This window comes from Streptomyces sp. NPDC111802, from assembly GCF_055634335.1.
Genome location: NZ_JBVKCZ010000024.1, coordinates 1 through 56,840, shown reverse-complemented (window position 1 = coordinate 56,840; position 56,840 = coordinate 1). Strand labels below are relative to the sequence as shown.

Sequence of the window (56,840 nt, the reverse complement as noted above, 5' to 3'; positions counted from 1 at the left end):
CGACCGGGCCTGTTCGGCGATCTTGGGCCCCTCACTCTCCCGGAAGGCCGGGGAACCGAGCCTGCGCTTGAGTTCTTCCTTGGGGCTCTTGATTGTTCCGGTGTCGCGGCCTTGCAGTTGCGCGGGAACCTTCCAGTTGGGTCGGACGGCCGGGAAGGCGTCCGGGAAGAGTAAGAGCCAGGCTTCCGACTCCCAAGCGGCAAGCGCCAACGCCGAGTTGCAGGGACTCTCACGGGAGAGGGCTCCGGCGACGTTCGCGCGGATACGGGTGTACGCGGCGTCCGTGTAGCCATCCAGGTCCTCGTGGATCACCAGGCCGACCAGAGGGCCCTTCGCCCGGAGAGCACGGCCCTTCGCCTTGCCAATGATCGTGCGGATGCGGGCGGCGAGTTCGGGACCTGTGGCCGTCTTGAGCCGGGTCTTGTCGCTGATCTCGACGAGCCGGGCGTTGCTGAGGTCCGGGTGGTGCTGCTTGATGATCTCGGCGACGATTCGGCAGTCGTTGGAGTCCTCGCCGGCGAGCACGATGACACCGCGCTCCTGCGGCCCTCTGTTCCTGGCCGTCACAGCTCGTCCCCGGTGAGGTCGCCCCCAAGGACGCCGGAGAACCACAGCTCGCCGAGCGGCAGGTCTCCGCTCTCCTCGACGATCGCGCGTACGTCGTCTGTGGTGATGGCGGGGATGAGGGAAGCACCGTCGTCGTCCCGCTCGCAGATCACGATTTCCTCGGGCAGTAGGCGATCCGTGAGTGCGGGGGAATGGGTGGCGACAATGAACTGAGTGAGTGCGCTGGCCTCACGCAGCCGCTCCACGATCAGTCGCAGAGCCTGCGGATGAAGTCCGTGGTCGATCTCTTCGATGCACGTGAGGGCGGGAGGCGAGGGGTCGTAGAGCAGGGCGAGGAGGCCGAGGAGGCGGACTGTCCCGTAGCTGGCGTCGGCAAGGGGAGTGGGGTGCCGCAGACCGCGTTCGCGCAGAAAGACGGCGATCTGGTCGGCCCCGCCTCCGACATGGACGAACTCGATGTCCAGCAACTGCGGGAGCACGGAACGTGCGTCGTCCACCAGCCGGTCCCAGAGATCTTCGTCGCCAGTGTGGTCGCCCATGTGGAGGACGTACAGGAAAGCGGCCAGGTTGTCCGCGTTGGACGACAGGACGTCGTAGTTGACCCGGGACGGCTGACGCGCCGCGTCCACGTTCACATCGAATACCCGGAGCGAGGAAAGTTGGTGCGCCACTCGCGCAACCTCGGTGCGGCCTTCCGCGCTGGCCAGGCGGGGAAGGGTGGACAGACCGCTGCTGAGTCGCTGGATGCCGAACTCACTGCTGTCCTCAAGACCACTGCTCGGCCGGGTGTCGACCACGGTGGCGCGCTCGCCCGACACGGTGATGCGGCGTCCTCGCCCCCGCGTCCGCTTGAATTGAAAGCTCTCGCTGCGGGTGAGTCGGTATCGGCCGTTGTCCTTATTGCTGGGCGCCGAGTAGCGCCGGACCTTGAGGTCGTATTCGTCGGGGGCGTTGGGACTGGAGTGCGTGGTCCAGATTGCCTTGAGCCGAATACGGAGGGTCGTCGGCGGCTTGGGTCCGCCCCAGAACGCGACCTCATCGAACCCGCCTCGGCTTTCCAGGGCAGGTTCGAGGTCGGTACGGATGATGTCGGCGAGCAGATCGAAGACTTTGAGGACATTCGACTTACCGACACCGTTCGCACCGACGAGGACTGTCAGAGGACCTAACGGGATGGTGACGTCCCGCAGACTCCGAAAGTTCTCCACGTGCAGTTCAAGCAACTGTCCTGGCATGGACGGAACCTATCGGGAGGCGTGGGGCAGGATGGGTACGACAGGTGTGGCGGTCGGACACGCGCCGCTGACGGTCAGCCATCCACCGGCGTCTCACGCCCGCCAGCCACTGGCTCGGGCGGAGTCCACCGACCGGCAGCGATCTCGGCATCCAGCCGCGCCTGGAAGTGAGCGTGAGCACCCCGCATCTCGGATTCACGATCCGCCTTGTAGAAAGGGGACTCGTATCCCTCGGGGGGCGGGGTGGTGTCGGGACTTTCGAGGTGCGCGAGGAGGGCCGGGTAGGTCTCCTTGTTCTGGCCGTAACCGTAGGTGTTGTGGTTGCGCGAGATCTTCCGGCCCTTTGCATCGAAGTACATCTCTGCCTCGTAGTCGGATAGCACGGGGTAACGCGACTTGTAGATGGCGATGAGCTGATCGGCAGTGATACCGAGCCACACGGAGACGAGGGCGTCCAACTCTACGAGGGCAGCGCGGCGTTCGTACTCCGTCCGGAGCGGGGTGTCGTACTCCCAGGTGGGACTGAGGCATCCGGACAGCGGCTTCAGGTTCGGCCAGTTGTCGTAAGCCCAGTCTTCGTAACCAGGCCAGGTGGGGTGGAACAGCTCTCCCCAGAGGGGCGCGTAGGCGTTGGTCAGGGAGTTCAGGCGGAGGGTGCGAAGAATGAGGGGAGGAGCCAGGGGATGGTCGGAGACCGGAGCAGGCATTTTAAGAGCTTCACCAACCATCAGGTTGGCGCGTCCTGTAATGCGCAATACGTAGTCGATAGGCAGACTGCTCCAGAAGCCGGCATTCAGTACCGTAAGAGATTTATTTGCAAATCCTAGAGAATGGATTCCGTGAATGTGGGCAGGGCCTGGTGGGATTATCGCAGGGAATAGACTCCTTTCGTTGGAGAGTGGAATCATGATTCGCCAGGCCAGGCGAAAATTCTCTGTGTAGGGCCGCATCTCCCATTTGTCCTGTGCCTCAATATATGTTGCGAGGCTGCAGTCTCTTACGTAGTTGGTTGCCGGGATCAATTCTGGTGGGATGCGAGTGAGGTCCCATGATGAGTAGTCTTGGTTGTGTCGGCATGGGTTGTTCGGTTGCTTGGAGAATGGATTAGCGATTGATAGATGTGGGCCCTGGAGGATTACCTCGGACAGGTCGGATGGTGTTGTGGTTTCCCACCGGATCAGGCCGGACTTCTTAGCTCCCGCTTCGTGGTATCCAGCGCTGATGTAGGGGCTGAATTGTGACAGGCGTGAAGTGTTTTTGGAGAGCGCAGCAACCGCGCCCTCCTCCGTTGAAGTTACAGGGTATAGGAGAGGTGTCTGGCTAGTTGATGTCCCCGTTGCGCCTAGGAGAAGATTCCATAGGGATAGCCTAGTGGCGTCGACCTCGACAAGGCGCTCTCTGTGTGGGCGTAGATCCCAGGTTCCGGAATTCTTAATTCCTGGAATCTCTCCTTTTCCGTCATGATGGAGTGATCCCATTAGGGTGTCGGGGGAATTTAGCCATGCCGCCTGAGTGAATTTGATTTCTTGAGGTGTGCCGTAGACGTGAACGCCGAACTCCACCATGTCGTGAATCTCGGCGAACACCTTTCTGCGATTGGCAAAGTGTGCGTGGATGCGTAGGTGTTGGTATGTTGCTGCTCTTAGCTTGCCCTCTTTGATTCCGGAAAAATGTGTGTCCGGGTGAATCAAGCCTGCCATTCCAGGGGCGGTCATGTTTAGCCAAGTCCGGCACATGAAGGCTCTGTACAAATCTGGCTGTGTGCCAACCAGTAGTGGGTATGTAGTTGCGCTAGCCATTAGTGCGGCCACTGCGGAGTTCGCCGTCAACTCTTCCAGGAAGAAATTCGCAGATTGCACCCCTGCGGTAATTGCCTCTTCCTTCCGGAGGTTCCACTCCGAGGTACTCGGTTTTTCAGAGAGGGCGAACCAAGGATCCAGTTCAGCCAAAACGAGATTCTCTTTCCAGCGCGGCTGCACCCAAGGCGGATTCCCCACCTGCAAGTCGTACCCACCCCGTGCAAACACCTGCGCAAAGTCCAACTCCCAATGGAAGAAGCCCTGGGCCCGCGCCACATCCCCCGCCACCGAAGCCCAAGGGAACCGCAACTCCAGCTGCTGGAAATGCTCCATCCCCATCAGGTCCGGCAGCGCATCCTCATAAGGCTCCAGCTCCGCCAGCGACCCGAACTCCGCCACCAGCGAGTCGGCTGGCACATCCTCCGTGCCGATCAGCGCCTCTGCGAACTCCAGCCAGTCGTCCAGCCCCGCCAGCGGGACCATCGCCCGCTTGCGCGCACCCCCGATGGCCTCCTTGCGGCGCCCCGTCCGCCGGCGCTCCACCGAAGCCGCCGTCAGCTCGCCGCCCCCCGTGATCTCGCCGAACAGATCCTCCGTCTCCCAGGACATCAGCACGCCGGACTCGTCCGCCGCCCGCAGCCCCTCCGCCACGGCGCCCGACGGGAGTTCATCCGCCCCCCGCTGGTACACCGCCGCCGTACCGTCCAGCAGCCCAGCCTCCTGCACAGGCCAGAACCACAGCGCGCACCACGCGTCCATCAGTGTCTTCAGGCGCCAGTACGGAGTGTCCGGTGCCGTCAGGTCGGCGACGACCTTGTCCCGCTGTACCGCCACCTCCGGTGACCGCAGCCAGCCGTCCTCCGCGCCCCAGACGTCGATCCGGCGCGAGATGTCCCGCTCGGAGATCTCCAGGCGTCGTACGACCAGTTCCCACAGGAACTCGACCCGGCGGGCCAGGGCCTGAAGTCGTTCCGACTGCTTGGCGGTTGGCGTGCGGGTGATCATCTTGCGCCAGTTGCCCAGCGTCCGTGCCGCCTCCGGGGCGAGCGCCTTCGCTTCCTTCTCGGCCGCCACCGCGCCCCACTCCTTCGCCGGGAGGAGGAAGTGGTGGACGGCGTTCTCGGTGACCCGCTGTACCGAGCCGCTTCGGGTCGTGCGCTCGGTCACCGTCACCGGGAGGCCGTTCGCCGCCTCCGTCAGGGGGAAGCGTTCCGGCGTCGTCCCCAGCCAGGCCGCCTTCTTCAGCTTCTCCGCCGGGTACACCTCACGCCGGCCGCCGATCAGCGAGTTGCCGCGCCGCAGGTGCAGGCCGAACCAAGGGGCCTCCATGCCGGGGTGCATGGTGTTGAGCCACAGGGACACCTCCGCCAGCTCAACCGCCGTCTCGTTGAGGTCGACGCCGTAGGAGTTGTGCAGGGCGACGTACGCCTTGGCCTTCTGGAGCTCGATCGCGTACTTCTCCGTGTCGATCGGCGTGCCCAGCTCCTCCTGGCGGCGGCGCAGGTACTCCGCCGCTACCTGGTTGATGGCCTCGTTGAGGAACGCGCCCGAGCCGAGCGCCGGCTCGCAGATCTTCCAGTCGAGCAGCTCGCGTGCCTCGGTCGTCGTGCCGTCCTGGTCCAGGCGGTGCTGGAGGGCCAGTTGGACCGTGACCTTGGTGAGGGACTCGGGGGTGTAGTACGAGGCGGAGGTCTGGCGGTCGCGGCCGGAGAGGCGGTAGACGAACGAGCCGGGAGTGTAGGTGACGCGGACGTCCTCGCCGGTCTCCTCGTCGCGGCGGTACACGAACACGTTGCTCGGATAGTCGTCGATCTTCGACTTCGGGATCAGCCAGGAACCGTCCTTCGGATCGCCGCCCTTCGCGACCTCGTACAGATCCTCGTTGTCGGCCGCGATGAAGCCGCTGTACGACATCAGGCCTTCGTACACGGCCCCGAGCTGGTTGATGCCGAGCTGGGCGTATGAGATGAAGCCGCCGCGTTCGCCCTTCTTGCCGCGGGTGATCATCAGCAGGCGTAGCACCTTGTAGAGGGTGGCGTTCCGCAGCCGGGTGTCCAGGAGGCGGCTTGAGCCTTCAAGGCCGGACTCATAACCGGCCTCGGCGTCGTCCTCGTCGGCGTCGTCGTGGGGGTGCGGGATCGCGCCCAGGCCGATCAGTCGGATCGACTCCGGCTCGAACAGCTTGGAGTGCAGCGGCTCGAAACGCAGGCCCACGTCCTCGCTGGCCTTGTCGTCCGCCTCGACGCCGCCCTCCTCCGAGGCCGAGGGGCGGCCGTGCGTCCGGCGGGAACGGTAGCCCTCCTGCACCTTGCGGAAGAGCAGGTCCAGGGACTCGTACAGGTATGTGCCCTGACGGGACTTCTCGTCGACGAGGTCGCGTTCGGCGATCAGTTCGCCGAGGCGGCCGAGGCCGTAGCCCTGCTGGTACTCGGGATAGTCGGCGGGCAGGATGCCCAGCTCGGGGCGGGCCTCCGCGTAGAGCAGGAACAGGATGCGGTAGAGGTAGCGGAGCGACTCGCGGGTCAACTGCTTGCCGAGGTCGGGCAGTTCGCCGATGTCCTCGGGGCGTACGCCCTGGTCGCGCAGCCGGTCCAGGACCTCGCTCGCGATCAGCTCGACGCTCAGCCGCAGGCCGTCCCGCAGCTCGCTGGAGACACCCACCGCGTGCTTGGTGGACTTGTCGACGAGTTCCGCGAGGGGGTTCTCGCCGCCCTCCTCCGGCGTGCGCAGCGAGTCCGCGCCGAACAGGGCGGCGATCGTGTCGAGTTCGCCGCCCGCCTTGGTGTCGTTGCGTTGCAGGGCCGCGTCCAGGGAGACCGCGAGGTAGCGTCCCTCGCCCCACACCATCCGGTCCGCGAGGACGACGACGCCGCCGACCAGCAGCAGCACGTAGCGGGGGGCGTCCTCGCAGGCGAAGAGGAACGAGGCGAGCTTCGAGCCCGTCGGTACGGTGTTGCGGCCGTCCAGTGCCACCGGCTCCAGGAGGCGGCCGGGGCCCTCCGGGTCGAGGGCGGCGTCCGGTTCGGCGGCCCAGCCGCAGTCGACCGCGACCAGGCCCTTCTCGGCGTGGGCCACCCGCACCTCGTACGGCTGGTCGGCTCGCGTGACCGTCATCGTGCGCGGCTTGGCGTCGTAGCCGAGTGCGCGCAGCACGTCCGCGTTCAGGGTGCGGACCCGCTCGCACCAGGCGGGGGAGTCGTACGTCGCCGAGTCGTCCTCGGTGTCCTGGGCGGCGGCCGTGCCGTCCTCGTCCTCGGGAAGCGCGAAGGAGGAACGGGCCCGGAAGTAGCGGCGGCGCAGCTCACGCAGGCCCGCGCGCGGGGTGACGGGCAGGGCGTCGGCGGCCGGTTCCCCCGGCGCCGCTTCGGACGTTCCGTCGGCTCCCGCCGTGGCCGCCCGCTCGGCCTCCGCCCTCGCCTCGTCCTCGCGCTGCTTCCAGGTGGCCAGCAGGCCCGACTTGAGGTCCTTGGGCAGGACTTCGGCGAGGTAGTGCGCCGAGAAGTAGTCTCCTCGGTTGACCAGGGAGTCGTACGTCATGTCCGGTCTCTTCTCAGGGAATCACAGGTCGGGAGGTCTGGCGGGGGCGCGGGCCGGTCCGTGGGTGGGCGGCGCAGGCTCAGGCCGTGGACGGCGGACGCGTCGGCGCTTCCGGGTCGGGGACCAGGACGGCGAGGACCCGCATCAGGGGGCGGCCGGTGGTCAGCAGTGAGTCCGCGAGCGAGGCGAGCGACTTCTTCGTCCGCTCCCCGGCGAGGGTGGGCTGCTCCCAGTCGCCCAGGCGTGCCTTGTAGTCGTCGATCGGCTTGCGCAGCGGCTCGTCCCAGGCGTCACGGTGCCGGTCGAGGAAGCGTTCGGCGGCGGCCAGGGCGTCGGGGATGCCGGCCTCCAGTGCGGTCGCCGGTTCGCTGTGGCGCATCGGGTTGGCCATGGTCGGTCCGACCCCGGAGCGGCGCAGCAGCCCGACCATGTCGTCCTCGACCGTGCCGCCCCGTGTCACGCCCATCCACTTGACTACGGTCGGACGGCCCAACGCGTTGGAGTAGACGCCTTGGACGAGGTACGTGGGCTCGGGCACGTCCGCTGTGATGATCAAGGCCTCCTGGCGGCCCAGGCGTACCAGGACCTTGTCCGTCAGCCACTCCACCACCGGATGCAGATCCGTGAGCAGGGAGATCTCCGGCCAGCTGGACGTGGACGACTCGCGGGCCCGCTTCAGGGAGTGCTCGGCGAGCCGGCGGTTGAAGGTCACCAACAGCCTTTCACGCAGGCGCTGTTCGCGTACGTAGTCCAGCGGGAGCGCCTTGAGACGGTGCACCAGGTCGGTGGGCGGGCGGAAGGACATCAGGCCCGACTCGGTGTCGCGGTGCAGGTCCAGGCTGGTGGTCGCGTCGGGGAAGACCTCGCGCAGCGCCTCGTCGAGGAACTCGGCGGTCGACGTGAACAGGCGCGGCACCGCTGCGTTGCCCGCTCCTGTCCCTGCGCCGCCCGGTGCCGCCGCGTCGGCACCGCTTCCCTGGGCCTCCTGCTGATCGCCGTCCCCCACGCCCGGTTCGGCGTCACCCACCGAACCGAAGAAGTCCGCCAGGAAGTCGTCCATGGCCGCGTCCGCCTCGGCCTCCGCGCGGCGCGTGTCCAGCGACTCGTCCACCGTACGGCCGCGCAGCAGATCCTGGATGAGGGACTTCTCCTCGGCCTCCGCCCGGTACAGGCCTGTCACCGCTTCCGCCGTGCCCAGCGCCCGGTGCGCCTGGTCCTCCCGGTCCAGCAGCCGCTCCGCCACCACTGTGTCGTCCTTCGCTCCCTCCACCTCACTGGTGAGGATCAGCGCGCGGAACTGCGGCTGGTGCGCCTGCCCGTACCGGTCGATACGGCCGTTGCGCTGCTCGATGCGGATCAGTGACCACGGCACGTCGTAGTGGATCAGCTGGTGGCACTGGCGGTGCAGGTTGACGCCCTCGGACGCCACATCGCCGGTCAGCAGGATGCGTACGGGCGCGTCCGCCAGACCGAAGTCCTCCACGCACTGCATCTGCTGCTCGTCCGACAGGCCGCCGTGCATCACCCGCGTCGACTCCCCGGCCGCCCGGCCCCGGAAACCGAGCGCCGCCGGGAGCACCGTGCGCAGCCACTCCAGGGTCTGCACCCGCTCGGAGAAGACCACCACCCGCGCGTCCGACTTCGGGCCGACACCGATCGCCCTGAGCTGCTCGACCAGCGCCGCGAACTTCGCCGAGTCCGCCTCCGTCAGCGGCGCCACCAGCTCCTGGAGCGTGCGCAGCGCGTCGAGCTCGGCGCGGGTCGCCGTCGGGTCGTCCTTCTTCTCCAGCGTCTTGATGCGCGCGGCGACCGTCGCCTTCAGCGCGGCGTGCGAGGACAGGAACGACTTCAGCAGCGTGTACGGGAAGAGGGGAACGCCGCTCACCGACGTGCCGTTCTCGCCGGGAAGCCACACGGCCGCCAGCTCCTCGAAGATCTTCTCCTCGGCGGGCGTGGCCGCGCACCGTACCGACTGGGAGGGGCCCCGGTCCGCCCACTGGCCCTTCATCTGCTCGCGGACCTCGGGGCTGATCTTCGTACGGCGGATGAAGAGGTGCTCGATGTCCTCGGCGCGGTAGTGCTCCGGGTCGCGGATCGCCGCCGGGTCGAGGAGGCCGATCAGCTCCGCGAACGACTTCGCGTCACCGTTGTGCGGGGTCGCGGAGGCCAGGATCAGGGCGTCCGTGCGCGGGGCGAGGATCTGCGCGAGCTGGTTGCGCAGGGAGCCGCGGTTGATCAGGTTGTGCGACTCGTCGATGACGACCGCGTCCCAGTTGATGCGCTCCAGGTGGTGCTTGTACTGGTCGGTGTTCTTCAGGGTGTCGATCGAGACGATGACCCGCTTGAAGTACGTGAACGGGTTCCGGCCCGCCGGGATCTCCCGCTGGATCCGCTCGATGCCGACCGAGTCCAGCCGTACGAGAGGGATCGCGAACCGGGTCCACAGCTCGTGCTGGAACTGCTCCAGGACGTGCTGCGGGGTGACCACCAGGATCCGCTCGCCACGCCCCCGCCGGATCAGCTCGGCCAGCGTCAGACCGATCTCCAGGGTCTTGCCCAGACCGACCACGTCGGCGATCAGCAGCCGCGGGCGCAGGTTGCGGCCCGACAGGGCGAGCTCGGCGGGGCGACGCTGGTAAGGGAGGGAGTCGAGGAGGAACGAGTCGGCGAGGGCCAGCCGGCGCTCGGACTGCGGCAGCGCGGTCTTGCGCAGGACCGCCTCCAGGAAGAGACGGGAGCGGCGGAAGTTCGACGACTCGTCCCGGACCAGCTTCGTACGGCGGGGGTCGATCAGCTCGATCGTGTCCAGGCCGGTGAAGAACACGGCCTCCTGATCCCGTACGAAGTCGGACACGCCCACGACGTCGACCTTCGCGCCGTCGTGCTCGGTGCGCACGGAGTTCCGCACGAGCCACACCTCGTCGCGCACGAAGACCTGCGCGCCTGCCGGAAACTGGTCCTCCCCGTCGGGGCGAGGGCCGACCGGTGCGGTGCTGCTCTGCTGGGCGGTCACCCGCTGCCTCCCGTGTCCGTCGTGCTGTGCTGTTGTCGCGGTCGCCGCCCGGCTCGGGCAGGCCTGCCGCTCACGCTGTTGTACCGCTCCACTGTGCCGTATGGGCGGCAAAGCGCGTGAACCACCCTCACCGGGGCAGACCCGCAGGTCAATGGTGCGCGGTGCGGGGGTGCCGGGGGAGGCTCCCGGACCGGTGCGCGGGATGTGGCTCAGAACGCGGCGCGCGCCGCGTAGGCCTCGCGCAGCTGCTGGGCGGTGCGGCGGGCCTGGGCGGAATGGCGCAGGGAACGAGCTGGGGGCCGACCGGTGGAGCGGGGCTGCCGTGGCATGTCCTGTGCGTTCTGAGCGCTCTGCCGATCCTTTGCGTTCTGAGGCACCGGGGCCGTAGGCGCCGGTTGAGCGGGCGGCTCGGCCTGCGCTGCCTGCTGTGGCGCGGTCGGATGCCTGGTCGGCTGGGTATGCGGAGCGGGTTCCTCCGCGACCCCGGGGACGGTCGGCGGTGCGTCATGGAGCTGCGTGGTTGCCGGATCAGATACGGCAGGGACGGGAGCAGGAAGGGCCGCGCTTTCCGACACCGGCGCCGACAGTAGCGTCGGGAAGTCCTGGGGCGGCGCGGCCGTGTAGGTGGTGAGACGCCGGCGTGCCTGGGCGAGCTTCAACCCTTGCGCCTCGACCAGGCCTCGGCACTGCTGGACGACCTCGGTGATCGTGGGCCGGTCCTGAGCGTGGTGGGACAGCATGGCCGTCAGGAGGGGGACCAGCTCGGGTGGCGCCCCCGTCAGATCGGGGGCGGTCGCCGGATCGGTCACCATGTGGAACAACACGTGGATGTTGTTCGCGTGGTACGGCAGGTGGCCCGTCGCGGCGAACAGCAGAACCGTACCGAGTGCGTACACATCGACGGCGCTGGTCAGAGGCTTCACACCATTGGCCTGCTCGGGCGGCATACAGGACGGGGTGCCTACGACCGTGTTGGCTGCGGTGAGGGAGGCGCTCGACTCGGCGAAGACCGCGAGACCGAAGTCGATGATCTTGGGTCCGTTCGGGCCGAGCAGGATGTTCGCGGGCTTCAGATCCCGGTGCAGAAGCCCCTGCTTGTGCACATAACTCAGGCCCTCGGCGAGAGTGGCGCCGAGCGACAGGACGAGGAGCGCGGGCAACGGGCCGTGCGTCACCACATGTTTGCCGAGGTCCGGACCCTCCACGTACTCCGTGGCCAGCCAGGGCTGTTCCGCCTCTGCATCCGCGTCGAGGAGCTGCGCGATCCGTGCGCCCCAGACCGTCTTCAGGATCTCGATCTCCTGCGCGAAGCGCAGTCGGGCGGTCGAATCGACGACGGACGGCTTGATGATCTTGACCGCGGCCGGCTCACCGCCTGGAGACTCGCCCAGGTACACCTGTCCCATGCCGCCCTGGCCGATCCGGCCCAACAGCTCGAAGCCGCCGATCTGTGCCGGATCTTCGGGGCTGAGCGGCGTGGTCTGCACGTCTGTCCTTCGGTCGGGTCCGCCGGGCGGAAGCTGTCGCAGCGGCTCCGCAACAAGCTAGCCGATCCGGCCGACAGCCTGAGCACATCGAGCGGACCTTCTCGGCATGCCGGTGTGACGATCCGCGAGTGGGCCTTTCCTCTTCAGGTTCCTTGCTGTGAACTCGCCATCCACGTCAACCGCCCTCTTCGAGGCCCTGCACGAGTATCAGATACAAAAGGGGCAGGCAGTTTCGCTCAATCCCTCGCGACCGGCGTAACTCTCCTGAGGATGGCAATGAGGAACCCACAGCCCGTTGACCTCGGCTCGGCGCACGCGATCGTCACCGGGGGGCGAGCGGCATCGGGCTTGCGGCCAAGACGCGCGCTATCGCTGGGCTGGAGGATGAGCAGGGACAGTCCTGCGACGTCCTGATCACCTCGGCCGGGCTCGCCCGCCCGGGCACTTCCTGGAACTCTCGGACGAGGTCTTCCGGCAGATGATCGAGGTCGACTACTTCGGGACGCTCCACGCGTTGCGGGCCGTGGTTCCCGGCATGGTGGAGCGCGGGCGGGGGAGCGTGGTGGCGGTGTCGTCCGCCGCCGGGCTGCTCGGGATCTTCGGCTACAGCGCGTACGGACCGGCCAAGTTCGCCGTTCGGGGGCTGATGGAGTCGATGCGGGCCGAGCTCACGCCAAGCGGGGTGCATGTCGGTGTCGCTTTCCCGCCTGACGTGGACACCCTGCAGCTGGCCGAGGAGAACCGGTGGAAGCCGGACGAGACGCGGGCGGTCGGCGGGACGATCAAGCCGATCCCACCGGAGAAGGTCGCGGCGGCGATCGTGGCGGGAATCGACCGGCCTCGCTTTGTGATCTGCCCGGATACGGGCACGCGGGTGCTGGCGCGGTTCGGCAGTGTGCTGATGCCGCTACTCAATCGGGAGTTCGACCGCAGGGTGAGGGCGGTTCGCAAGGTGAGCAGGGACGCCTGACCGGGCCGTAAGGTGCATGTGCCAGTCCGGGGCTGGCAGGTCCGGCGGCCCGGCTGCGGGGCCGCCGCGGGAGCGTCTGAGATCATGCATCGCGCTGCGAGGCCGCCCTTGTGGGTGCCGCTGTTCTTCTCGGCAGCAAAGCCGTTGCCTTGGGCGTCAGAGCGCGTCCACCGCGCTCACCTTCCAGCCGCTGTCCGTGAGCGTCATCGTCATCCGCACCCGGTTCAAGTCCACCCGCGCCCCCGAAACCTGCGTGCTCTCAGTGACCTGATTGACGAACAGCAGCACCACGACCTCGTCCGGCGAGGCCGAGACGACGGAGGCTGACGGGGAGTCGGCGGAGGCCGGGGTGGCGATTGTTGCCTTCACCACGCCCCGGTATTTCTTGGCCGTTGGGGTGACCACCGTCTTCGTGGTCTTGGCGTATTCGTCTTGGAAGTCGCCGGTCAGGTGGGTGCGGGCGCGGGTGAAGTCTCGGTCGAGGTGGCGGTAGTCGTACGACAGGATGGTCGGGGCCGCCTTGCGGGCGGCCGCGAGGGCATCGGTGCGGGCCGTCTCCGTTCGTCGGGCGTCCCAGTACTGCCACCCCACCGCGGCCGCCGCAACCAGGCCCGCCACCAGCAGGGCGCCGAGCAGTGCTGTCAGCAGGTTTCGGCGGGGGCGCGTGCTCCGCTCTTGCTGTGTGTCTTCCTTGGACTCCTCCGGTGACGGCTCCGGTGGGTCCTCCCAGCCGTTCTTCGGGGCTTCGATGAGCACGGTGCGTCCCGCGACCGTGGTTGCCGGGTCCGGTTCACGGTGGCTGCGTTCCGCGCGCTTGGCTGCCGCGCGGGCCGCTGCCGTCAGGGTCTTCGGCATGGTCGTACTCCTCAATCGTGCTTGTCAGCCGACGAACTCGACATCCGACGTCAGCCAGCGGCCGCCCCGGTCCACCAGATCCAGCTGCAGGCGATACGTGCGCGCCTCCCCTTGCGGCACCGCCGTATTGGTCACCTTGCTGTCGGCCACCACCAGGACACGGGCCGAGTCCTCGTCCGAGCGGACGATGCCTGCCTCCAGGACCTGGCCCTCCGAGATCGACTTGTTCTCCGCCACCAGTTCCGTCAGCTGCTTCGTCTGTGCCGCGAACTGCTTCTTGAAGTCGCCGGTCGCGCCTGCCAGTACGTTCGCGCTGTCGCGGTCGTAGTGGCGGTACTCGAGCGAGGTGAAGTTCAGGGCTGACTGGCGGGCCGCGGCCAGGATGTCCTGGCGGCGTTGGTCCGACTCGCGTTGTGCGAGGAGGCCGAGTGTCAGCCAGATCGTGAGTGCGGTGGTCAGGGTCGTCGACAGGATTAGTCCCGCCGTTATTGCCCTTGAGCTCATCATCGTCCTCGTCCTCATGCCATCGGGCCGGCCAGCAGCCATTGCCACGACTCCTTTCCGAACACGGCCCGTTGGCCGCCCGTCGAGCCGATCTCGACGTTCCTTCCGTCCGGGCCGGTGGTGGTGCCGGTCTCCGGGTCGTACGGGGTGACGTACGGCGCGTTCTGCGCCCCCCGTACCGACGACTCGCTGCCCCGCGGCAGCGTGCAGCGGGCCTCCGTGTTCGCCTCGCGGGTGCTCGTGTCCGCCGGGTCGCGGCGCGTCGTGTCGTAGCCCTGGGTGCAGGAGGGCGGGTCGTCGGCGTTCACCACCAGGCCGAAGTGGGTCGTGCCGTCGCCGGGGACGACCGTGTTGCTGCCCGCCACCATCACCGGGAAGGTGACCAGTGCCTGTTCCACGCCGGGCAGGCGGGCCAGGGGCACCTGGCCGCCGCTGATCAGGTTGGCCAGTAGGACCGACAGTTCAGGCCTCACCGACTTCAGCAGCAAGTTCACCTCCTGCGCCGCCGGCCGAGCATTGCCGATCAGCTTGCGCAGGTCACCGTCGCTCGCCTTCAACTGGGCCGTGAGGGCTGCAAGATCGCTCGCGAATGACTTGATCGACGAGCCCTGGTCCGCTTGCGTCTTGAGGACCTTCCTCGAGTCCTCGATCAACGCGATCGTCTCCGGCAGCGCGTCCGACGCCGACTCCACCAGCTCGTTCCCCGAGTCCACCAGGCGGCTCAGGTTCGGGCCGGTTCCCGCGAACGCCTTGCCCAACTCGTCGACCGTTACCCGGAGATCCTCCTTGCCGACCGAGTTCACCAGGCGGTCCAGGCTGAGGACCAGGTCCGTCGTCGGCAGCGGCACGCGTGTGCTCGCTCGCGGGATCGTGCTGCCGTCGAGCAGATACGGGCCGTGGGACGTGTGCGGTTGCAGGTCTACGTACTGCTCGCCCACCGCCGAACGGTTCGCCACCACCGCCAGCGTGTCCGCCGGGATGCGCGGTGCCCCGTCCTCGATGTCCAGAACCACCGAAACGCCATCAGCGCCCGTCAGGTTCAGCGCGCCCACTCTCCCCACCGGCACCCCGCGGTACGTCACCTCGGCGCCGGGGAAGATGCCCCCGGACTCGGCGAAGTCCGCCCGGACCGTGTAGCCGCGGTCCAGGATCTCGTCCACCAAGCCCGTGTACTCGGCGCCCACGTACGACACCCCTACGGCGGTGATGGTGGCGAAGGCGAGCAGCTGGGCCTTGACCGTGCGTGTGATCACGGCTGCACCCCCTTCAGCATCAGCTCGGCGAGTTCGAGGTTGATCCCTTCGGGCCAGTCGCCCTCAGCCCCGTATCCGGCCGTGCACACCGGTGGGCACAGCACGCCACCGCCGCCCCCGGGCGGGGCCGAAGGCGACGGCGACGGCACGCTCGGCACCTTCGGGAGATTCGGTACGTCCGGCAACTCAGGGATCTCAGGGCTCTCGGGGATCTCGGGCAGCTCGGGGCCCTGCGTGTCCCCGTCGCCGCCCCGGCCGTCCCCGCCCGGCTCCTCCCTCAAGTTGCCGTAGATCCCCGCCAGGTCCAGGTCCGCCGTGATGTGCAGGTTGACGTAGTCCCCCTTGATCGCGTCCACCACGTTGCGCGGGAAGGGGTAAGTCGTCAGCAGCTCCAGGGAGTTGGGCAGGTCGTCGCCCGCCTTGTTGAGCTGTTGCAGGATCGGGCGAAGGTGCTTGAGGTTGGCGACCGTGTCTTCGTGCGAGGTGTTGACCACCGTGGTGCCTGTCCGGCCCAGTTTCGACAGCGCCGTCAGCATCCGCGTCAGGTCACGACGCTGGTCGGCCAGGACCTTGAGAGCCGGTGGCATTTCCTCCACCGCCTCGGCGATCGTCTCCTTCTCCTTGCCGAGCCGCTTGGCCAGCCGGTCCACGGCCTTCAGCGCCCGGACGATGTCCTCCTTCTGCTTGTCCAGGCCGCCCAGGAACACATTCAGCTCCTTCAGCAGCGACTTGACCCGGTTCTCCCGGCCCTCCAGCGCCTTGTTGAGCTCGACAGTGATCGTCTTCAGCTGGGCCACCCCACCACCGTTGAGCAGGGCCGACAGTGCCGACAGCACCTCCTCGATCTCCGGGTTGCGTCCGCTGCGGGACAGGGGGATCACATCGCCGTCGGCGAGACGACCGGCCGGGGCTGTCCCCACCGGCTTCGACAGCGCCACGTACTTCTCGCCGAGCATGCTGGTCTGACGTAGCTCGGCGATCGCGTTCGCCGGCAGCTTCACCGAGTCGGTGACTCGCAGCCGTACGCGCGCGTGCCAGCCGTCCAGCTCCACCTTCTCGACCGCGCCCACGGTCACGTTGTTGACCTTCACCGCCGACTGCGGCACCAGGTCCAGTACGTCACGGAACTGGACGGTGACGTGGTACGCGTTCCCGTCCGCCGCCGCGCCGCCGGGCAGCTGGACGTCGTACCAGCCGTTGAACTCGCAGCCCGACAGCACCATGGAGCCGACGGCCGCCCAGGCGAGTGCCCCGCTCCTGCGCAGTACGCTCATGCGCTCGCCCCCAGGATTCCGCCGAGGGTCCGGTCGACCGTGCCCGTGACCGCCGCGCCGCCCTGGGGCAGCTTCGGCAGGGAGTCGAACAGTTCCGTCAGGTCCCGGCAGTCGGTCTTCTCCCCGGTCGTCTTGAGGATCGAGCACAGCAGTGACGCCGGGTCCTGCGGCTGGTTGGGGTTGTTGCGGGTGTCGAGGGTGCCGGCCGACGGGTTGTAGGCGTTGTTGAGGTTCGACATGCCGGTCGGGGCCACCTCCAACAGCTCCTCCAGCGCCGCCCGTTGGGTGACGAGCACCTTGGTCACCTTGCTGAGACCCTCCACGTTCGAGGTCAGCGACTTCTTGTTCTTCTTCACGAAGGCGGAGACATCGCCGAGCGCCGTTCCCAGGTTCTTCAGTGCGGCCGCCAAGTCCTTGCGCTCGGCCGCCAGTTGTTCGGCGACCTTCGCGAGACTGCTGTTGAACGACCGCACGCTCTTGTCGTCCGACGCCAGCGCCGCCGTGAAGACCTGGAGGTTGCGGACCGTGCCGAACAGGTCCGTGCGGCCGTCGGAGAGGGTCGTTACCGCCTCAGAGAGGTCCTCGACCGTCCGGTTGAGGTTCTTGCCCTGGCCGTCCAGGTTGTCCGCGCTCACGCCCAGCAGTCGGGAAAGGGAGCCGTCCTTGTTGGCGCCCTCGGGGCCGAGTGCCTCGGCCGTGGTGTGCAGGCTGTCGAAGACACGGTCCAGTTCGACGGGTACGGCCGTGCGCGACTCGGGGATCTCGTCCCCGGTCCGCAGTACCGGGCCGTCGCCCCGGTACACCGGCAGCAGCTGTACGTAACGGTCGCTGACCACCGAGGAGTTGATGATGGCCGCCTGTGCGTCCGCCGGGACCTTGCGGCCGGCGTCGTACTCCAGCTCCACGCGCACCCGGCCGCCCTCCGGCCTGATCTCCTTGACCTCGCCGATACGGACTCCCAGCACGCGGACGTCCGAGCCCGGATAGATACCGACCGTGCGCGGGAAGTACGCCGTGACGCGGACCGGCTCGGGGCGCGGCCACAGGACGTATGCGAGCGCGGCGACCAGGACCGGAGTCATCAGCAGGGCCAGGCGCTTCCTCCAGCGGCCGCTCACTGGGCGCCTCCCGTCCGTGGTGCCGGCGGAGCCGCGACCAGGTTCTGGACGTAGGAGTCGAACCAGCGGCCGTTGCCCAGGGTGTTGGTGAAGACCCGCACATAGGGGGCGAGGAGCTGGATGCTCCGGTCCAGGCTGGACTGGTTCCGCTCCAGCATGTCCACCACGCGGTTCAGGCCCTTGAGCGCGGGGCCGATCTCCTTGTCGTTGTCCTGGACGAGGCCGGAGAGCTGGATGCCGAGCGCGGCGGAGCTCTTCAGCAGTTTGTGGATCGCCTCGCGCCGCCTGCTGATCTCCTTGAACAGCTTGTCGCCGTCCTTGACCAGGGCGGTGAAGTCGCCGGAGCGGTCGGCCAGGACGTCTGTGACGCCGTTCGCGTGGTCGAGCAGCTCGCGCAGCGCCTTGTCGCGGGAGGCCACCGTCCGGGAGATCTGGGACAGGCCCTTGATGGACGCCCGTACCTCCGCGGGGGAGTCCTCGAAGGTCGTGGAGATGGTGTCCAGGGCCTTCGCCACGCGGTCGGTGTCGACCTTCTCCGTCGTGGTCGTGAGGTCGCTGAAGGCCTGTACGACGTCGTACGCGGGGACCGTGCGCCGCAGCGGGATCTCGCTGCCGGGTGTCAACTGGCCCCTGCCCTTGGGGTGCAGCGCGAGGTACTTCGCGCCGAGGATCGTCTTGACCCGGATCGACGCGCCGGTCCGCGTACCGAAGCCCGGCTCGCCCTTGATCTTGAAGGTGACCTTGACGTGGTCGCCGTCCAGGTCGACCTCCTCGACCTTGCCGACCTTGACCCCGGCGATCCGCACCTCGTCCCCGGGCTTGAGTCCGCCCGCCTCCGCGAAGGCGGCGCTGTACGTCTCCCCGTCGCCGATCAGCGGAAGGCGGTCGGCGTTGAACGCGGCCGCGGTCAGCAGCGCGAGAACGGTGAGGCCGACCGCGCCGATGAGGACGGGATTCCGCTCGCGGAACGGGCCCAGGTGCGGGCGCCGAAGTCGGGGGAGCCGTATGCGGGGCGGCTCGACTCGCACCTTGAACAGCGGCTCCGGGCGCTTTTTGCGCCTCATGCGCCTCATGCCCCACACCTCGCCCTCGCCACATGCATTTCGGGCGTGAGCACCTGCTGCGACTTCGACTTCGTCGCCGGCAGCACGATCCGGCCGTCGAAGTCGCACAGGTAGAAGTTGAACCACGAGCCGTAGGACGCCGTCCCCGTCAGCTCGCCCAGCTTGTTCGGCAGCCGCTTCAGGACGCCCTCCACGGTCTTCTCGTTGTCGTTCAGCGTTCCGGTGAGCTCGGTCAGCTCGGCGATGTCGTCCTTCAGCGGCGGACGCGCGTCCTTGAGCAGCCCCGAGGTGGCCTCCGTCAGATCGCCGATGTTCACCAGCGACTGCCCGATGGGCTTGCGGTCGGCGGACAGGCCCGAGATCACCCGCCGCAGTTGCTTGAGGAGCCCCCAGAAGCGGGCACCCCGCTTGTCCAGCGTCTCCAGCACGGTGTTGAGGTTGTCGATCACCGAGCCGATCAGCTTGTCGCGGCCGGCCAGTGTCGAGGTGAGCGACGCCGTGTGTGTGAGCAGGCTGTTGACCGTGCCGCCCTCGCCCTGGAGGGTCCTGATGATCTCGGTGGCCAACTGGTTGACGTCGTTCGGGCTGAGCGCGGCGAACAGCGGCTTGAAGCCGTTCAGCAGGGCGTTGAGGTCCAGCGCCGGCTGTGTGCGGGACAGCGGGATCGTCGCGCCGGGGCGCAGCCGGGTGGTGCCGTCGCCCGTGCCCTCGGTGAGCGCGACGTACCGCTGCCCGACCAGGTTGCGGTACCGGATGACCGCGGCCGTGCCGGCGAGCAGCGGCCGGTTCTGGCTGACCGTGAAGGTGACCTCGGCCAGCGTCCGGTCCTTGATCCGGATGCCCTCCACCTCGCCGACCCGCACCCCGGCCACCCGGATGTCGTCGCCCTCCTCGAGGCCGGTGACGTCGCTGAAGACGGCCCGGTACCGGTGCTCGGGAGTGAAGGAGATGTTCACGATGGTGGCGGCCAGCAGTGCCGTCGCCAGGACCGTCACCAGCGCGAAGAGGCTGAACTTGATGAGGGGAGCCGCAGTCTGCCTCATGCCACACTCACCGCCGTCCCACGCGCCAACGGCCCGAACAGCAGCGTCGTGACCGGCGGCACCTCGTCGGCGGGCACGCCCAGGACCGGGGCCGTGAGCGAGCCGATCGCACGCTGCTCGGCGGCGGTGCCGGAGACGCCGAGTGGGCCGCCAGAGCCGCCTGACTTCGAACCGTCGTTGAGGTGAGCCCCGGGCGCCGGCACCGGAGGATGCGGCAGATCACGGCAGTCGGGCCCCGACCGCTCGCCGTAACGCGGTTCCTCACCCGGCTCGTACGCCCCCTGCGGCCGTACGACCTCCAGCGTGATGTGCATCTTCCCGCCCCGGAACGCCTCCTCCGAGGCCTTCTCCTGCCGGACCAGACCGGCCAGCACACACGGGTACTCGGGGGAGTAGCGGGCGAACAGCTCCAGTGTCGGGCGCGAGACCTGGCCGAGGGTGATCAGCCGGTCGCCGTTCACGGAGAGGAAGTCCTCCGCCGTGCCCGCGACGGTCGTCGTGGTCTTCAACGCAGCCGCCAATCGGTCCTTCTGGTCGACGATCGTGCGGCTGGTGGTGACGCTGTTGCGCAGGATCTCCATCAGGTCGGGTGCCGCGTCGCCGTAGATCTCGGCGACCTCGGCGAAGCGGGCGATGTCCTCGGTGAGGGACGGCAGATGGGGGTTGAGGCGGCGCAGGTAGGCCTCCAGGCGGGTGAGGTTGTCGCCGATGCGGTCGCCGCGGCCCTCCAGGGCGGTGGCGAAGGCGGAGAGAGTGGCGTTGAGCTTGCCGGGCTGGACGGTTCGCAGCAGGGGCAGCAGGTCGTTCATCAGCTGCTGCAACTCGATGCCGACACGGGTGCGGTCCTGGGTGATGACGTCGCCGGCGCGGATCGGGCGAGCCGACGAGGGCGCGGCGCCCTCGGGCGGCACCAGGTCGACGTACTTCTCGCCGAACAGCGTCTTGGGCAGCAGCCGCGCGTGCACATCGGACGGGATGTACGCGACATGCTCCGGCTTGAGCGCGATGTCGAGCCGCGCCTTCGTCCCGTCCGCGTGCACCTCGCGGACTTCACCCACCAGCAGCCCGCGCAGCTTGACGTCGGCCCGCGGATCGAGCTGGTTGCCGAGGCTGTCCGCCTCCAGCGTGATCCGCACGACCGGCGTGAACGCTTGCCGGTAGTCGGCGACCGACAGTGACAGCAGCAGTGCGAGTACGGCGATGAAGACGATGCCGTACAACCGCAGTCTCAGCACGCGCACCCGCATCGGGCGGCTCACCCCGCTATCCGTACGGTCGTGCTGGCGCCCCAGATCGCGAGCGACAGGAAGAAGTCCAGGACGTTGATCGTCACGATCGAGGTCCGCACCGCACGGCCCACCGCCACGCCGACGCCCGCCGGGCCGCCGCTCGCGTAGTAGCCGTAGAAGCAGTGCACCAGGATGATCAGCACGGCGAAGACGAGCACCTTGCCGAAGGACCACAGCACGTCGACCGGTGGCAGGTACTGCTGGAAGTAGTGGTCGTAGGTGCCGGCCGACTGCCCGTAGTAGCCGGTGGTGATGGTGCGGGCGGCGAGGTAGGAGGACAGCAGGCCGATCACGTACAGCGGGATCACCGCCACGAATCCGGCGATCATCCGCGTCGTCACCAGGAACGGCAGCGAGGGCACGCCCATGACTTCGAGCGCGTCGGTCTCCTCGCTGATCCGCATCGCGCCGAGCTGTGCCGTGAACCCGGCGCCGACGGTCGCGGACAGCGCGAGCCCGGCCACCAGTGGGGCGATCTCGCGGGTGTTGAAGTACGCCGAGAGGAACGCCACGAAGTTGGAGGTGCCGAGCTGGTTGAGGGCCGCGTAGCCCTGGAGGCCGACCTCCGTACCGGTGAAGAAGGACAGGAACGCGATCACGCCGACCGTGCCGCCGACCACGGCGAGCGCGCCCCGGCCGAAGCTCACCTCGGCCAGCAGCCGCAGGATCTCCTTCTTGTAGCGGCGCAGGGTGCGGCCGGTCCAGGCCAATGAGCGGCCGTAGAAGGCGAGTTGGGAGCCGAGCTCCTCCAAGCGGTGCAACAGAGCCACAGTTCACTCACCCCCTCTGCGGGACGACCTGGAAGTACACCGCGGTCATCACGAAGTTGGTCACGAACAGCAACATGAAGGTGATCACCACCGACTGGTTCACCGCGTCGCCCACGCCCTTCGGGCCGCCCTTCGCGGTCAGCCCCTTGTACGAGGCGACGATCCCGGCGATCGCGCCGAAGACGAGTGCCTTGACCTCGGCCGCCCACAGATCGGAGAGCTGGGCGAGGGTGGTGAAGGAGGCGAGGTAGGCGCCCGGAGTGCCGTTCTGGAGGACGACGTTGAAGAAATAGCCGCCCGCCACTCCCACCACCGACACCAGGCCGTTGAGCAGCACCGCCACCAGCATCGACGCCAGCACGCGGGGGACGACCAGCCGGTGGATGGGGTCGATGCCCAGCACCTGCATCGCGTCGATCTCGTCGCGGATCTTGCGCGCCCCCAGGTCGGCGCAGATCGCCGTGCCGCCGGCGCCCGCGATCAGCAGCGCGGTGACGATCGGCGAGGCCTCGCGGAGCACGGCGAGCACGGAGGCGGCACCGGAGAAGGACTGGGCGCCGAGCTGCCGGGTCAGGCTGCCGATCTGCAGCGCGATGACCGCGCCGAAGGGGATGGAGACCAGGGCCGTCGGCAGGATCGTCACGCTCGCCACGAACCACGCCTGCTGGATGAACTCCCTTGCCTGGAACGGCCGTCGGGGGACGGTCCGGACGACGTCCAGCGCCATCGCGAACAGGCTCCCCGAGTGCCGCAGCGCCCCGACCGGTGACAGGCTCATGCGCCGGTCACCGCCTTCTGGCGCACCGCGGCCTCGCGCCGGGCGATGGCCTCCCAGCGGGGCGGCCGGGGGATACCCGGGCCCGGCAGCAGGCGGGGAGTCAGTGCCTGACTGCCGGGAGACCGGGTGGATTTGTCGCCGTCGCCGAGGGCGGCGAGCTCCTGCTCGACCTGCGCGGCGTCCTTCTCCTCCGCCATGCCGATCGGGCCCTGCATGCGGCCGTTCAGGAACTGCCGTACCACCGGCTCGTCGCTGGTCAGCAGCTCCTCGCGCGGCCCGAACAGCACCAGCTCGCGGCGGAACAACAGCCCGATGTTGTCCGGTACCTGGCGGGCCGAGGCGATGTCGTGCGTGACGATCAGGAAGGTCGCGTCGATCTGGGCGTTGAGGTCGACGATGAGCTGGTTGAGGTAGGCCACGCGGACCGGGTCGAGGCCCGAGTCGGGCTCGTCGAAGAGGATGATCTCCGGGTCGAGGACGAGGGCCCGGGCCAGTCCTGCGCGCTTGCGCATCCCGCCCGAAATCTCGCCGGGCAGCTTCCCCTCGGCGCCGATCAGCCCGACCATGTCCATCTTCTCCAGCACGATGCGCCGGATCTCGCTCTCGGACTTACGGGTGTGCTCGCGCAGCGGGAAGGCGATGTTGTCGTACAGGTTCATCGAGCCGAACAGCGCGCCGTCCTGGAACAGTACGCCGAAGAGCTTCCGCACCTCGTACAGGTCGTGCTCGCGGAGCCTGGTGATGTCCCGGCCCTGGATCGTGATCGAGCCACGCTCCGGCTTGAGCAGTCCGACGAGCGTCTTGAGGAACACCGACTTGCCCGTGCCCGAGGGGCCGAGCAGGACCGATACCTCCCCGGCGGGCAGGGTCAGCGAGACGTCCTGCCAGATGACCTGGTGACCGAAGGACTTGGTCAGCCCTTCCACACAGATCTCGACACCCATTCGGTCCGCCCTTCAGCCGTGGAGCAGCTCTGACATCTGCTCTACGGGGAGGGAGCGGGCGTCCGTCGCCGAGGTGGCGGATTTTTTTCGGGCGGGTTTCGGGTGGCTACGGGAGGGGGCTCAGGTTTCCGGTCTACGGAAGGGGGCTCAGGTCGGCGGACGGAAGCGGGGCGGACGGTACGGCGGGCGCCTCGGACAGCTCGGGCAGCTCAGGGGAGACCGAGATGTCCGGTATATCCGGTACGTCCGGCGTTGCCAGCACCGGCAGTGGCGACACCGAGACCGCTGGCACCGGCACTTCCGGAACCTCTGGTACTTCCGGTACGTCCGGCACTTCCGGCAACGACGGAACGGACAACTGCCGGACCGCTTCCTCCGACGGCGACCCGGCCACGGCCGCCCCCCGCTCGGCCGCCGTGGGACGGTTCCCCCGGGGAGTACTGCCCCCAGCGCTGCCGTCCGGCCGCAACGCCTCCCCACTCGGCGAGGTGACGGCGGTCCGCGGAGCCGTACCGCTGCCGCCCTCGCTCCCGCCCGCGTCGAGGGCGTACGGCAGCACGAACCCCGCCACCGCCAGTGTCGCCGCCGTCGAAGCCACCGCCGCGGCCTGCACCTTGCCACCGCCGCGCGGCCGCCCCCACCCGATGAGGAACAGGGCGAACCCGAGCGTGGCGGCCAGCGACTGCCGCAGCGTCCGCCGGGCCCGGGCCAGCAGCGACTCGACGGTCCGGTAGCTCAGCCCCATCCGTACGGCGACCTGGCCGACGTCGAGGTCCTCCGACCTCAGCCGCAGCGCCTCGGCCTGGCGCTCGGGCAGCTCGCCGCTGCGCACCGCCAGCCATTTCGCCTCGGCCCGGTCGCACACGGCCTCCTCGACGGGCACGGGACCCGGCGGGGCGAGGGTGGGGCTGGTGCGGACCTCGGCCTCGCGGTTGACCTGCCGGTAGCGGTCGACGCAGAGCCGCATCGTGACTGTCGTGAGCCACGCCGCGAGCCGCTCGTCGTCCAGCTCGGGGCGCTCGGCGGCGCGCAGCATCGCCTCGTGCACCGCGTCCTCGGCGTCCTCCGTACTCATCGACCTGCGCCGGGCCACCTTGAGCAACTGCTCGCGGTGGCTCCACATGCGCTGCCAACGGTCGTCGGAGGCTTCCATCTCCGCGGGTGTGTCCGTCGCCATGAGGGCCCCTTCGCGCTCATCCACCGGTGACGTTCCGACCGGCGGGGCGCGACATTACCGCCCGGTATCGGCGGCTGTGGAGGGGGCGGAGGGCATCGATTCCGCGCTGTTACTGGTCAGCGGGCCGTCGCCGGGGAGCAGATCGTCATCGGGGACCTCGATGTCCGGTGCGGGCAGGGGGAGTTGCGGCTGCTGTGTCTCCTCGGGGCCGGCGGCCGGACGGGACGGGGCGGGGTCCGGCGAGGCGGGGGGCGAGGGCGGACGGGACGCGGTGGCGCTCGGAGGGGCCGTCGGTGTCCGTGCCGATGGCGGTCTCGGTGAGGCACCCTTCGGCTTCGAGGCCGGGCGGGAGGACTCGCCGCGGCCGTCCGGGGAGCCGGTGGAGCTGTCCGGCACCACCCGGTGCCCTTCCAGGAAGTACGCGTACCAGGCCCTGACCGTGCGCAGATAGGCCGCCGAGTGGTTGTAGCCGAGGATCGCACGGTCGAGGTCGGCCGGGTCGGACAGATCCCGCCCGCCCGCGCACAGATAGCGCCCGGCGGCGAGCGCCGCGTCGTACACGTTGTTCGGATCCATACGACCGTCACCGTTGCCGTCCGCGCCCCAGCGGGCCCAGGTCGACGGGATGAACTGCATCGGCCCGACCGCGCGGTCGTACACCGGGTCCCCGTCGTGGGCGCCGCCGTCGGTGTCCCGGATCAGCGCGAAGGCCACGCCGTCCAGCCGGGGCCCGAGGATCGGTGGCACGGCCGTACCGTCGACGGTCACCCGCCCGCCCCGCGCCTGCCCGGACTCCACCTGGCCGATCGCCGCCAGCAACTGCCACCGCAGCCGGCAGCCGGGCGCCTCACGCGAGAGCCGCCCCTCCGCTCGCCGGTAGGCGGCGAACACGCTCGCGGGCAGCACGCCGCCCACCTCCGCCGGGGCCCCGCCGCCCTCCCGCTTCCCGGTCCGTAGCGGCGGCAGCTGGGTGCGGTACGGGGTGCCGCCGGACACGCCGGCTCCGTGCTCGGCGGATGCGTTCCCCGGCGCCGCCGCCGAGCGCCGCACCGGGACCGCCCCCGGCGCCTGCGACGCGGTCAACGCCACCATCGCCGCGACGGCGGCCGCCGTACCCTTGGCGGCTCTGACTCCTTGCCCTGTCACGCTCTGTTCCCCTCCCCGCAGACGTCTATCCGTCGTCTGCTCTACGGGGCGGGGCGGCGCGTCCGTCGCGCGGTTTCCGCGAACGCACGGTCCGGGCTGTCACCGTTCTGGCCTATTCCTGGAGGCCGTGCCTCCGGGTTTCCTCTACTCAGGAGGAGAGGACCCAGGCCCTATGGAGGCAAGCCGTGGACGAAACTCCCAAACTTCCCCTCGTCTACGTCCGCGGCTTCGCCGGCGGAACGCGGGGCATCGACAAGGCCGTGGACGACCCCTTCCTCGGCTTCAACGAGGGCTCCACCCACGTCCGCGTAGGCGCGCACAACCAGCCGCTCTTCCATCAGTTCGAGAGCCCGCTGCTGCGTCTGCTGCGGGAGGAGGGCTACGAACTCCTCGTGAAGGGGAGCCAGGAGTCCTATCTCGCCGAGCACGCGGAGATCCCCGCCAACACCATCTGGATCCACCGTTTCTACGACCGCTCGGCCACCACCTGGGGCGGCAGCCCCCAGGAGTACCGGCCGGAGAACGCCGCCGCCGACCTGCTCGACCTCATCGACCGGCTGCGCGAGAAGACCGGCGCGCCCGGCGTGATCCTCGTGGCCCACTCCATGGGCGGACTCATCTGCCGGTGCCTGCTGCAGAAGGTGCTGCCCGACCGGGGGCGCGCCGCCGCCGACTGCGTGGCGAAGTTCTTCACCTACGGCACCCCGCACGGCGGCATCGCCTTCGAGGCCGGTGGCGGGTGGCTGGAGCGGATCCGGGACACCCTCGGCATCCAGGGCGCGGACATCTTCGGGCCCGGGCGGATGTACGAGTACCTCACTCCGCAGGCCGAGCTGGACCCGGACGGCCCGCCCAGGGACTGGGACGCCCGCGTGATGCCCCAGGGGCCGGGGACGCTGCCCGTCGAGCGGGTCTTCTGCCTGGTGGGCACCGATCCGGCCGACTACGACGTCGCCTTCGGGCTGTCCGCGGCGGCCGTCGGACCGCACAGCGACGGGCTTGTGCAGATCGAGCGGGCCTATGTGCCGGGCGCCCACCGGGCCTTCGTGCACCGCAGCCACAGCGGGCGCTACGGCATGGTGAACTCCGAGGAGGGCTACCAGAACCTGCGGCGCTTCCTCTTCGGGGACACCCGGATCGAGGCGTCGCTGGTCGACTACCGGCCGCCGGGCGACGAGGACGTCGTATGGCAGGCCGAGGCGCGGCTGTCGGTGCGCGGGCTGCCCGTGGTGATGCACGAGCGGCTCGCGGCCCACTGGTGCCCCATCCAGCTCGACGGGCGGGAGCCGTCGGTGTCGCTGGCCACCACCTTCCTCAACAGCGGCCTGCGGGTCGCCACGGACGAACCCATGCGGTTCATCCTCGAACTGCGGCTCATCTCCCTGCGTGAGCGGCGCGGCATCCTGCGCCTCGGCGACCACCTGGAGCAGACCGCCGACTTCGCCGACACCCTCGTCATCGACGTCGGCACACCGGAGGCCGGACCCGGCATCTGGGCCACCTGGAACTCGGAGATCGAGGGCGCCATCCGCGACCACAGCGTCGTCGGCGCGCCCCGTGCCGACGAGGACCCCGCCCCCGGCCGCTGGGTCGCCCACATCCCGCTGCCCGGCACCGCCGCCCCGCTCGTCGGCGCCGACGCGAGGATCCGGCTCGTCGCCACGCCCTGGGCCTGAGGGGGGAGCGCAGCGAGTCGTACGGGGACGGTCCGGTCGCCTGCACACCCCCCGCCCCTAAGGGGCCGCGGAGTCCAAGGATCGCTTCGTCACGCGCTCCAGATGCCCGTTGAACACCTCGCGCGCATCCGGCGTCAGCGTCCGCAGGGCGACCAGTGCCGTGATCACCACGTCGCACAGCTCGCCCTGCACGTCCTCCCAGGTGTGGGTGACGCCCTTGCGCGGGTTCTGGCCGGTCGCCCCGATCACCGCCTCGGCGACCTCGCCGACCTCCTCCGACAGCTTCAGCATGCGCAGCAGCATGCCTTCCCTGCCGTCGATCGGCTGGTCGGTGTCGAGCCAGGTCCACAGGGCGTCGACGGCTGTCCACAGGTCGGCGGAGGTCTCGGGCGGCGTGGCCTGTTCGGTCATGCGGGCAGCTTGGCACAGCGCCCGCAACCCCTCCGCACAAGGCCGCCGACTCCTCGCGCAAGGCCGCCGGCTCCTCGCGCAAGGCCGCCGGCTCCTCGCGCAAGGCCGCCGGCTCCTCGCGCAAGGCCGCCGGCTCCTCGCGCAAGGCCGCCCACTCCTCGCGCAAGGTCGCGCAAGGCCGCCGACTCCTCGCGCAAGGCCGCCCACTCCTCGCCCAAGCCCGCCTACTCCTCGAACAACGGCTCCTGCCCGTCGAGCTGGTCACTCTTCTCCGGCCGGTCCAGCCTCCGTTGCCGCGCCCCCACCACCAGCGCCGTCGCCGCGGCCGTGACCGCCAGCGCCGTGGGCACCATCCAGCCTCGGTCGAAGACATGGCCGAGCGCGTGGTCGAGGGAGAGCCGGCCGGGGCCCGCGATGGCGAGGCCGGTCGCGGCGAGGCCGAGGGTCGCCGCGTGCTCGTAGCCGCCCTCCTGGTTGAAGAAGCCGTTCGGGGCGTGCACCGCGGCCGCTCCCGCCATCCCGCCGGCCGCCGCCGCACCGGCCGCGGGAGTGGCCAGCCCCAGCGCCAGCAGCGTCCCGCCACCGGCCTCCGCGAGACCCGCCGCCGTCGCGCTCGCCTTGCCCGGCACATAGCCGACCGACTCCATGAACTTGCCGGTCCCCTCGATGCCATGCCCGCCGAACCAGCCGAACAGCTTCTGTGTGCCGTGCGCGACCAGCACCCCGCCGGCACCCAGCCGGAGCAGCAGCAGGCCCAGATCATGTCGGTTGTAAGCACTCACGGCGACTCCCGGAACAGACAGCAGGAACAGGACCCCACCCGCGTATCCACCGTCGCATCCACGACACCTACCCGGCCTCCAGTCGCGGCCGTTCGGGTGGCGGGCCGTCAGGGCCGGTGTGAGGCTGGCCGGTATGAGGATTCAGACGTCCAAACTGAGCGACCCCGCCGTCCGCGCCTTCGTCACCGCCGTCAACGCCCACGACCGCGAGGGCTTCCTGAGCATCCTCGCGCCCGGCGCGACCATGGCGGACGACGGCAACGACCGTGACCTCGCCGACTGGATCGACCGGGAGATCTTCTCCTCCAACGGTCACATGGAGGTCGACAACGAGTCGAACAACGGACGCGACCTCCTCGCCAGCTACCGCAACGACACCTACGGCGAGATGCGGACCCGCTGGCACTTCGAGGTCGAGGAGGACGGCAGGATCTCCCGCTTCGAGACCGGTCAGGCGTAACCGCTTTCGGGAGTTCGGTTCCGCCCGGGCGCTTGCCCTCGCGTGCGCTCCAACTCCTAACGTCCCACCTCATGGAGACCAAGAGGACTTTGGGACGGACGGGCATCGCTGTAAGCGCTCTCGGCTTCGGCTGCTGGGCCATCGGCGGTGAGTGGCAGTCCGTGGACGGGCAGCCCCTCGGCTGGGGCAAGGTCGACGACGAGGAGTCGGTACGGGCGATCCGGCGCGCCCTCGATCTGGGCGTCACCTTCTTCGACACCGCCGACACCTACGGCGCAGGACACAGCGAACGCGTCCTGGGCCGCGCCCTCGGCAAGCGCCGCGCCGATGTCGTCGTCGCCACCAAGTGGGGCAACGTCTTCGACGAGGAGACCCGCACCCTCACCGGCGCCGACGACTCGCCGGAGTACGCCCGCCGCGCGCTGACCGCCTCGCTGAAGCGCCTGGACACCGACCACATCGACCTCTACCAGCTGCATCTGTCCGACGCCGACCCGCAGCGTGCCGCCGAACTGCGTGACGTCTGCGAGGAGTTCGTGCGCGAGGGGCTCATCCGCGCCTACGCCTGGAGCACCGACGACCCGGCCCGGGCCGCCGTCTTCGCGCGGGGAGAGCACTGCGCGGCCGTCCAGCACATGGCCAATGTGCTCCAGGACGCGCCGGAGATGTTCGCGCTGTGCGAGGAGCTGGGCCTGGCGAGCATCAACCGCAGCCCGCTGGCCATGGGCCTGCTGACCGGCAGGCGCAGGTCCGGGCAGGCCCTGGAGGCCGGGGACATCCGCAGCCGGCCGCCCGGGTGGCTGAAGGGCTTCGAGGACGGATCCGGCGCCGACCCGCGCTGGCTCGCCCGTGTCGACGCCCTGCGGGACGTCCTCACCAGTGACGGCCGTACGCCCGGCCAGGGCGCCCTCGCCTGGCTGTGGGCCCGCAGCCCGCGCACCGTGCCGATCCCGGGGTTCCGTTCCGTCGCGCAGGCCGAGCAGAACGCGGGCGCGCTGGAGAAGGGGGCGCTCAGCGCCGGGCAACTGAGCGAGGTCGACCGGATCCTCGGGCGTTGACCGCCGGCGTACGAACTGCACGGCAGCCGTTCCACGCACCGGTGCGTACCTCGCGGTCCCACGCGAGGTCCACCCCCACCCGGTGTCATGGAACGGCTGCCGTCCCCCCTTGGTGTGGCCTGCGGAAGCTTCCTACTCCATATGTGAAGCTCTGGTGCAGGAGATGTTGAGCATAAGTCGCCCACCGGCTCCGATATACCGGAATTCAATATTCCGATTGTGCAAGTTGTGGAGACCGTGAGAGCGCCGACCGGTCGTCAGCCGCGCCCGACGTAGGGCATCGCGGTCGCCAGTACGGTCGCGAACTGCACGTTCGCCGCCAGCGGCAGCTCCGCCATGTGCCGCACCGTCCGCGCCACGTCGGCCACGTCCATCACGGGCTCGGGCCGCACCGAGCCGTCGGCCTGAAGGGCACCCGTCTGCATCCGCGCGGTCATGTCGGTCGCCGCGTTGCCGATGTCGATCTGGCCGACGGCGATGTCGTACGGCCGTCCGTCCAGCGACAGCGCCTTGGTCAGGCCGGTCAGCGCGTGCTTGGTCGCCGTGTAGGCCACCGAGTGCGGGCGGGGTGTGTGCGCGGAGATCGAGCCGTTGTTGATGATCCGGCCGCCGCGCGGGTCCTGCTCCTTCATCTGCCGGTACGCCGCCTGCGCGCACAGGAACGCCCCGTTGAGGTTGGTGTCCACCACATGCCGCCAGGCGTCGTACGCCAGCTCCTCCACCGGCACCCCGCCAGGACCGAACGTCCCCGCGTTGTTGAACAGCAGGTCTACCCGCCCGAACCGCTCCACGGTGACGGCGAACAGCGCGGTCACGTCCTCCTGCCGTGACACGTCGGTCCGTACGGCGAGAGCGGCGCCCTCGGGCACCAGTCCCGCCGTCTCCTCCAGCGTCTCGGCGCGTCGCCCCGCCAGCGCCACCGACCAGCCCGCGCGCAGCAGTTCCACCGCGACCGCCCGGCCGATACCGGAGCCGGCGCCGGTCACCACCGCGATCCTCGTGTCCGTTTGCCTGTCATTCATGGGGCCGCAGCGTAGGCGACGGTCCGCCATTCGGAACTCATCTGTCTGCCATCCGGGTGTTGTGTACGCGCCAAGCGAGTGTCGTCCCCGGCCACTCCAATGCCTCATGCATCCATCAGTCAGGGGAGGACCGGATGACCATCACGACAGACCCGCCCCAGCACAGCCCCGAAATGCGCGCGGCCGCCCGCCACATCGGCCGCCGCCGCTTCCTGACCGTCACCGGCGCGGCCGCCGCGCTCGCCTTCTCCGTGAACCTGCCGACGGCGGGCGTCGCGGGCGCCGCCGAGCTCGACGCCCGCCGGATCACCGACAACCCGTTCACCCTCGGCATCGCCTCCGGCGACCCGCTGCCCGACTCCGTGCTGCTGTGGACCCGCCTCGCCCCCGCCCCCTACCAGCCCGACAGCGGACTGCCCGCCCAGACGGTCACCGTGCACTGGGAGCTGGCGCACGACGAGGCGTTCAGCAGGATCGCCAGACGTGGCGCCGCCATCGCGTACCCCGAGTTCCACCACACGGTCCACGTCGAGGTCGGCAGCCTCGAAGCGGACCGCGTCTACTACTACCGCTTCCGCACCGGCACCTGGATCAGCGAGACGGGCCGCACCCGCACCGCCCCCGCGACGAACGCCGCCGCGAGCTCCCTGACCCTCGCCGCCGTCTCCTGCCAGGCCTACACCGACGGCTACTACACGCCGTACCGCCATCTCGCGCAGGACGACGTGGACGTCGTCTTCCACCTCGGCGACTACCTGTACGAGTACGCGGTCAACTCCGTCGGCGGCTACCGCAACTACACCGACCGCACCCTGCCCGCCCTCTTCAACCGCGAGACGGTGACCCTGGAGGACTACCGGCTGCGCTACGCCCTGTTCAAGTCCGACCCCGACCTCATGGCCGCGCACGCCGCGCACCCGTTCGTCGTCACCTGGGACGACCACGAGACCGAGAACAACTACGCCGACGACATCCCGGAGAACAGCGTCCCGCCGGAGGAGTTCCTGCTGCGCCGGGCCTCCGCGTACCGCGCCTACTGGGAGAACCAGCCCCTGCGCCTGCCGCAGCGGCCCGTCGGCCCCGACATGCAGCTCTACCGGCGGCTGCACTGGGGCCGGCTCGCCCAGTTCGATGTGCTCGACACCCGGCAGTACCGCTCCAACCAGGCCTACGGCGACGGCTCCCAGATCCCCGGCCCGGACGTCGACGACCCGGCACGCACGATGACCGGCGCGACGCAGGAGCGCTGGCTGCTCGACGGCTGGCGCGACTCGGCGGCGCTGTGGAACGTCGTACCGCAGCAGGTCACCTTCGCCCAGCGCAAGTTCGACCTCACCGAGCCGTCACGGGTGTCCATGGACGCCTGGGACGGCTACCGCGCCTCCCGCCGCCGGGTCCTGGACGGTGCCAAGGCCGCCGGCGTCGAGAACCTGATGGTGCTCACCGGTGACGTCCACGTCGGCTACGGCTTCGACATCAAGGACGACTTCGACGACCAGGCCTCCGCCACGCTCGGCACGGAGATCGTGGCCACCTCGATCGCCAGCGGCCGGGACGGCGTCGACAAGCCCGCCAACTGGGACACGTACATGCAGGCCAACCCGCACATGCGCTTCTACAACGGGCGGCGCGGCTACGTGACCGTCGCGCTGGGGCAGCAGCAGGCGCGGGCCGACTTCAAGACGGTGCCGTACGTGACCACGCCCGGGGCGCCGGTCTCCACGGCCGCGTCCTTCGTCACGCAGGTGGGGGAGCAGGGGCTCAAGCCGGCGTGAGCTCGGGCGCGCGGTCCTCTTCGGGGGCCTCGCCCGGGTAGCGGACGCCGACGCGGTCACGGATCGCGTCGAGCGTCCGCATCACGGCGAGCGTGCCCGCCAGCGGAACGAGCGGCGACTCTCTCTCGCCGGCGCGCAGGGCCCGCATCACCTCGGCGGCCTCGTGGCGCAGGCTGTTGCGCGGCCCGTCCGCCGGGTCGGCCGTGAACTCCTCGGGGTCACGGCCGTCCCGGTGCAGCACGAAGCGGTCCGGGAAGAAGAAGCCGTTCGGCACGTCGATACGGCCGCCCGAGCCGGTCACGGACGCGGAGGTCGCCGTACCGCCGACGATGGAGCAGTGCAGCGAGGCGAGGGCGCCGCTGTCCCAGGAGAGCAGGGCTCCCGTCTGCAGATCGACGCCCTCGGCGGACAGCGTCGCGCGTGCCGCGACGTCCGACGGTTCGCCGAGCAGCAGTTGGGCGAAGGAGACCGGATAGACGCCGAGGTCCAGCAGCGCGCCGCCGCCCTGCGCCGGGTCGCGGAGGCGATGCGAGGGCGGGAAGGGGCCCGCCAGCCCGAAGTCGGCCTGGACATGGCGCACTTCGCCGATCGCGCCGCCGTCCACCAGGGCCTTGAGCCGACGGACCAGCGGGTTGCAGTACATCCACATCGCCTCCATCAGGAAGCTCCCGTGCGCCTTCGCCAGCGCGACCAGTTCCCGGGCCTCGTGCGCGTTCAGCGTGAACGCCTTCTCGCACAGCACGTTCCGCCCGGCCTCCAGGCACAGCCCGGCGGCCTCGCGGTGTGCCGAGTGCGGGGTGGCGACGTACACGACATCGATGTCCTCGTCCTCGGCGAGCGCGTTCCAGTCGCCGTACGCCCGGGGGATCCCGAACCGCTCGGCGAACGCGTCGGCCGACTCCTGCTTCCGCGAGGCCACGGCCACCACGTCGGCGTCGGGCAGATCGACGAGATCCGCGGTGAACGCGGCGGCGATCCCGCCGGTCGCCAGAATCCCCCACCGCACGCTCTGCTCGGCCATCGCGGCCCCCGCCCCTCGCTCATGTGACCCTCGGCACTCTGTACGAGCTGAGAGCATAGGGGCGGATCACTCGAAGAGGGAGGGGCACATGGGCGACCGTGGGGGGCCGGCACCGGACGTGTCGCAGTCGGCCATACCGAAGACGGACCGACCGCCCGCCCGAACCCTGCGGAGCACCGGCCTCCTCGTCACCTTCATCCTCGGCGGTCTGACGGCCACGCCCCCGCTGGCGATGGACATGTACCTCCCGGCGCTCCCCGAGGTCACCGGCTCCCTGCACGCGCCCGCCGCGACCGTCCAGCTCACGCTCACCGCCTGCCTGGCCGGCATGGCGCTCGGGCAGCTGGTGGTCGGCCCGATGAGCGACCGCTGGGGCCGCAGGCGCCCGCTGCTTGCGGGCCTCGCGGTCTACGTCGTGGCCACGGCGCTCTGCGCGCTGGCACCCACGGTCGAGTTCCTGGTCGGCTTCCGGCTGGCGCAGGGCCTCGCGGGCGCGGCGGCGATCGTGATCGCGCGGGCGGTCGTTCGCGACCTCCACGACGGCGTGGCCATGGCCCGCTTCTTCTCGACCCTGATGCTGATATCCGGGGTCGCCCCGATCGTGGCGCCGCTCATCGGCGGTCAGATCCTGCGGGTGACGGACTGGCGGGGCGTGTTCGTCGTGCTCACGGTGGTCGGGGTGCTGTTGGCATGTCTCGTCTGGCGGAAGCTCCCGGAGACCCTCCCGCCGCAGGACCGGCACGCCGGCGGGGTGGGCGAGGCCCTGCGCGCCATGCGCGGTCTGCTCGCCGACGCCGCCTTCGCCGGCTACACACTGGCCGGCGGGTTCGCCTTCGCCGCCCTCTTCGCCTACATATCGGCGTCGCCCTTCGTGATTCAGGAGATCTACGGGGCCTCGCCGCAGACCTTCAGCCTGCTGTTCGGGCTCAACTCGGTCGGCCTGGTGGCGGTCGGCCAGATCAACGGCAAGATCCTGGTGGGGCGGGTGAGTCTGGACCGGGTGCTGGGCGTGGGGCTGTCCGTGGTGATCCTGTCCGCGACGGCGCTGCTGCTGATGTCGGTCGGTGTCTTCGGCGAGGTCGGACTGGTGCCGGTGGCCGCCGCGCTCTTCGTCCTGATGTCCGCGATGGGCGTCACGCTCCCCAACACCCAGGCCCTCGCCCTCCAGCGCACCAAGCACGCCGCCGGGTCCGCCTCCGCGCTCCTCGGTACGACCTCCTTCCTCATCGGCGCCGTCGCGTCGCCCCTCGTGGGCATCGCCGGGGAGGACACGGCGTTCCCGATGGCCGTCGTCCAACTGGCCGCAGCACTGGTGGCGCTGGCCTGCTTCATGGGAATGTGCCGTCCTTGGAACAGACGTGCGGATGGACGTGCGGGTGTGGAGGGAGCGGAGAGCTGAGCGCGCCGAGACTGCGCCGGGACACGCCCGAAAGGGCCGGACTCGACCCCGACGAGATCCAGGAGCTCGTCCGCGAGGTCCACGCCCCCACCACCGGTCCCCGTCCCTGGGCGGCCGGGGCGGTGCTGATCGTCGGGCGGGGGCCGTATCTCGCCGTCGAGGAGGCGGTGGGCTGGGCGGTGCGATACGCGGCCTACGACGAGAAGAGGGAATCAGGCGTCGAACTCCCGCCCGACTCCCGCGTCCCGATGACCACGTCGACCCCCTTCGACCTGGCCTCCCTCACCAAGCTCTTCACCTCGGTTGCGGCGGTGCAGCAGATCGAGCGCGGCACGCTGGGCATCGACGCGCGGGTCGGGGCGTATCTGCCGGACTTCCGCGCGGCCGTGGTTCACGACATCACCGTGCGCCAGCTGCTGACGCACACCTCCGGGCTGCGGCCCGAACTCCCGCTGTACGACTGCGCGGACGACGGGGAGCGGCTGGAGATGCTCCGCGCGGAGCCGCCGATCGGCGTCCCCGGCACCTACTGCTACTCGGACCTGAACATGCTGCTGCTCCAGCATGTGCTGGAACGCATCACCGGCCGTACGCTCGACGTCCTGATCCACGAGGGCATCACGCGTCCGCTGGGCATGACCGCGACCCACTTCGGGCCCTGCCCAGGGGCGGCGGCGACCGAGGACCAACGGCGGCCCTGGGCCAAGGCGGAGCGCGGCATGCTGCGGGGCGTCGTCCACGACGAGAACGCCTGGGCGCTGGGCGGGGTGGCGGGTCATGCGGGTCTCTTCTCCACGGGCCACGACCTGGCGGTCTTCTGCCGGGCCCTGCTCTCGGGCGGCGCGTACGGGCCCGCCCGCATCCTGGGCCCCGACTTCGTGGAACTGCTGCTCACCCCGCCCGGCCTCGGCTTCGCGGTCGACCAGCCGTGGTTCATGGGGGAGCTGGCGGGGCGGGGGGCGGCCGGGCATACGGGGTTCACGGGGACGTCGTTGGTGGTGGATCCGGTGACGGACACGTTTGTGGTGCTGCTGGCGAACACGGTGCATCCCCGGCGGCGGGGGGCGGACAGCGGGCCCCGGGCGAGGGCGGGGACGAGGGTGGCTCGGGCGGTGCGGGGCCGGTAGCGGCACGGAAGTTGTCTCGCCCCCGCCGCCCCATCCCTGGGGGCTGCCGCCCCCAGACCCCCGTTTCGGCCCTGAAGGGGCCTCGTCCTCAAACGCCGGACGGGCTGGATATCCGGACCGGCGTCGAAAACGGCGGGCGGGCCGAAAATCAGCCCCTCCGGCGTTTGAGGAGCGGGGGTCCAGGGGGCGGAGCCCCCTGGCGGGGTCGAAGGGGCGGAGCCCCTGGGGGATGGGACGGGTAGGGGCGGCGGGGGCGAGAAAGGACAAGGCCGCGCCCCGCGCCGAGGCACTCGTAGAATCGCCGGGTGAACGCCCCCGTCCCCCCGTCCGCCGAGACGCTGCGCACCGCCCTCGCCACGCTCCTCGACGGCCTCCCACCCCGCCAGGCCGCCCAGGCCGTCGACCGGCTGATCGCCAGCTACCGCGGAGCCACCCCCACCCACGCCCCCATCCTCCGCGACCGCGCCGACGTGGCCGCCTACGCCGCCTACCGCATGCCCGCCACCTTCGAGGCCGTCCACTCGGCCCTGGAGGCGTTCGCACAGACCGTTCCGGACTGGGCCCCCACCAGCCACACCGACGTGGGCGGCGGAACCGGCGCCGCCACCTGGGCCGTCAGCGCCACCTGGCCCGGCGAGCGCGGCGTCACCGTGCTGGACTGGGCCGAGCCCGCCCTCGCGGCCGGCAAGGAGATCGCCGAGGCCAACCCGGCGCTGAAGAAGGCCCGTTGGCAGCGCGCCCGGATCGGGTCCGCCCTCACCCTGGAGCCCACGGACCTGGTCACCGTCTCCTACGTCCTCAACGAACTCACCGCCCCCGACCGCACCGCCCTCCTCGGCACGATCGCGTCCGCCGCCCGGTCGGCCGTGGTGATCGTCGAACCCGGCACCCCGGACGGCTACACCCGAGTCATCGAGGCCCGCGACCACCTCATCGGCGCCGGCTTCCGCGTCGCCGCCCCCTGCCCGCACAGCGCCGCCTGCCCCATCGTCCCCGGCACGGACTGGTGCCACTTCTCGGCGAGGGTCAGCCGCTCCTCCCTCCACCGCCAGATCAAGGGCGGCTCCCTGCCCTACGAGGACGAGAAGTTCGCGTACGTCGCCGCCACCCGCCTCCCGGCGACCCCGGCCCCCGCCCGCGTCGTACGCAAACCCCAGATCCGCAAGGGCCAGGTACTCCTCGACCTCTGCGAGACCGAACCCTCCCTGCGCCGCACCACGATCACCAAGCGGCACGGCGATCTCTACAAGTCGGCCCGCGACACGGACTGGGGCGACGCCTGGCCGCCGCGGTAGCGGCGAGACGCTCCGTCTTGTCAGCCTGATAAATTCGAGCCATGGCAGCCCAAGAGTCCGACCGGAAGCCCGAGCCGAAGTCCGTCCCGCCCGCGGCCGGCTCCACCCGCCGCAGCGAGAGGTCCCGGCGGGCCATCTACGACGCCGCTCTCGCCCTCGTCGTGGAGATCGGCTACCCCAGGACCACCATCGAGGGCATCGCCGCCCGTGCCGGAGTCGGCAAGCAGACGATCTACCGGTGGTGGTCGTCCAAGGCCGAGGTGCTGATGGAGGCGTTCCTCGATCTCGGGGAGCAGTCCGCCGAGACCGTGGGCCACGAGCCGTACGCCATCCCGGACACCGGAGACATCGCCGCCGACCTGAAGCTCGTGCTGCGCGCCACCGTCGACGAGCTGAGGGACCCCCGCTTCGAGGCCCCGTCCCGCGCGCTGGCCGCCGAGGGCGTGGTCAACGAGCAGCTCGGGCGGGAGTTCATGGCCAAGCTCCTCGAACCCTCGCTCCAGCTCTACGTCGACCGGCTGCGCTCCGCGCAGGAGGCCGGGGGGGTGCGCCCGGACATCGACCCGCGCATCGCGCTGGAACTCTTCGTGTCGCCGCTCGCCCAGCGCTGGCTGCAGTACACGGGACCGATCTCGTACGAGTACACCGACACCCTCGTCGACTACGCCCTCCACGGTCTCGCGCCCCGCACAAAGTAGGCAGGCGCTCACGGTAGGTCCGTAAATCCCGTCAAAACGGTCCATTACCCCTGATCGCGGGCTGTGTGCACCTCGCCCCACCTGGCCCGGTTGTCCGCTACGGCCCCCCGGGGCGCACGATGGTGGGACCATAGGGCATGCTGTTTGCACGACAGCGAGGCGAGGGGATAGATGAGCGCGGAGTTGGGCGGCCGGACCGGACTACAGGGCAAACTCTCCCAGTGGCTGCGCGGACGCCGCCCGAAGGAGACCGCCGACGACGGCGGCCGGGAGGCCCTGCTGCTCGCCGCCGCCGAGGCCGGGCTGCCCCTCGCGCCCGCCGCGCACCCGGCCGGCTACCGATGCTCCTGTGACCGGGTCGGCTGTCCCACCCCGGCCCGGCACCCGGTGTCCTTCGCCTGGCAGACGCAGTCCACCACCGACCGCGCCCAGATCGAGCGCTGGGCCCGCCACCAGCCCCAGGCCAACTTCATCACCGCCACCGGCATGGTGCACGACGTCCTGGACGTGCCGATCGAGGCCGGGCGCGAGGCGCTGGAGCGACTGCTCGACGCGGGCATCGAGGTCGGGCCCGTCGCCGAGAGCGACGACGGCCGGTTGCTGTTCTTCACCCTCACCCGCGGCACCCCCGAGGACGAGGACGAGTGGTGGCCCTGCGAGCTGGACTGCCACCCGGAGACCGCGGACGAGCACCCGGGGCTGCGCTGGCACTGCCGGGGGTCGTACGTCCTCGTACCGCCCGCGCGGCTGCCCGGCGAGGGGCAGGGAGTGCACTGGGTTCGTGGCCCGGAGCATCCGCTGCCCGACCCGCTGAGCCTGCTGGAGGTCCTCACCGACACCGGCGCCCGCCACGCCGGCGCGGAGCCGGACCACGTCTCCACGGCCTGGCCCCTGCGCCACTGAGTCGACCTCGCGCGGCGGGCTACTCGCCCTTCGCCGACGTCATGCCCTGGATCCGGCCGAGGACGTCCACCTTCCCGGAGCCCTTCGGAACCAGGGCCGCCTCGTTGGAGACGAACTCCAGCGTCAGCGACTGCTTGATCTCGCCCTCCGTCAGCGCGAGGACGCCCTTGTTCGGGGTCGGCACGGAGATGCCGCTGTGGGCCGTCTCCTTCTGGTAGTGGCGCGTGGTGAAGAACACCAGCGCGCCGCCGTCCGTGGTGCGCAGCGCCAGCGGCGCGTAGTCGCCGTTCGTCAGCGGCTCGTCGATGTACTGCCGTACCAGGCCGGGCTTGACGGAGTCCTCCGCCCGGTCCGTGCGCCAACCGCTGGTGTTGCCGCCCGCGGCGAAGACGTCCCCGCCGCTCTTCAGGTACGTCGCGTAGTCCTTGCTCAAGTCCTCGGGCGGCACGGCCAGTTCGGTCGAGTTCGCGGGCACGTCCTCGGCCCAGCCGTCCCTGTCGGTCTTGAACTTCGGTACGTCGTCCGGGGTCAGCAGCGTCAGATACGCCGCCTCCCACGGCTCGTCCAGGCCGCTGCGGGTGAACACGAAGATCCAGCGCGCCTTGCCGCCCTTGTTGGCGGCCGCGTCGGCCACGAACCAGCGCGGCCAGCCCGCCTTCTTCGGGATCGTGAACTTGGCGTCCGACAGCTGCAGCGGGGTGTGCGCCGCGTTGCCCTCGGGGCTGACCGCCTTGCCGGCCTTCAGCCGCGCCGCGTCGATGTCGCCGAGGGCGCCGGTGACATGGTCGGCGTCGAGGGAGCTGTCGTACGCCTTGTCCGCCTTGTTGTACGCGGCGGTGAACTCTTCGAGCGCCTTGGCGGCCTCCGCCTTGGTGGCCGAGGGGAGCACTTCCTTCTCCCCGTGGACCACCACGCATCCGCTCGCCGTCAACGACAAAGCCGTCACCGAGGCAGCTATCAGTGCGCTCCGGTCAAGCCTGCGGAGCCTTCGAGGGCCGCGTTCCCTGCTCATCAGGTCCCTTCACCTTCCCCTTCCCGGAGGCGAACCCTACCGGTGCGAGGAACAGCGCGAGCGTCGGGATCAGGTACAGCAGCCACACCGTGACCTGGAGGACGGTCGGGTCCGGCTGGAAGTTGAAGACGCCCTTCAGCAGGGTGCCGTACCAACTGGAGGGATCGATGGTGTCGCTGATGTCGAACGCCTTGTTGCTCAGCCCCGGCAGCCAGCGCGCCTCCTGCAGATCGTGGAAGCCGTACGCCAGCACGCCCGCCGCCACGACGACCAGCATGCCGCCGGTCCAGGTGAAGAACTTGGCGAGGTTGATGCGCAGCGCACCCCGGTAGAAGAGCCAGCCCAGCAGGACCGCCGTGGCGATGCCGAGGGCGGCACCGATCAGCGGGCGCGGGGTGCCGTCACCGGCCGCGCGCACCGACGCCCACACGAACAGGGCGGTCTCCAGGCCCTCCCGGCCGACCGCCAGGAACGCGGTCGCGACCAGTGCGCCCGTGCCCATCCGCAGGGCCGCGTCCAGCTTGCCGTGCAGTTCGGCCTTCAGATGCCGGGCGGTGCGCCGCATCCAGAACACCATCCACGTCACCAGGCCCACCGCGATGAGCGACAGGGTGCCGCCGAGCGCCTCCTGCGCCTCGAACGTCAGCTCCTGCGAGCCGAATTCGAGGGCGCAGCCGAAGCCGAGCGCGAGGGCGAGGGCGACACCGATGCCGATCCAGATGGGCTTCAGCGCGTCCCTGCGGCCGGTCTTCACCAGGTAGGCGATGAGGATGCAGACGACGAGGCTGGCCTCCAGCCCCTCGCGCAGACCGATCAGATAGTTGGAGAACACGGGCCCTCACGCCTCCTTGGAGAACAGCGTGCTGCCCCACCAGTCGTCCTTGTCGCGGACGCCGGGCGGGACGGCGAACAGCGCCGAACCCACGTGCTGGATGTACTCGTTGAGCGAGTCGAGGGCCAGATTGCGCTGGATCCGGATGAACCCGGTGCGCGGGTCGCGCTGGTAGGCGAGGAAGAACAGGCCCGCGTCCAGGCGGCCCAGGCCGTCGGTGCCGTCGGTGAAGGAGTAGCCGCGGCGCAGGATCGTCGCCCCGTCGTTGGAGTGCGGGTGCGCGAGCTTGACGTGCGCGTCGGGCTTCATCGCCTTCAGGAACGGCTCGTCACGCTCCTTGGCCTTGCCGACCGGGGCGCCCTCGCCCTTGTCGCGGCCGATGATGTCCTCCTGCTCCTGGAGGGAGGTGCGGTCCCAGGTCTCGATGTGCATGCGGATCCGCCGGGCGACGAGGTAGGACCCGCCGGCCATCCACTCCGGGCCGTCCTTCTCGCCCACCCACACGAACTTCTTCAGACGGTCCGTCTCGGTGCCCGCGATGTTGCGGGTGCCGTCCTTGAAGCCCATGAGGTTGCGCGGGGTCTGCTCATCGGGGGTGGTGGAGGAGGTCTTGCCGAAGCCGAGCTGGGACCAGCGGATGACGACCTTGCCGAAGCCGATGCGGGCCAGGTTGCGGATCGCGTGCACGGCGACCTGCGGGTCGTCGGCGCAGGCCTGGATGCACAGGTCGCCGCCGCTGCGGTTCTTGTCCAGGTTGTCGCCCGCGAACTTCGGCAGCTCGGTGAGGGCCTCCGGATGGGCGTCCGCGATACCGAACGCCTCACCGTACTTCTCGAAGAGGGACGGCCCGAAGCCGATCGTCAGCGTCAGCCGTGACGGCTTCAGCCCGAGCGCCTCACCGGTGTCGTCCGGCGGCGCCTCGGCCAGCCCGCCGTACGCGCCCTCGCCGACCGCCTGTCCGGAGGTCATCCGGCGTGCCGCCGCCGTCCAGTCCTTCAGCATCTGCACGAACTCGGCGCGGTCGTCGGTCGTCACGTCGAACGCAGCGAAGTGCAGCCGGTCCTGCACCGGGGTGGCGATGCCCGCCTGGCGGGCGCCGTGGAAGTCGATCGCGGCGCCCGTCTCGGCGGCCGGAGCCACGTCCTCGCCGGTGCGGGTCATGGCCACTGTGCCGCCGGCCGCGACAGCACCGAGCGCGAGCCCGGCACCGCCCCATCCGATCAGCGCACGCCGGGTGGGAGTCGCGGCGTCGGTCGATTCCGTCATGACAGTCCCTACTTTGCGGCGACGGCGGCGGCGAGCTTGGACAGCGGCTCCGCGAGCGCGTTGACACCGTCCGAGAGCTCCTTGCGGTCGGCCTTGCCGACCTTGTCGTACGAGGTGAAGTCGTACGACGACTTGTCCGTGCGGTACTTGTCGAGCAGCGTGTTCAGCGCGCCGAACTGCTTGTCGAGCTCGGTGACCAGCGCCGGGTCGTTCTCCTGGGCGACGGCCTTCAGCAGCTCGTACGCCTTCTGCGCGCCCTCGACATTGGCCTTGAAGTCGACCAGGTCGGTGTGCGAGTAGCGCTCCTCCTCGCCGGTGACCTTGCCGGTGGCGACCTCGTCGAGGAGTTCCTTGGCGCCGTTGGCCATGGAGGTCGGGGTGATCTCTGCCTTGCCGACCCGGTTCTGCCAGTCCTTCAGGTCCGTGATCAGCTGGTCGGCGAGCTCCTTCTCACGGTCGCCGATCTTCTTGTCCTGCCACAGGGACTTCTCCAGCCGGTGCCAGCCGGTCCAGTCCGTGGCCGGGTCCTGGCCGTCCTCCAGGCCGTCCTCGCGGACGTCGACCTTGGGGTCGATGTCGCCGAAGGACTCGGCGACCGGCTCGGTGCGCTCCCAGCCGATGCGGGAGGTGGCGTAGGCCTTCTTCGCGGCCTCGATGTCCCCGTCCTTGACCGCCTTGGCGAAGGCCTCGGAGAGCGGCAGGGTCTCGTCGGCCTGCTCCTGGGCGTACTTGCGGTAGGCGGCGACGGCCTCGTCGAGACGCGGGTCGCGCTTGGCGGCCGTGCCCTTGCCGGTGGCCTTCACGGTCTGCCGGATGCCGTCGCCCTTCATTCCGGGCTTGCAGGCGATGGTGTAGTCGCCCGCCTTCACCTCGGCGGTGACGGTCTGCTTGGTGCCGGGGCCTATGTTCTCGCGCTCGGTGACGATGCGGTCGTCCGGGAAGAGGATGTAGACCTCGGTGACCTTGGAGCCCTTGTTCTCGATGGCGAGTTCGACGTGCCCGGCGGGGAACTCCTTCTTCGACACCTCGCACTTGTCGTCCGTCGCGGTCACGCTGACGACCCGGTCGTCCCCTGCCGAACTGCCCTTCTCAGTGCAGCCCGTGACGGCGGTCAGCGCCGCCACGGCGGCGATGGCGGTGGTGACGGGGAGTCTGGCGGTGCGCATGAAGGCTCCAGGTGGTGGCCGGAAAGTGTGCGTGACGAGCCTCACAAAGCAAGGTGAGGCTCGCCTAACGCAGATAAGGATTACCTAAGTGGCCAAAATCCACCCCATAGAGAAGTCAAAGAATGGTCAAAGGTTCCGCCCCGGTGGCGACCAGGGGGGCGAGATCGCTCACCTCGGCGGGGGAGGCGGCCTGCGGCGCCGGGCCGGTCGGCCGGTGAGGGCTGCTGCCCGGACCTGCGTCTGTATCGCCCCGCTTCGGGACGGGCGCCGGGAGTCGGCCCGCCGGACCGGCTTCCCGCCGGGCATCTGGACCGGAGGCGGCCGGCACGGAGTTCTCCCCCTGCGTCCGCTCTCGCCACCGGACGCCGGGCGGTGGCGGCGCCGCGGCGCGGGAGCGGACGCCGGAGTGTGTGGAGCTGAGCCAGGTGCCTGACGAGGCGGACTGGCGGCGGACGGCCGACGAGGTGACCGAGGGGCGCGAGCGCCGCATGCGGCAGCCGGCGGCACGCGCCGCGACGCCCCGGCCGCCGGGGGCGTGCGCCGACACGATCGCCTCGTTGCTCTACGGTGTGCCCCCCACCCGCTTCGAGCCCTCCCTGGCGGAGTCGCCTCCTGGGACGGCCTCGCCGTCCGGCTGATGCTTCAATTCCCAAGTGACTGACTACGACGTCCTCCGGGTGTTCTGCGGGCCGACCGGTGGATACGGCAACGAGCTCGGCGTCGTCCGCGACGGATCCGTGATCCCGGACGCCGGGGAGCGGCAGGCGTTCGCGGCGAAGCTCGGTTTCAGCGAGACCGTGTTCGTGGACGACCCCGAGCGCGGGGTCATCGACATCTACACGCCCTCCCTGCGTCTGCCCTTCGCCGGTTACCCCTGCGTCGGCACGGCCTGGCTGCTCGACGTGCCCGAACTGGTCACGCCCGCCGGTGTGGTGGGCGCCCGGATCGACGGGGAGTTCTGCTGGATCGAGGCGCGGCCGGAGTGGGCGCTGCCGCGCACGCTGCGGCAGTACGGGAGCGCCGGCGAGGTCGACGGCCTGCCGGTGCCTTCGCCCGGGGAGTGGATCTACGCCTGGGCCTGGGAGGACGAGGCCGCCGGACGGGTCCGGGCCCGAGGGTTTCCCGGCCGGGGCGACGGGGTCGAGGAGGACGAGGCGACCGGTGCCGCGGCCATCCAGCTCACCCACCAGCTGGGCCGGGCGCTCAACATCACGCAGGGCGCGGGCTCACAGCTGCTGACGGCTCCTCAGCCCGGTGACTGGGTCGAGCTCGGCGGCCGGGTGGTCCTGGAGCGCTGACATCTGGTGCGGTCCGGGCGATGCCGTCACACTGGGCCCGTCGGCCGGCGGGCACAGGGGGGCAACCGGTGTGGACCGTGATCGTTCTGGTGCTGCTGGTGGTTGTGGTGGTCGGCCTCGTCCGGCTTCTGCTGTATCCGTGCGCACCGGGCAGAATGCGGTACGCCTTCGGTCGCGGCGCCGAGGAACGCGAGGCACGGCGGGCTCTGTCCGAGGCCCGCGGTGAACGGCGGACCGCGCACGAGCGGGCCCGTCAGAGCGTGACGGACGCGGAACGCCGCTGGTCGGACAGGATCGGCCCGTACCGGCAACGCGTACAGGAGTTACGGGCGGCGCGGGCGGCGCTGCCGAAACCCGGGCAGGGTCAAGCGGTGCGCCCCGAGCGGTGGTTGTGGCCGCTGGAACTGCACGAGCACGTCCTGCTGTTCATGAGGAACGAGGCGTCCGGGAGCGAGGGCGTCACCCGGGCATCGGTCGAGGAGAGGCTGCCGCTGGCCGGTATCGCCGTCGAGCTCGGTCACACGCGCGACAACGTCCATGTACGGGTGACGCGCGCCGACGGCACCTCCCGCAGTGAGCACTACCCGCGGGACCGGGAGGTCGCCGTGTACGACCTGGTCGAGGACATCCGCAACCAGGTGCTGCGGCACAAGGAGTTCCTGCGTCGGCAGGAGGCTCAGGAAGCCGAGCTCGTCGCGGAGATCACGCGCGCCGAAGCCGAACTGGCGCAGGCCCGGGAGGCGGGCCGGCCGGAGCTCGACAAGGTCAGGGAAGACGCCCGTACCCGGCGGGCCCGGGCCGATGCCGTGCTGCGTGCCGCGTGCGACAGCTGGAAGGCGGACGCCGGTGGTCTGCGGCCCCGGCGGTGAGGGCGGCGGCGCTCATGCCGACAGCGGGAACTCCTCGCCCAGCGCCCGGAACACCGCGGTGTTCAGCGCGAACGCCCGCTTGCACTCGGCCACGATCCGCTGCTTCTCCAGATCGTCCGCACGGACCGCGTCCAGCAGCTCGCGGTAACTCCGCTTGAAGGCCGCCGGGTTGGAGATCTCCTCGAAGACATAGAACCGGACGCCATCACCCTTGCGTGCGAAACCCCAGGTCTTCTCCGCCTTGTCGCGGATGATCTGGCCGCCGGAGAGGTCGCCGAGGTACCGGGTGTAGTGGTGGGCGACATAGCCGGCCGGCCAGTCGTCGGCGCACTCCCGCACCCGGTCCGCGTAGGCCCGGGTGGCCGGCAGGGGGGAAATGAGCGAGTGCCAATCGGGGCCTCGCAGATGTGCCAGGTCGCGTTCCAGCGACGCCAGCCGGAACAGCTCCGGGCGGATGAACGGACCGGCCACCGGGTCCGACGCCAGCCGCTCGGCACCGGCCTCCAGTGCCTCGTACACGAACCACAGTTGCTCGGTGTACCGGGCGTACGCGTCCACGCCCAGCCTGCCGCCGAGCATGTCGCTCATGAACGTCGAGGTCTCCGCCTCCACGTGCTGTTCATGGGACGCGGTGCGGATGAGTGTCGAGAAGGGCTCCATGGGGCACATCCTCTGAAGTAAGGCTTACCTAAGTCAATAGGTTGCCGACACCCTGTCGGTAAAAGGGTACAAGAGAAAGCCCGCCCTGGCAGGGCGGGCTCGTTGATCAGGGCAGCGTGAGGATCTCCGTCCCCGTCTCCGTCACCACCAGCGTGTGCTCGAACTGAGCCGTGCGCCTGCGGTCCTTCGTGACGACCGTCCAGCCGTCGTCCCACATGTCGTACTCGTGGGTGCCCAGCGTCAGCATCGGCTCGATCGTGAAGGTCATGCCGGGCTGGATCATCGTCGTCGCGTGCGGGCTGTCGTAGTGCGGGATGATCAGGCCCGAGTGGAAGGAGGAGTTGATGCCGTGGCCGGTGAAGTCACGGACCACGCCGTAGCCGAAGCGCTTGGCGTACGACTCGATGACGCGGCCGATGACGTTGATCTGGCGGCCCGGCTTGACCGCCTTGATCGCCCGGTTCAGGGACTCCCGGGTGCGCTCCACCAGCAGGCGGCTCTCCTCGTCCACGTCGCCCACCAGGTACGTGGCGTTGTTGTCGCCGTGCACCCCGCCGATGTACGCCGTCACGTCGAGGTTGACGATGTCGCCGTCGCGCAGGACCGTCGAGTCCGGGATGCCGTGGCAGATGACCTCGTTGACGCTGGTGCACAGGGACTTCGGGAAGCCGCGGTAGCCGAGCGTCGAGGGATAGGCGCCGTGGTCGCACATGTACTCGTGCGCCACCCTGTCCAGCTCGTCCGTCGTCACGCCGGGGGCGATCAGCTTCGCCGCCTCGGCCATCGCCCGCGCGGCGATCCGTCCGGCGACCCGCATCGCCTCGATGGTCTCCGGGGTCTGCACCTCGGGGCCGGTGTACGGGGTCGGCGCGGGCTTGCCGACGTATTCGGGCCGACGGATGTTTCCGGGTACGGAACGGGTGGGAGACAGGTCCCCTGGTACGAGCAGCGACTGGCCAGACATGCCAGCGAGTCTAAGACAGCCGCCATGGGGGACCATGACCGTGGCGATCTCAGGCGAAAGGAGCGGGTCATGGCCCTGTTCAAGAAGCGCACGGTCGGCAAGCCCGGCGAGTGGTACTACTGCCTCGTCCACAAGAAGGTCGAGGAGGGCCCGGAGTGCCCGGCCAAGGACCGCTTCGGACCGTACGCCAGCCGTCAGGAGGCCCAGCAGGCGATGGACCTGGCCCGGGAGCGCAACCTGGAGTGGGAGAACGACCCCAGGTGGCACGACGCCCCGACGGGCCCGAGGGAAGAGGACTGACCCCGACCGGTCAGCCCTTCGCCGGCGCCTGCGCCGGTGCGGCTGCTGCCGCCGACCGCTGCTCCCGCAGCCGTACCGCGTGCTCGTTCGTGCGCGCGTCGTACGTCATCAGCTTCGGCAGACACAGCGCCAGCAGCCCCACCGCGCCGACACACAGCAGCCCGCCCAACCAGACGGCCGTCCGCACGCCCCGCCAGGCCGCCACACCGCCCATGTAGGTCTGGCCCAGCTGCGGGCCCACGGAGTACGACAGCAGCTCGATCCCGGCGAGCCGGCCGCGCAGCTCGTCCGGGATCGTCTGGTTCCACATCACCCCGCGGAAGACGCCGCTGACCATGTCGGCGGCGCCGCCGAGGATCAGGAACAGCAGCACCAGCCATACGTTGCGGGACATGCCGGCGGCTGTGATGGCCACGCCCCACAGGGCGGCCGACAGCACGACCGCCCGCCCGTGCCGGTGCACCCGCGAGGTCCAGCCGCTGGTCAGGCTCACCAGCATCGCGCCGGCCGGGACGGCGGCGTACATCAGCCCGAGCGACCAGGGCGCGTTCAACTCGTCCGCGAGGAAGGGCAGTACCGCCAGCGGCAGCGCGAAGAGCATCGCCGCGATGTCGATGACGTACGTGCCGAGCAGCTCCTTGCGGCTCCAGGCGTAGCGGGCGCCCTCGGCGACGGCCTTCAGGGTCGGCTTCGCGGCCTGGTAGGAGGCCGGGGAGGAGGCGAGGCCGACGACGAACCCGACCGAGACGACGAAGGTCACCAGATCCACGCCGTACGCCCAGCCGAGCCCCGCGTACGCGACGACCACACCGGCCAGGGCGGGGCCCGCGACACCGCCGACCTGCCAGCGCAGGGCGTTGAGCGAGGCCGCGGCCGGGAGGTGGTCGTGGGCGACGATACGGGGCAACAGGGCGTCCAGGGCCGGGCGTTGCACCGAGACCAGCGCGGAGGACAGGGCCGCGACGACGTACAGCGGCCAGCAGGCGGGGCTCGGCAGCAGTGCGTTGACCAGCAGCGCCGCGCTCAGCAGCGCCTGCCCCACCTCCGTCCACACGATCAGCTTCCGCTTGTCGAGCGCGTCGGCGAGCGCGCCGCCGTACAGCCCGAACACGATCAACGGCACCAGCTCCACCGCCCCGATCGCGCCGACCGCGGCTGCGGACCCGGTGAGCTCCTTGATCTGCACGGGCAGCGCGACGAAGGTCAGGAAGCTGCCGAAGTAGGAGACCAGCCCCGCCAGCCACAGCCGCCGGAAGTCGGCGGAGGCCCGCCAGGGGGTGAGGTCGGGGAGTACGGAGCGCAGGCGGGAGCGAGGTGGGGTGGGGGTGGGGGAGTCGTCGGTCACGAGGGGTCATGGTCGGGTGGGTGGGTGCCGGAGGCAAACGGTTTTGCGACGAGGCGCCGGTCATGGAGTTTCGCCCCCGCCGCCCCTACCCGACCCGTCCTCCAGGGGCGCTGCCCCTTCGACCCCGGTCCCTGGGGGCCTGCGGCCCCCAGACCCCCGCTTCGGCCCTGAACGGGCCTCGTCCTCAAACGCCGGACGGGCTGAGATTGCCTGGGCCGGCGCCGAGAGGCACCGTCGGCGTGTAGGAGGAACCCCAGCGGGCTCCGCAGCTCACCAGCGCGCAGGCGGCGGTGCCGTCAAGGACTCCGCCAGTCGTGCCAGTCGGTCCCTGAAGCGGCGGCGCCCCCTCGGAGAGGGCACCGCGTTCTCGCCGGCCGCCGCGCTCACCAGGTGCTGGACGGTGTCCAGGTCCAGTTCCGCGCCCTCCGGCACGACCAGTCTCTCGTGGGCCATCGTCGTCAGCTCGCCCTCGCCGGTGCCGAGCGCCAGTACCGTCGCGCCGGCCCGCCGGGCGTCGTGCACCCGTTCGAGGAGCGGCGCCCCCGGCCCTGACGCCCCCGGCGACACCACCAGCAGCGTCTCCCCGCGGCGCGCCGCCGCCAACCGCCCGAGCCCGACGGCCAGATGCGCCGGATCCGAGGCGCGCGCGTCGTGCCGTACAAGCGTCGGGGCCAGCTCCGGCGTGCCCGACCACGCGGCCTCGTCCACCAGATGCGCCGCCAGATGCCACGGCTCGTACTCCCGCGTGCCCACCAGCAGCAGCCCGCCCCCGTGCGCCACCGCCGACGCCCGCAGCGCCCCCGCGAACCGCCGGGTGACCCCCAACCACTCGGTCCCGGCGAGCACTTCGCGCAGCAACGCGACCCGTACGGCATCCATGCGACCGCATCCTGCCGTAGCCGACCACTCGTGACCGGGAGTTCACCGAGAATTCGCCCGGCATGGGGAAGCAGAGGGCCCGGCGGCCATGGTGAGGAGTCCGACGATGACCGAGACCACTGTTCCGTTCCGTGCGGGCCGGGAGGGGTATGCCTCCTTCCGTATCCCGGCCGTCGTCGTCAGTGGTGAGGGCACGGTGCTCGCCTTCTGCGAGGGCCGGGTCGACTCCGCCAGCGACCACGGCCACATCGACATCGTGCTGAGGCGGTCGACGGACGGCGGCCGCACCTGGGGCCCCCTCAGAGTGGTCGCCGACAACAACTGGCACCTCGCCGGCAACCCCGCCCCCGTCGTCCTCGACACCGGCCGGATCCTGCTCGTCTACATCCGCAACCACGCCACCGCCACCGAGGCCGACATCCTGCGCGGCGAGGTGAGCGACGCCGACGGCCGCCGGATCTGGGTGCGCCACAGCGACGACGACGGCGTCACCTGGTCGAGCTCGAAGGAGATCACCGCGCAGGTGAAGAAGCCGGCGTGGCGGTGGTACGCCACCACGCCCGGCCACGCCATCCAGCTGAGCACCGGCCGGGTCGTCGTCCCCGCCAACCACACCATCCCGCCCACCGACGACGACATCGGCACGGAGGCCCGGTACAACAGCGGCCACTGCCTGCTCAGCGACGACCGCGGTGACACCTGGCGGATCGGCTACATCGACGAGAACACCGACGGCTACATCAACGTCAACGAGACCACCGCCGCCGAACTCCCCGACGGCCGCGTCTACTTCAACACCCGCAACGACTCCCCGTCCCCCGGTAACCGCGCCGACGCCTACTCCGCCGACGGCGGTGCGACGCTGGTGAAACCCTTCCGTCCGCAGGCCGGTCTCACCGCGCCCATCTGCGAGGGCAGTGTGCTCCAGCTCCGCGACCCCGACGTCCTGCTCTTCTCCGGCCCCGCCGACCCCGCCGCCCGCGCCCTGATGACCATCCGCGCCTCCACCGACCACGGCGTCACCTGGCGGTCCGCCTACACGGCGGACGGGCTGCCCGCCGCGTACTCGGATCTCGTCCGGATCGACGACGACACGGTCGGACTCCTCTACGAGACGGGCGACTTCGGGCCGTACGAGAGCATCACCTTCCGGCGGGTGCCCGTGAGCCGCCTCACCTGAGCCATCGGGGCGGACGAGGCGGACGTAAAGTCGGCCCATGACCTCTACCGACAGTGCACAGCAGCCCACCGACGCCCCCGCGAAGGCCCCGGCCAAGGACCCCTGGGACCTCCCGGACGTCTCCGGGCTCGTCGTCGGCGTGCTCGGCGGGACCGGGCCGCAGGGCAAGGGCCTGGCCTACCGGCTCGCCCGGGCCGGCCAGAAGGTGATCATCGGCTCGCGGGCCGCCGAGCGCGCCCAGGCCGCCGCCGAGGAGCTCGGGCACGGCGTCGAGGGCGCCGACAACGCCGAGTGCGCGCGGCGCAGCGACATCGTGATCGTCGCCGTGCCGTGGGAGGGCCACGGCAAGACGCTGGAGTCGCTGCGCGAGGAACTGGCCGGGAAGCTGGTCGTCGACTGCGTCAACCCGCTCGGCTTCGACAAGAAGGGCGCCTTCGCGCTGAAGCCGGCGGAGGGCAGCGCGGCCGAGCAGGCGGCCGCCCTGCTGCCGGACTCGCGGGTGACGGCGGCCTTCCACCATCTGTCGGCGGTCCTGCTCCAGGACCCGGAGATCGAGGAGGTCGACACGGACGTCATGGTGCTGGGCGAAGAGCGCGCCGATGTGGAGATCGTCCAGGCGCTGGCGGGCCGTATCCCGGGCATGCGCGGCATCTTCTCGGGACGGCTGCGCAACGCCCACCAGGTGGAGTCGCTGGTCGCGAACCTGATCTCGGTGAACCGCCGCTACAAGGCGCACGCGGGGCTCCGCGTCACGGACGTATGAGGGGATGGGGGACACTGGTCGGGTAGCAGTGTCCCCCGAAGGAGCCGAGTGAAATGCCCCGCCTTGGTGTCTATGCCCTGATCGTCTGTGTGCTCGCCGTGGCCGCGGCCGTGGTCTCCTTCGCGCAGGGCAGCTGGCTCGGGATCGTGTGGGTGCTGCTGGCGGGGCTGTCGTCGAACATGACCTGGTACTACCTCAAGCGGGCCAGGCACGCCCGGCGGGACTCCGTGACCGGCTGATCGACGTCACGAGCCGATCGTGCAGAGCTCGTTCTGGTCCTGCCAGAAGCGGAACATGTCGAAACCGCAGTATGTGTCGAAGTCGCTGATGCCCAGCCCGCGCAGCATCGCGTCGATCACGTCGAAGAACGCGCTGTTGATCGACGGCACCCACAGCAGCGCGAACACGAACAGCAGCCCGAACGGGGCGAACGGCTCCACCTGGCGCTTGATGTCGTGCGACAGCCAGGGCTCGATCACGCCGTAGCCGTCCAGGCCCGGGACCGGCAGGAAGTTCAGGATCGCGGCCGTGACCTGGAGCAGGGCGAGGAAGGCGAGCGCGAAGCGGAAGTCGCGCGGGACGCCGTCCAGCGCGTCCAGCCAGAACGGGGCCGTGCACACGACGGCGAAGAGCACATTGGTCAGCGGTCCGGCGGCCGAGATCAGACTGTGCCGCCAGCGGCCCCGGATCCGCCCGCGCTCGATGAAGACGGCGCCACCCGGCAGACCGATACCGCCCATGATCACGAAGATGACCGGGAGCACGATGCTGAGCAGGGCGTGCGTGTACTTCAGCGGGTTGAGCGTGAGATAGCCCTTCGCGCCGACCGAGATGTCGCCGCTGTGCAGGGCGGTACGCGCGTGTGCGTACTCGTGCAGACACAGGGACACGATCCAGGCGGCCGTCACGAACAGGAACACGGCCAGCCCCGGCTGCTCGGCGAACCCGGTCCAGGTGGCCCAGCCCGTCACCGCGGTGACGGCCAGGATCCCGACGAAGACGGGGCTGATCCGCCGCTCGCTGCGGCGGGTGAGGGCGGTGGTCATGGGGCTCCCTGAGCTCTTGTGCACGCGCGGGACCGCGTGGGGACCTGCCCGACCGTACCGGGCGTACGGGGAAAACGTCTCGCGGTGGGGCGGTGGTTCCGTGGAGGGTGGGGGCACGCACACTGCCGCCGCCGCGCCCCGCCGCCCAACCCTGTGACCGTCGCCCACCCCACCAGAGACAATGGATCCCGTGCGCTATCGCATCCTCGGCACCACCCAGGTACTTCGCCCCGACGGCCGCCCCGTTCCGGTCGGCGGGGCGCGGCTTCGCGCTCTGCTGGCCGTGCTGGCGCTGCGGGCCGGCCGGACCGTCCCCGTGGGGCTGCTGGTCGACGAGGTGTGGGGCGGGGAGCCGCCCGCCGACGCGACGGGCGCGCTGCAGGCGCTCGTGGGGCGGCTGCGGCGGGCCCTCGGGGCGGACGCGATCGTCTCGGCGGAGGGCGGATACCGGCTCGCCGCCACGCCCGACGACATCGACCTGCACCGGTTCGAGCGGCTCGTCGGCGAGGGCACGCGCGCGTTGGCCGACGGCGACCCCGCCAAGGCGGCCGGCATCCTGGACGACGCCCTCGCCCTGTGGCACGGCCCCGCCCTCGCCGACCTGCCCGATCACACCGCCGAGGCGGCCCGTCAGCAGACCCGCCGGCTCGACGCCCTGCGCACCCGGCACGCCGCCGCCCTCGCCCTCGGCCACGCCGAACAGTCCCTGCCCGAGCTGACCGGCCTGTGCGACACGCACCCGCTGGACGAACCCCTCCAGGCCCTGCGCCTGCGCGCCCTGCGCGACGCGGGCCGCACCGCGGAGGCCCTGGCCGCCTACGAAGATGTACGACGACTCCTGGCGGACCGGCTCGGCTCGGACCCGGGACCGGAGCTGCGGTCGCTGCACGGGGAGTTGCTGCGGCCGACGGAGGACGGGCCCGGGGACGGCTCGGGCCGGCCCATGGGATCCGGCCGCGAGGCCGGAGCGTACGGTGCCGGGGCCGCCGGTGGCGCGGTGCGCCGTACGGCATTCGGGGCTGGCGGCACAGGCGCGGCCCGCGCCACGACCGCCGCCGACGGGCCCGGTGTTCCCGATGCGCCGGCCGTCGGCATCGTCCGCGTCATGACCGCTCCCGCCGACGCGCACACCCCGAACGCCCCGACCGCCCCCTCAGACGCGCGTGCCCCAGACGCCCGTGCCGCGACCGTGGCGCCGGGGAACCTGCGCGCCCGCCTCACCTCGTTCGTCGGCCGCGAAGGCGACATCGATGCCATCCGGGGCGACCTGACCACCGCCCGGCTCGTCACCCTGCTCGGCCCCGGTGGGGCCGGCAAGACGCGGCTGTCGCAGGAGGCCGCCGAGACCGTGGGGGACGGTGCGCCGGACGGGGTGTGGCTGGCCGAGCTCGCGCCGGTCGACGACCCCGGGGCCGTACCGGAGGCCGTGCTCACCGCCGTCGGCGCCCGTGAGACCGTGCTGTACGGCGCAGGCGCCGAGGCCATGCGGGCGGGGAACGAGCGGTACGACGACCCCGTCGAGCGGCTCGCCGAGCACTGCGGCAAGCGCCGCATGCTGCTGATCCTCGACAACTGCGAGCATGTCGTCGAGGCCGCCGCCCGGCTCGTGGAGGAGCTGCTGGAGCGCTGCCCCGGACTGACGGTGCTGGCCACCAGCCGTGAACCGCTCGGCGTACCGGGGGAGTTGCTGCGGCCGGTGGACCCGCTGCCCCAGCCGGTCGCGCTGCGGCTGCTCGCCGACCGGGGAGCGGCGGCGCGGCCGGGGTTCCGGATCGGGGCCGACGAGGAGACCGCCGCGGCGTGCGCGGAGATCTGCCGGCGGCTCGACGGCCTGCCCCTCGCCATCGAGCTCGCCGCCGCCCGGCTGCGCATGCTGACTCCACGCCAGATCGCCGACCGGCTCGACGACCGCTTCCGGCTGCTCACCTCCGGCAGCCGTACCGTCCTGCCCCGCCAGCAGACCCTCCGCGCGGTCGTCGACTGGTCCTGGGAGCTGCTGGACGAGGGCGAACGGGAGGTGCTGCGGCGGCTGTCCGTCTTCGCCGGCGGATGCGACCTCGCCGCCGCCGAGGCCGTGTGCGGGCCGGTCGCCCTGGAGGCGCTGGGCTCGCTCGTCGACAAGTCCCTCGTGGTGGCGGCCCCTTCGGGCGACGGCGAGATGCGCTACCGGCTGCTGGAGACGGTCGCCGAGTACGCGGGCGAGCGGCTCGACGAGACCGGTCGGCGGGCGGAGGCCGGTCGCGCGCATCTGACGTACTACCGCGAACTCGCCCGCACCACCGACCCGTTGCTGCGCGGCCCCGGCCAGCTCGCCGCCGTCGAGCGGCTGGAGCGCGAGTCCGAGAACCTGCGCACCGCCCTGCGGTTCGCCGTCGCCGGCCGCGAGGAGCAGGAGGCGATGTGCCTGCTCCTGTCGCTTGCCTGGTACTGGCAGATGCGCGACCTGCGCATAGAGGCCCGCAACTGGTCCCGCGAGGTCATGGCCCTGGGCCCGGACCCGTTCCCCGACCAACCCCGCCCCGCCGCACCCGTCTACGAGCGCTGCACCGACAACCCGCCCCCCTGGACCGGAGAGGTCCTCGAAGAGGCCCGGCGTGGTACCCACCTGGTCCATCTGGCGTGCATGGACACCGAGTTGGACGCCTGGCAGACCCCCGAGGCGCAGACGAAGCTGCGGTCCATCGCCGCCACCTACCGGCCGGGCATGCCGCAGACCTGCCGTGTCCCCGGCATGCTCTGGTTCTTCGCCGTCATGCTCTCCGGCGACGTGGAGCGGCTGCGGACGGTCGTCGACGCCACCGTCCGTACCTCCCGCGAGACGCCCGGCTACGACTGGGAGCTGGCCTCCAGCCTCCAGTGGCGGGCCAATCTGTACGCCAACCGCAGCGACTGGGCGGGCGACGCGACCCGGGACGCCGAGGAGTCGCTGGAGATCTACCGGCGCCTCGGCGATCTGTGGGGCACCGCCGAGGCCTTCTCCGCGCGGGCCGAGTCCCATGAGCGCAAGGGCCGCTTCGACCTGGCCGGCGCCGACTACCGGGCGGCGATCGAGATCGCCGAGCGGCTCGGCGCCCGCGCGCAGGGCGAGGTGCTCAAGGCCCGGCTCGGCAGTGCGCTGCTGGAGTCGGGAGAGTCCGAGCGCGGCGAACGGATGCTGCGCGAGGTGATCGCGGGACAGGAGGGCGCGAGCAACGAGGCGATGCCCTTCGCGCGGCTGGCCCTCGCCGGGTGGCTCTCCCTGGCCGGCCGCACCGCCGAGGCACGCGAGCAGATCCAGCTGCTGCGCGAGCAGTTCAAGATCGCCCACTTCATCATCTTCGACGCCTTCATCCTCGGCGGAGAGGCCTTCGTGGAGGCGGCCGACGGCCGTTACGAGGCCTGTCTGGCCAAGGTCCGCCTGGCCCTGGAGCGGGCCGAGGACCCCCTGTCGCAGACCATCGCCCCGCACATGCGCGCGATGTACCTGCACCTCGCCGCGGTCGCCCTGGCCGGTGTCGACGGCGGGAGCCGCGCCGGTGACGGGGCCCGCTGCCTCGCCGCAGGCGACGCGCTGCTGCCGGACAGCCATGCCCCGACGACCGTGGAACGCGCGACGCACGCCAGGGCCACGAAGACGCTGCGCGAGCTGCTCGGTGACGAGGCCTTCGAGGCGGCGTACGCGCAGGGCGGCGGGCTCTCCCCCCGAGAGGCCGCCGCCCTCGTCTGACGCGCGCTAAGAGGGCGTTTAGGAACGTCTTGTGTGCATAAGTCGCTTGTGTGGCCTGATCGGTTCGAGTAGTTACACTCGATCAATACCTATTTGCGCCTCCC

Annotated in this window: 49 protein-coding genes (1 of these 49 running past the window's edge); 18 read left to right on the top strand and 31 right to left on the bottom strand. The window is 70.4% G+C overall.

What is annotated here, in order from left to right; all coding sequences use genetic code 11:
* The 5 genes from ACZ7NC_RS25645 to ACZ7NC_RS25625 all read right to left on the bottom strand — a co-directional run.
* Positions 1-567: the 5' portion of a hypothetical protein gene (locus ACZ7NC_RS25645; RefSeq protein ID WP_471491572.1), read on the bottom strand. Its footprint begins 111 nt before the window's first position; 567 of the gene's 678 nt are visible here — the first part of the coding sequence; it begins with the start codon at positions 565-567; its stop codon lies beyond the left edge, outside the window.
* Positions 564-1,802, bottom strand: coding sequence for an AAA family ATPase (locus ACZ7NC_RS25640; RefSeq protein WP_471491570.1), 1,239 nt, complete (start codon positions 1,800-1,802; stop codon positions 564-566). The genes ACZ7NC_RS25645 and ACZ7NC_RS25640 overlap by 4 nt, the downstream gene beginning before the upstream one ends.
* Positions 1,803-1,876: 74 nt before the next feature.
* On the bottom strand, positions 1,877-7,138 hold the full coding sequence (locus tag ACZ7NC_RS25635; RefSeq protein WP_471491569.1) for a class I SAM-dependent DNA methyltransferase: 5,262 nt from the start codon (positions 7,136-7,138) through the stop codon (positions 1,877-1,879).
* A 79-nt stretch (positions 7,139-7,217) separates the two neighbouring features.
* Entirely contained in the window at positions 7,218-10,151 is a 2,934-nt protein-coding gene (locus ACZ7NC_RS25630) for a helicase-related protein (protein ID WP_471491567.1), read from the bottom strand.
* A gap of 209 nt (positions 10,152-10,360) precedes the next feature.
* Positions 10,361-11,638, bottom strand: coding sequence for a serine/threonine-protein kinase (locus ACZ7NC_RS25625; protein ID WP_471491565.1), 1,278 nt, complete (start codon positions 11,636-11,638; stop codon positions 10,361-10,363).
* Between the two features lie 400 nt (positions 11,639-12,038).
* Here ACZ7NC_RS25625 and ACZ7NC_RS25620 point away from each other — a divergent pair, with 400 nt between their 5' ends.
* Positions 12,039-12,608, top strand: coding sequence for an SDR family NAD(P)-dependent oxidoreductase (locus ACZ7NC_RS25620; protein ID WP_471491711.1), 570 nt, complete (start codon positions 12,039-12,041; stop codon positions 12,606-12,608).
* A gap of 156 nt (positions 12,609-12,764) precedes the next feature.
* On the opposite strand, the gene ACZ7NC_RS25615 is transcribed toward ACZ7NC_RS25620, so the two are convergent.
* The 13 genes from ACZ7NC_RS25615 to ACZ7NC_RS25555 form a co-directional block, all read right to left on the bottom strand.
* The gene (locus ACZ7NC_RS25615; RefSeq protein ID WP_471491564.1) at positions 12,765-13,463 is read right to left on the bottom strand and encodes a hypothetical protein; all 699 of its coding nucleotides are present in this window, start codon (positions 13,461-13,463) and stop codon (positions 12,765-12,767) included.
* 24 nt (positions 13,464-13,487) lie between these two features.
* On the bottom strand, positions 13,488-13,967 hold the full coding sequence (locus ACZ7NC_RS25610) for a hypothetical protein (RefSeq protein ID WP_471491562.1): 480 nt from the start codon (positions 13,965-13,967) through the stop codon (positions 13,488-13,490).
* 14 nt (positions 13,968-13,981) lie between these two features.
* Positions 13,982-15,220, bottom strand: a complete 1,239-nt coding sequence (locus ACZ7NC_RS25605) for an MCE family protein (protein WP_471491561.1) — start codon at positions 15,218-15,220, stop codon at positions 13,982-13,984.
* Positions 15,217-16,494, bottom strand: coding sequence for an MCE family protein (locus ACZ7NC_RS25600; RefSeq protein ID WP_471491559.1), 1,278 nt, complete (start codon positions 16,492-16,494; stop codon positions 15,217-15,219). Before ACZ7NC_RS25600 ends, ACZ7NC_RS25605 begins: the two co-directional genes overlap by 4 nt.
* Complete coding sequence (locus tag ACZ7NC_RS25595; protein WP_471491709.1) at positions 16,491-17,576, bottom strand: MCE family protein; 1,086 nt, start codon at positions 17,574-17,576, stop codon at positions 16,491-16,493. Before ACZ7NC_RS25595 ends, ACZ7NC_RS25600 begins: the two co-directional genes overlap by 4 nt.
* A gap of 32 nt (positions 17,577-17,608) precedes the next feature.
* Positions 17,609-18,676, bottom strand: coding sequence for an MCE family protein (locus ACZ7NC_RS25590; protein ID WP_471491707.1), 1,068 nt, complete (start codon positions 18,674-18,676; stop codon positions 17,609-17,611).
* Between the two features lie 5 nt (positions 18,677-18,681).
* The gene (locus tag ACZ7NC_RS25585; protein WP_471491557.1) at positions 18,682-19,719 is read right to left on the bottom strand and encodes an MCE family protein; all 1,038 of its coding nucleotides are present in this window, start codon (positions 19,717-19,719) and stop codon (positions 18,682-18,684) included.
* Complete coding sequence (locus ACZ7NC_RS25580; protein ID WP_471491706.1) at positions 19,716-20,966, bottom strand: MCE family protein; 1,251 nt, start codon at positions 20,964-20,966, stop codon at positions 19,716-19,718. The genes ACZ7NC_RS25585 and ACZ7NC_RS25580 overlap by 4 nt, the downstream gene beginning before the upstream one ends.
* 8 nt (positions 20,967-20,974) lie before the next feature.
* The gene (locus ACZ7NC_RS25575; protein ID WP_471491556.1) at positions 20,975-21,778 is read right to left on the bottom strand and encodes an MlaE family ABC transporter permease; all 804 of its coding nucleotides are present in this window, start codon (positions 21,776-21,778) and stop codon (positions 20,975-20,977) included.
* Positions 21,779-21,785: 7 nt separating this feature from the next.
* On the bottom strand, positions 21,786-22,556 hold the full coding sequence (locus ACZ7NC_RS25570; protein WP_471491555.1) for an MlaE family ABC transporter permease: 771 nt from the start codon (positions 22,554-22,556) through the stop codon (positions 21,786-21,788).
* A complete protein-coding gene (locus ACZ7NC_RS25565; protein WP_471491553.1) occupies positions 22,553-23,500 on the bottom strand; it encodes an ABC transporter ATP-binding protein in 948 nt (315 codons plus the stop codon). Before ACZ7NC_RS25565 ends, ACZ7NC_RS25570 begins: the two co-directional genes overlap by 4 nt.
* Before the next feature lie 133 nt (positions 23,501-23,633).
* The gene (locus tag ACZ7NC_RS25560) at positions 23,634-24,677 is read right to left on the bottom strand and encodes an RNA polymerase sigma factor (protein WP_471491551.1); all 1,044 of its coding nucleotides are present in this window, start codon (positions 24,675-24,677) and stop codon (positions 23,634-23,636) included.
* 54 nt (positions 24,678-24,731) lie between these two features.
* Entirely contained in the window at positions 24,732-25,769 is a 1,038-nt protein-coding gene (locus ACZ7NC_RS25555) for a lytic transglycosylase domain-containing protein (RefSeq protein ID WP_471491704.1), read from the bottom strand.
* A gap of 239 nt (positions 25,770-26,008) precedes the next feature.
* Between ACZ7NC_RS25555 and ACZ7NC_RS25550 the strand changes: the two genes are divergently transcribed.
* Positions 26,009-27,499, top strand: coding sequence for an esterase/lipase family protein (locus ACZ7NC_RS25550; RefSeq protein ID WP_471491549.1), 1,491 nt, complete (start codon positions 26,009-26,011; stop codon positions 27,497-27,499).
* Between the two features lie 57 nt (positions 27,500-27,556).
* Here the strand turns inward: ACZ7NC_RS25550 and ACZ7NC_RS25545 are convergent, their stop codons facing one another.
* Together ACZ7NC_RS25545 and ACZ7NC_RS25540 are read right to left on the bottom strand one after the other, a co-directional pair.
* A complete protein-coding gene (locus tag ACZ7NC_RS25545; protein WP_471491547.1) occupies positions 27,557-27,910 on the bottom strand; it encodes a MazG-like family protein in 354 nt (117 codons plus the stop codon).
* A gap of 224 nt (positions 27,911-28,134) precedes the next feature.
* Positions 28,135-28,692, bottom strand: a complete 558-nt coding sequence (locus ACZ7NC_RS25540) for a DoxX family protein (protein WP_471491546.1) — start codon at positions 28,690-28,692, stop codon at positions 28,135-28,137.
* 133 nt (positions 28,693-28,825) lie between these two features.
* On the opposite strand from ACZ7NC_RS25540, the gene ACZ7NC_RS25535 reads away from it, so the two are divergent.
* Positions 28,826-29,152, top strand: a complete 327-nt coding sequence (locus tag ACZ7NC_RS25535) for a nuclear transport factor 2 family protein (RefSeq protein ID WP_471491545.1) — start codon at positions 28,826-28,828, stop codon at positions 29,150-29,152.
* 71 nt (positions 29,153-29,223) lie between these two features.
* The gene (locus ACZ7NC_RS25530; protein ID WP_471491543.1) at positions 29,224-30,210 is read left to right on the top strand and encodes an aldo/keto reductase; all 987 of its coding nucleotides are present in this window, start codon (positions 29,224-29,226) and stop codon (positions 30,208-30,210) included.
* A 257-nt stretch (positions 30,211-30,467) separates the two neighbouring features.
* Here the strand turns inward: ACZ7NC_RS25530 and ACZ7NC_RS25525 are convergent, their stop codons facing one another.
* The gene (locus ACZ7NC_RS25525; RefSeq protein ID WP_471491542.1) at positions 30,468-31,232 is read right to left on the bottom strand and encodes an SDR family oxidoreductase; all 765 of its coding nucleotides are present in this window, start codon (positions 31,230-31,232) and stop codon (positions 30,468-30,470) included.
* Positions 31,233-31,366: 134 nt separating this feature from the next.
* Here ACZ7NC_RS25525 and ACZ7NC_RS25520 point away from each other — a divergent pair, with 134 nt between their 5' ends.
* A complete protein-coding gene (locus ACZ7NC_RS25520) occupies positions 31,367-33,007 on the top strand; it encodes an alkaline phosphatase D family protein (RefSeq protein ID WP_471491540.1) in 1,641 nt (546 codons plus the stop codon).
* Here the strand turns inward: ACZ7NC_RS25520 and ACZ7NC_RS25515 are convergent.
* The gene (locus ACZ7NC_RS25515; protein WP_471491539.1) at positions 32,994-34,028 is read right to left on the bottom strand and encodes a Gfo/Idh/MocA family protein; all 1,035 of its coding nucleotides are present in this window, start codon (positions 34,026-34,028) and stop codon (positions 32,994-32,996) included. The genes ACZ7NC_RS25520 and ACZ7NC_RS25515 overlap by 14 nt on opposite strands.
* A gap of 88 nt (positions 34,029-34,116) precedes the next feature.
* Here ACZ7NC_RS25515 and ACZ7NC_RS25510 point away from each other — a divergent pair, with 88 nt between their 5' ends.
* The 5 genes from ACZ7NC_RS25510 to ACZ7NC_RS25490 all read left to right on the top strand — a co-directional run bounded on the left by ACZ7NC_RS25510 (position 34,117) and on the right by ACZ7NC_RS25490 (position 39,450).
* Positions 34,117-35,427, top strand: coding sequence for a multidrug effflux MFS transporter (locus ACZ7NC_RS25510; RefSeq protein ID WP_471491537.1), 1,311 nt, complete (start codon positions 34,117-34,119; stop codon positions 35,425-35,427).
* Positions 35,367-36,554 (top strand): serine hydrolase domain-containing protein, encoded by a 1,188-nt coding sequence (locus ACZ7NC_RS25505; RefSeq protein WP_471491536.1) that lies wholly within the window; start codon positions 35,367-35,369, stop codon positions 36,552-36,554. Before ACZ7NC_RS25510 ends, ACZ7NC_RS25505 begins: the two co-directional genes overlap by 61 nt.
* 305 nt (positions 36,555-36,859) lie before the next feature.
* Complete coding sequence (locus tag ACZ7NC_RS25500) at positions 36,860-37,849, top strand: small ribosomal subunit Rsm22 family protein (protein WP_471491534.1); 990 nt, start codon at positions 36,860-36,862, stop codon at positions 37,847-37,849.
* Positions 37,850-37,890: 41 nt separating this feature from the next.
* Positions 37,891-38,547, top strand: coding sequence for a TetR/AcrR family transcriptional regulator (locus ACZ7NC_RS25495; RefSeq protein WP_471491532.1), 657 nt, complete (start codon positions 37,891-37,893; stop codon positions 38,545-38,547).
* Between the two features lie 171 nt (positions 38,548-38,718).
* Positions 38,719-39,450 carry a bifunctional DNA primase/polymerase gene (locus ACZ7NC_RS25490; RefSeq protein WP_471491530.1) on the top strand — a complete coding sequence of 244 codons (732 nt, stop codon included), beginning with the start codon at positions 38,719-38,721 and terminating at the stop codon, positions 39,448-39,450.
* Between the two features lie 19 nt (positions 39,451-39,469).
* Here the strand turns inward: ACZ7NC_RS25490 and ACZ7NC_RS25485 are convergent, their stop codons facing one another.
* Genes ACZ7NC_RS25485 through efeO form a run of 4 tightly spaced genes read right to left on the bottom strand, consistent with a single transcriptional unit; the run spans position 39,470 to position 43,726 of the window.
* Positions 39,470-40,462, bottom strand: a complete 993-nt coding sequence (locus ACZ7NC_RS25485) for an SCO2278 family lipoprotein (RefSeq protein WP_471491529.1) — start codon at positions 40,460-40,462, stop codon at positions 39,470-39,472.
* A complete protein-coding gene (gene efeU, locus ACZ7NC_RS25480; protein ID WP_471491527.1) occupies positions 40,422-41,294 on the bottom strand; it encodes an iron uptake transporter permease EfeU in 873 nt (290 codons plus the stop codon). Before efeU ends, ACZ7NC_RS25485 begins: the two co-directional genes overlap by 41 nt.
* 6 nt (positions 41,295-41,300) lie before the next feature.
* Positions 41,301-42,560 carry an iron uptake transporter deferrochelatase/peroxidase subunit gene (gene efeB, locus ACZ7NC_RS25475; RefSeq protein WP_471491525.1) on the bottom strand — a complete coding sequence of 420 codons (1,260 nt, stop codon included), beginning with the start codon at positions 42,558-42,560 and terminating at the stop codon, positions 41,301-41,303.
* 8 nt (positions 42,561-42,568) lie between these two features.
* Complete coding sequence (gene efeO, locus ACZ7NC_RS25470; protein WP_471491523.1) at positions 42,569-43,726, bottom strand: iron uptake system protein EfeO; 1,158 nt, start codon at positions 43,724-43,726, stop codon at positions 42,569-42,571.
* A gap of 425 nt (positions 43,727-44,151) precedes the next feature.
* On the opposite strand from efeO, the gene ACZ7NC_RS25465 reads away from it, so the two are divergent.
* From ACZ7NC_RS25465 to ACZ7NC_RS25455, 3 genes are all read left to right on the top strand, one after another.
* The gene (locus ACZ7NC_RS25465; RefSeq protein ID WP_471491522.1) at positions 44,152-44,364 is read left to right on the top strand and encodes a hypothetical protein; all 213 of its coding nucleotides are present in this window, start codon (positions 44,152-44,154) and stop codon (positions 44,362-44,364) included.
* 15 nt (positions 44,365-44,379) lie between these two features.
* Complete coding sequence (locus ACZ7NC_RS25460; RefSeq protein ID WP_471491520.1) at positions 44,380-45,024, top strand: PhzF family phenazine biosynthesis protein; 645 nt, start codon at positions 44,380-44,382, stop codon at positions 45,022-45,024.
* A gap of 77 nt (positions 45,025-45,101) precedes the next feature.
* The gene (locus tag ACZ7NC_RS25455) at positions 45,102-45,893 is read left to right on the top strand and encodes a hypothetical protein (RefSeq protein ID WP_471491518.1); all 792 of its coding nucleotides are present in this window, start codon (positions 45,102-45,104) and stop codon (positions 45,891-45,893) included.
* A gap of 12 nt (positions 45,894-45,905) precedes the next feature.
* On the opposite strand, the gene ACZ7NC_RS25450 is transcribed toward ACZ7NC_RS25455, so the two are convergent.
* Both ACZ7NC_RS25450 and map read right to left on the bottom strand, forming a co-directional pair.
* On the bottom strand, positions 45,906-46,553 hold the full coding sequence (locus tag ACZ7NC_RS25450; RefSeq protein WP_471491516.1) for a biliverdin-producing heme oxygenase: 648 nt from the start codon (positions 46,551-46,553) through the stop codon (positions 45,906-45,908).
* A 106-nt stretch (positions 46,554-46,659) separates the two neighbouring features.
* Entirely contained in the window at positions 46,660-47,517 is an 858-nt protein-coding gene (map, locus tag ACZ7NC_RS25445; protein WP_471491515.1) for a type I methionyl aminopeptidase, read from the bottom strand.
* A gap of 69 nt (positions 47,518-47,586) precedes the next feature.
* On the opposite strand from map, the gene ACZ7NC_RS25440 reads away from it, so the two are divergent.
* Positions 47,587-47,817: a hypothetical protein gene (locus ACZ7NC_RS25440; RefSeq protein ID WP_471491513.1), complete on the top strand. Its 231-nt coding sequence runs from the start codon at positions 47,587-47,589 to the stop codon at positions 47,815-47,817.
* 10 nt (positions 47,818-47,827) lie between these two features.
* Here ACZ7NC_RS25440 and ACZ7NC_RS25435 read toward each other — a convergent pair whose 3' ends face one another.
* A complete protein-coding gene (locus ACZ7NC_RS25435; protein ID WP_471491511.1) occupies positions 47,828-49,162 on the bottom strand; it encodes an MFS transporter in 1,335 nt (444 codons plus the stop codon).
* Positions 49,163-49,432: 270 nt separating this feature from the next.
* Positions 49,433-50,041: a hypothetical protein gene (locus ACZ7NC_RS25430; protein ID WP_471491510.1), complete on the bottom strand. Its 609-nt coding sequence runs from the start codon at positions 50,039-50,041 to the stop codon at positions 49,433-49,435.
* A 106-nt stretch (positions 50,042-50,147) separates the two neighbouring features.
* Here ACZ7NC_RS25430 and ACZ7NC_RS25425 point away from each other — a divergent pair, with 106 nt between their 5' ends.
* The 3 genes from ACZ7NC_RS25425 to ACZ7NC_RS25415 are packed head-to-tail and all read left to right on the top strand — an operon-like array spanning position 50,148 to position 52,223.
* A complete protein-coding gene (locus ACZ7NC_RS25425) occupies positions 50,148-51,221 on the top strand; it encodes a sialidase family protein (RefSeq protein ID WP_471491509.1) in 1,074 nt (357 codons plus the stop codon).
* A 37-nt stretch (positions 51,222-51,258) separates the two neighbouring features.
* Positions 51,259-51,984 (top strand): NADPH-dependent F420 reductase, encoded by a 726-nt coding sequence (gene npdG / locus ACZ7NC_RS25420; RefSeq protein ID WP_471491507.1) that lies wholly within the window; start codon positions 51,259-51,261, stop codon positions 51,982-51,984.
* Between the two features lie 53 nt (positions 51,985-52,037).
* Complete coding sequence (locus tag ACZ7NC_RS25415; protein ID WP_471491506.1) at positions 52,038-52,223, top strand: hypothetical protein; 186 nt, start codon at positions 52,038-52,040, stop codon at positions 52,221-52,223.
* Positions 52,224-52,229: 6 nt separating this feature from the next.
* On the opposite strand, the gene ACZ7NC_RS25410 is transcribed toward ACZ7NC_RS25415, so the two are convergent.
* Positions 52,230-53,030, bottom strand: coding sequence for a site-2 protease family protein (locus tag ACZ7NC_RS25410; protein ID WP_471491504.1), 801 nt, complete (start codon positions 53,028-53,030; stop codon positions 52,230-52,232).
* A 181-nt stretch (positions 53,031-53,211) separates the two neighbouring features.
* Between ACZ7NC_RS25410 and ACZ7NC_RS25405 the strand changes: the two genes are divergently transcribed.
* On the top strand, positions 53,212-56,736 hold the full coding sequence (locus tag ACZ7NC_RS25405) for an AfsR/SARP family transcriptional regulator (protein WP_471491503.1): 3,525 nt from the start codon (positions 53,212-53,214) through the stop codon (positions 56,734-56,736).
* The last annotated feature ends 104 nt before the right edge of the window (positions 56,737-56,840 follow it).

Bases quoted from the DNA above. Each gene is read 5' to 3' on its own strand.
- ACZ7NC_RS25640 (WP_471491570.1), bottom strand. From the start codon at position 1,802: ATGCCAGGACAGTTGCTTGAACTGCACGTGGAGAACTTTCGGAGTCTG.
- ACZ7NC_RS25635 (WP_471491569.1), bottom strand. From the start codon at position 7,138: ATGACGTACGACTCCCTGGTCAACCGAGGAGACTACTTCTCGGCGCAC.
- ACZ7NC_RS25615 (WP_471491564.1), bottom strand. From the start codon at position 13,463: ATGCCGAAGACCCTGACGGCAGCGGCCCGCGCGGCAGCCAAGCGCGCG.
- ACZ7NC_RS25610 (WP_471491562.1), bottom strand. From the start codon at position 13,967: ATGAGCTCAAGGGCAATAACGGCGGGACTAATCCTGTCGACGACCCTG.
- ACZ7NC_RS25600 (WP_471491559.1), bottom strand. From the start codon at position 16,494: ATGAGCGTACTGCGCAGGAGCGGGGCACTCGCCTGGGCGGCCGTCGGC.
- ACZ7NC_RS25595 (WP_471491709.1), bottom strand. From the start codon at position 17,576: ATGACTCCGGTCCTGGTCGCCGCGCTCGCATACGTCCTGTGGCCGCGC.
- ACZ7NC_RS25590 (WP_471491707.1), bottom strand. From the start codon at position 18,676: ATGAGGCGCAAAAAGCGCCCGGAGCCGCTGTTCAAGGTGCGAGTCGAG.
- ACZ7NC_RS25585 (WP_471491557.1), bottom strand. From the start codon at position 19,719: ATGAGGCAGACTGCGGCTCCCCTCATCAAGTTCAGCCTCTTCGCGCTG.
- ACZ7NC_RS25580 (WP_471491706.1), bottom strand. From the start codon at position 20,966: ATGCGGGTGCGCGTGCTGAGACTGCGGTTGTACGGCATCGTCTTCATC.
- ACZ7NC_RS25570 (WP_471491555.1), bottom strand. From the start codon at position 22,556: ATGAGCCTGTCACCGGTCGGGGCGCTGCGGCACTCGGGGAGCCTGTTC.
- ACZ7NC_RS25565 (WP_471491553.1), bottom strand. From the start codon at position 23,500: ATGGGTGTCGAGATCTGTGTGGAAGGGCTGACCAAGTCCTTCGGTCAC.
- ACZ7NC_RS25560 (WP_471491551.1), bottom strand. From the start codon at position 24,677: ATGGCGACGGACACACCCGCGGAGATGGAAGCCTCCGACGACCGTTGG.
- ACZ7NC_RS25555 (WP_471491704.1), bottom strand. From the start codon at position 25,769: ATGGTGGCGTTGACCGCGTCGCAGGCGCCGGGGGCGGTCCCGGTGCGG.
- ACZ7NC_RS25545 (WP_471491547.1), bottom strand. From the start codon at position 27,910: ATGACCGAACAGGCCACGCCGCCCGAGACCTCCGCCGACCTGTGGACA.
- ACZ7NC_RS25535 (WP_471491545.1), top strand. From the start codon at position 28,826: ATGAGGATTCAGACGTCCAAACTGAGCGACCCCGCCGTCCGCGCCTTC.
- ACZ7NC_RS25530 (WP_471491543.1), top strand. From the start codon at position 29,224: ATGGAGACCAAGAGGACTTTGGGACGGACGGGCATCGCTGTAAGCGCT.
- ACZ7NC_RS25525 (WP_471491542.1), bottom strand. From the start codon at position 31,232: ATGAATGACAGGCAAACGGACACGAGGATCGCGGTGGTGACCGGCGCC.
- ACZ7NC_RS25520 (WP_471491540.1), top strand. From the start codon at position 31,367: ATGACCATCACGACAGACCCGCCCCAGCACAGCCCCGAAATGCGCGCG.
- ACZ7NC_RS25515 (WP_471491539.1), bottom strand. From the start codon at position 34,028: ATGGCCGAGCAGAGCGTGCGGTGGGGGATTCTGGCGACCGGCGGGATC.
- ACZ7NC_RS25510 (WP_471491537.1), top strand. From the start codon at position 34,117: ATGGGCGACCGTGGGGGGCCGGCACCGGACGTGTCGCAGTCGGCCATA.
- ACZ7NC_RS25495 (WP_471491532.1), top strand. From the start codon at position 37,891: ATGGCAGCCCAAGAGTCCGACCGGAAGCCCGAGCCGAAGTCCGTCCCG.
- ACZ7NC_RS25490 (WP_471491530.1), top strand. From the start codon at position 38,719: ATGAGCGCGGAGTTGGGCGGCCGGACCGGACTACAGGGCAAACTCTCC.
- ACZ7NC_RS25485 (WP_471491529.1), bottom strand. From the start codon at position 40,462: ATGAGCAGGGAACGCGGCCCTCGAAGGCTCCGCAGGCTTGACCGGAGC.
- efeB (WP_471491525.1), bottom strand. From the start codon at position 42,560: ATGACGGAATCGACCGACGCCGCGACTCCCACCCGGCGTGCGCTGATC.
- efeO (WP_471491523.1), bottom strand. From the start codon at position 43,726: ATGCGCACCGCCAGACTCCCCGTCACCACCGCCATCGCCGCCGTGGCG.
- ACZ7NC_RS25450 (WP_471491516.1), bottom strand. From the start codon at position 46,553: ATGGAGCCCTTCTCGACACTCATCCGCACCGCGTCCCATGAACAGCAC.
- map (WP_471491515.1), bottom strand. From the start codon at position 47,517: ATGTCTGGCCAGTCGCTGCTCGTACCAGGGGACCTGTCTCCCACCCGT.
- ACZ7NC_RS25440 (WP_471491513.1), top strand. From the start codon at position 47,587: ATGGCCCTGTTCAAGAAGCGCACGGTCGGCAAGCCCGGCGAGTGGTAC.
- ACZ7NC_RS25430 (WP_471491510.1), bottom strand. From the start codon at position 50,041: ATGGATGCCGTACGGGTCGCGTTGCTGCGCGAAGTGCTCGCCGGGACC.
- ACZ7NC_RS25425 (WP_471491509.1), top strand. From the start codon at position 50,148: ATGACCGAGACCACTGTTCCGTTCCGTGCGGGCCGGGAGGGGTATGCC.
- npdG (WP_471491507.1), top strand. From the start codon at position 51,259: ATGACCTCTACCGACAGTGCACAGCAGCCCACCGACGCCCCCGCGAAG.
- ACZ7NC_RS25415 (WP_471491506.1), top strand. From the start codon at position 52,038: ATGCCCCGCCTTGGTGTCTATGCCCTGATCGTCTGTGTGCTCGCCGTG.
- ACZ7NC_RS25410 (WP_471491504.1), bottom strand. From the start codon at position 53,030: ATGACCACCGCCCTCACCCGCCGCAGCGAGCGGCGGATCAGCCCCGTC.
- ACZ7NC_RS25405 (WP_471491503.1), top strand. From the start codon at position 53,212: ATGGATCCCGTGCGCTATCGCATCCTCGGCACCACCCAGGTACTTCGC.